Annotated in this window: 47 protein-coding genes; 27 read left to right on the forward strand and 20 right to left on the reverse strand. The window is 42.4% G+C overall.

The genetic code is table 11. The features are described 5' to 3' along the window. From AB5217_RS21465 to AB5217_RS21475, 3 genes are all read left to right on the forward strand, one after another. Positions 1-2,962: phage tail tape measure protein (locus AB5217_RS21465; RefSeq protein WP_368117382.1), on the forward strand; the 2,962-nt coding region annotated here is incomplete at its 5' end. Positions 2,963-2,964: 2 nt separating this feature from the next. Then, positions 2,965-3,546 carry a hypothetical protein gene (locus AB5217_RS21470; protein ID WP_087318352.1) on the forward strand — a complete coding sequence of 194 codons (582 nt, stop codon included), beginning with the start codon at positions 2,965-2,967 and terminating at the stop codon, positions 3,544-3,546. Between the two features lie 384 nt (positions 3,547-3,930). Beyond that, positions 3,931-4,404, forward strand: a complete 474-nt coding sequence (locus AB5217_RS21475) for an RNA polymerase sigma factor (RefSeq protein ID WP_087318351.1) — start codon at positions 3,931-3,933, stop codon at positions 4,402-4,404. Between the two features lie 84 nt (positions 4,405-4,488). Here AB5217_RS21475 and AB5217_RS21480 read toward each other — a convergent pair whose 3' ends face one another. Next, positions 4,489-5,292 carry a deaminase gene (locus tag AB5217_RS21480; RefSeq protein ID WP_234128288.1) on the reverse strand — a complete coding sequence of 268 codons (804 nt, stop codon included), beginning with the start codon at positions 5,290-5,292 and terminating at the stop codon, positions 4,489-4,491. Between the two features lie 340 nt (positions 5,293-5,632). Here AB5217_RS21480 and AB5217_RS21485 point away from each other — a divergent pair, with 340 nt between their 5' ends. The 13 genes from AB5217_RS21485 (at position 5,633) to AB5217_RS21545 (ending at position 21,900) form a co-directional block, all read left to right on the forward strand. Continuing rightward, complete coding sequence (locus tag AB5217_RS21485; protein ID WP_234128287.1) at positions 5,633-7,624, forward strand: hypothetical protein; 1,992 nt, start codon at positions 5,633-5,635, stop codon at positions 7,622-7,624. 4 nt (positions 7,625-7,628) lie between these two features. Continuing rightward, the gene (locus AB5217_RS21490) at positions 7,629-8,942 is read left to right on the forward strand and encodes a hypothetical protein (RefSeq protein ID WP_008765938.1); all 1,314 of its coding nucleotides are present in this window, start codon (positions 7,629-7,631) and stop codon (positions 8,940-8,942) included. 11 nt (positions 8,943-8,953) lie between these two features. Then, complete coding sequence (locus AB5217_RS21495; RefSeq protein ID WP_368112742.1) at positions 8,954-15,127, forward strand: hypothetical protein; 6,174 nt, start codon at positions 8,954-8,956, stop codon at positions 15,125-15,127. A 2-nt stretch (positions 15,128-15,129) separates the two neighbouring features. Further along, entirely contained in the window at positions 15,130-15,918 is a 789-nt protein-coding gene (locus AB5217_RS21500) for a hypothetical protein (RefSeq protein ID WP_004300302.1), read from the forward strand. A gap of 25 nt (positions 15,919-15,943) precedes the next feature. Next, the gene (locus AB5217_RS21505) at positions 15,944-16,753 is read left to right on the forward strand and encodes a DUF1566 domain-containing protein (protein ID WP_368117383.1); all 810 of its coding nucleotides are present in this window, start codon (positions 15,944-15,946) and stop codon (positions 16,751-16,753) included. Positions 16,754-16,899: 146 nt separating this feature from the next. Then, positions 16,900-17,307 carry a four helix bundle protein gene (locus AB5217_RS21510; protein WP_024986995.1) on the forward strand — a complete coding sequence of 136 codons (408 nt, stop codon included), beginning with the start codon at positions 16,900-16,902 and terminating at the stop codon, positions 17,305-17,307. A gap of 14 nt (positions 17,308-17,321) precedes the next feature. After that, positions 17,322-18,743, forward strand: coding sequence for an RNA-directed DNA polymerase (locus tag AB5217_RS21515; RefSeq protein WP_004311565.1), 1,422 nt, complete (start codon positions 17,322-17,324; stop codon positions 18,741-18,743). Further along, the gene (locus AB5217_RS21520; protein WP_004300310.1) at positions 18,706-18,984 is read left to right on the forward strand and encodes a hypothetical protein; all 279 of its coding nucleotides are present in this window, start codon (positions 18,706-18,708) and stop codon (positions 18,982-18,984) included. Before AB5217_RS21515 ends, AB5217_RS21520 begins: the two co-directional genes overlap by 38 nt. Before the next feature lie 203 nt (positions 18,985-19,187). Then, positions 19,188-19,475, forward strand: coding sequence for a hypothetical protein (locus AB5217_RS21525; RefSeq protein ID WP_195567843.1), 288 nt, complete (start codon positions 19,188-19,190; stop codon positions 19,473-19,475). Then, on the forward strand, positions 19,472-19,999 hold the full coding sequence (locus AB5217_RS21530) for a hypothetical protein (RefSeq protein ID WP_004311566.1): 528 nt from the start codon (positions 19,472-19,474) through the stop codon (positions 19,997-19,999). Before AB5217_RS21525 ends, AB5217_RS21530 begins: the two co-directional genes overlap by 4 nt. Then, positions 19,983-20,561 (forward strand): N-acetylmuramoyl-L-alanine amidase, encoded by a 579-nt coding sequence (locus AB5217_RS21535; protein ID WP_118023811.1) that lies wholly within the window; start codon positions 19,983-19,985, stop codon positions 20,559-20,561. The genes AB5217_RS21530 and AB5217_RS21535 overlap by 17 nt, the downstream gene beginning before the upstream one ends. Continuing rightward, positions 20,558-21,028, forward strand: coding sequence for a DUF6808 domain-containing protein (locus tag AB5217_RS21540; protein WP_004318760.1), 471 nt, complete (start codon positions 20,558-20,560; stop codon positions 21,026-21,028). The genes AB5217_RS21535 and AB5217_RS21540 overlap by 4 nt, the downstream gene beginning before the upstream one ends. Positions 21,029-21,186: 158 nt before the next feature. Beyond that, a complete protein-coding gene (locus tag AB5217_RS21545) occupies positions 21,187-21,900 on the forward strand; it encodes a hypothetical protein (RefSeq protein WP_004318758.1) in 714 nt (237 codons plus the stop codon). 301 nt (positions 21,901-22,201) lie between these two features. On the opposite strand, the gene AB5217_RS21550 is transcribed toward AB5217_RS21545, so the two are convergent. From AB5217_RS21550 to AB5217_RS21590, 9 genes are all read right to left on the reverse strand, one after another. Further along, positions 22,202-22,651 carry a DUF5053 domain-containing protein gene (locus AB5217_RS21550; RefSeq protein ID WP_004311570.1) on the reverse strand — a complete coding sequence of 150 codons (450 nt, stop codon included), beginning with the start codon at positions 22,649-22,651 and terminating at the stop codon, positions 22,202-22,204. A gap of 41 nt (positions 22,652-22,692) precedes the next feature. After that, positions 22,693-22,863, reverse strand: coding sequence for a hypothetical protein (locus AB5217_RS21555; protein WP_004313367.1), 171 nt, complete (start codon positions 22,861-22,863; stop codon positions 22,693-22,695). 97 nt (positions 22,864-22,960) lie between these two features. Beyond that, complete coding sequence (locus tag AB5217_RS21560) at positions 22,961-24,184, reverse strand: tyrosine-type recombinase/integrase (protein ID WP_321027840.1); 1,224 nt, start codon at positions 24,182-24,184, stop codon at positions 22,961-22,963. Positions 24,185-24,551: 367 nt separating this feature from the next. After that, positions 24,552-25,250, reverse strand: coding sequence for a LytR/AlgR family response regulator transcription factor (locus AB5217_RS21565; protein WP_004300327.1), 699 nt, complete (start codon positions 25,248-25,250; stop codon positions 24,552-24,554). A gap of 42 nt (positions 25,251-25,292) precedes the next feature. Further along, positions 25,293-26,354 carry a sensor histidine kinase gene (locus tag AB5217_RS21570; RefSeq protein ID WP_032846471.1) on the reverse strand — a complete coding sequence of 354 codons (1,062 nt, stop codon included), beginning with the start codon at positions 26,352-26,354 and terminating at the stop codon, positions 25,293-25,295. A gap of 48 nt (positions 26,355-26,402) precedes the next feature. After that, positions 26,403-27,623 carry an ABC transporter permease gene (locus AB5217_RS21575; RefSeq protein ID WP_004300329.1) on the reverse strand — a complete coding sequence of 407 codons (1,221 nt, stop codon included), beginning with the start codon at positions 27,621-27,623 and terminating at the stop codon, positions 26,403-26,405. Positions 27,624-27,742: 119 nt separating this feature from the next. Then, entirely contained in the window at positions 27,743-28,486 is a 744-nt protein-coding gene (locus AB5217_RS21580) for an ABC transporter ATP-binding protein (RefSeq protein WP_004300330.1), read from the reverse strand. A gap of 48 nt (positions 28,487-28,534) precedes the next feature. Next, on the reverse strand, positions 28,535-29,755 hold the full coding sequence (locus AB5217_RS21585; protein WP_004300331.1) for an efflux RND transporter periplasmic adaptor subunit: 1,221 nt from the start codon (positions 29,753-29,755) through the stop codon (positions 28,535-28,537). A gap of 19 nt (positions 29,756-29,774) precedes the next feature. Further along, on the reverse strand, positions 29,775-31,172 hold the full coding sequence (locus tag AB5217_RS21590) for a TolC family protein (RefSeq protein ID WP_004326925.1): 1,398 nt from the start codon (positions 31,170-31,172) through the stop codon (positions 29,775-29,777). A gap of 218 nt (positions 31,173-31,390) precedes the next feature. On the opposite strand from AB5217_RS21590, the gene AB5217_RS21595 reads away from it, so the two are divergent. From AB5217_RS21595 to cydB, 3 genes are read left to right on the forward strand one after another with little or no spacing between them, the layout of a single operon-like run. After that, positions 31,391-31,627 (forward strand): DUF4492 domain-containing protein, encoded by a 237-nt coding sequence (locus AB5217_RS21595; protein WP_004300334.1) that lies wholly within the window; start codon positions 31,391-31,393, stop codon positions 31,625-31,627. A gap of 20 nt (positions 31,628-31,647) precedes the next feature. Then, a complete protein-coding gene (locus tag AB5217_RS21600) occupies positions 31,648-33,195 on the forward strand; it encodes a cytochrome ubiquinol oxidase subunit I (protein ID WP_004311577.1) in 1,548 nt (515 codons plus the stop codon). A gap of 37 nt (positions 33,196-33,232) precedes the next feature. Beyond that, positions 33,233-34,375 (forward strand): cytochrome d ubiquinol oxidase subunit II, encoded by a 1,143-nt coding sequence (gene cydB / locus AB5217_RS21605; RefSeq protein ID WP_004300336.1) that lies wholly within the window; start codon positions 33,233-33,235, stop codon positions 34,373-34,375. A gap of 142 nt (positions 34,376-34,517) precedes the next feature. Here the strand turns inward: cydB and AB5217_RS21610 are convergent, their stop codons facing one another. From AB5217_RS21610 to wecB, 4 genes are all read right to left on the reverse strand, one after another. Then, positions 34,518-35,474 carry a D-2-hydroxyacid dehydrogenase gene (locus AB5217_RS21610; RefSeq protein WP_004326927.1) on the reverse strand — a complete coding sequence of 319 codons (957 nt, stop codon included), beginning with the start codon at positions 35,472-35,474 and terminating at the stop codon, positions 34,518-34,520. A 97-nt stretch (positions 35,475-35,571) separates the two neighbouring features. Continuing rightward, positions 35,572-36,843: a replication-associated recombination protein A gene (locus tag AB5217_RS21615; RefSeq protein WP_004306362.1), complete on the reverse strand. Its 1,272-nt coding sequence runs from the start codon at positions 36,841-36,843 to the stop codon at positions 35,572-35,574. Between the two features lie 6 nt (positions 36,844-36,849). Then, positions 36,850-39,426, reverse strand: coding sequence for a DUF5686 and carboxypeptidase-like regulatory domain-containing protein (locus AB5217_RS21620; RefSeq protein ID WP_004306361.1), 2,577 nt, complete (start codon positions 39,424-39,426; stop codon positions 36,850-36,852). A gap of 366 nt (positions 39,427-39,792) precedes the next feature. Then, a complete protein-coding gene (gene wecB, locus AB5217_RS21625; RefSeq protein ID WP_004318618.1) occupies positions 39,793-40,878 on the reverse strand; it encodes a non-hydrolyzing UDP-N-acetylglucosamine 2-epimerase in 1,086 nt (361 codons plus the stop codon). A gap of 92 nt (positions 40,879-40,970) precedes the next feature. Here wecB and AB5217_RS21630 point away from each other — a divergent pair, with 92 nt between their 5' ends. Continuing rightward, positions 40,971-41,594 carry a trimeric intracellular cation channel family protein gene (locus AB5217_RS21630; protein ID WP_004300342.1) on the forward strand — a complete coding sequence of 208 codons (624 nt, stop codon included), beginning with the start codon at positions 40,971-40,973 and terminating at the stop codon, positions 41,592-41,594. Positions 41,595-41,602: 8 nt separating this feature from the next. Here the strand turns inward: AB5217_RS21630 and AB5217_RS21635 are convergent, their stop codons facing one another. From AB5217_RS21635 to AB5217_RS21645, 3 genes are all read right to left on the reverse strand, one after another. Beyond that, positions 41,603-42,103 (reverse strand): DUF4251 domain-containing protein, encoded by a 501-nt coding sequence (locus tag AB5217_RS21635; protein WP_032846475.1) that lies wholly within the window; start codon positions 42,101-42,103, stop codon positions 41,603-41,605. A 126-nt stretch (positions 42,104-42,229) separates the two neighbouring features. After that, positions 42,230-43,192: a M48 family metallopeptidase gene (locus AB5217_RS21640; protein WP_004318617.1), complete on the reverse strand. Its 963-nt coding sequence runs from the start codon at positions 43,190-43,192 to the stop codon at positions 42,230-42,232. 45 nt (positions 43,193-43,237) lie between these two features. Beyond that, positions 43,238-43,798 carry a LemA family protein gene (locus AB5217_RS21645; RefSeq protein ID WP_032846476.1) on the reverse strand — a complete coding sequence of 187 codons (561 nt, stop codon included), beginning with the start codon at positions 43,796-43,798 and terminating at the stop codon, positions 43,238-43,240. A gap of 240 nt (positions 43,799-44,038) precedes the next feature. Here AB5217_RS21645 and AB5217_RS21650 point away from each other — a divergent pair, with 240 nt between their 5' ends. Continuing rightward, positions 44,039-44,542 (forward strand): RNA polymerase sigma factor, encoded by a 504-nt coding sequence (locus AB5217_RS21650; protein WP_004300346.1) that lies wholly within the window; start codon positions 44,039-44,041, stop codon positions 44,540-44,542. Between the two features lie 91 nt (positions 44,543-44,633). Here AB5217_RS21650 and mtgA read toward each other — a convergent pair whose 3' ends face one another. The 3 genes from mtgA to AB5217_RS21665 all read right to left on the reverse strand — a co-directional run bounded on the left by mtgA (position 44,634) and on the right by AB5217_RS21665 (position 47,588). Beyond that, positions 44,634-45,377: a monofunctional biosynthetic peptidoglycan transglycosylase gene (mtgA, locus tag AB5217_RS21655; RefSeq protein ID WP_004306355.1), complete on the reverse strand. Its 744-nt coding sequence runs from the start codon at positions 45,375-45,377 to the stop codon at positions 44,634-44,636. Continuing rightward, positions 45,355-46,071 (reverse strand): OmpA family protein, encoded by a 717-nt coding sequence (locus AB5217_RS21660; RefSeq protein WP_004300348.1) that lies wholly within the window; start codon positions 46,069-46,071, stop codon positions 45,355-45,357. Before AB5217_RS21660 ends, mtgA begins: the two co-directional genes overlap by 23 nt. Positions 46,072-46,235: 164 nt before the next feature. Further along, the gene (locus tag AB5217_RS21665; RefSeq protein WP_004300349.1) at positions 46,236-47,588 is read right to left on the reverse strand and encodes an MATE family efflux transporter; all 1,353 of its coding nucleotides are present in this window, start codon (positions 47,586-47,588) and stop codon (positions 46,236-46,238) included. 91 nt (positions 47,589-47,679) lie between these two features. On the opposite strand from AB5217_RS21665, the gene AB5217_RS21670 reads away from it, so the two are divergent. The 6 genes from AB5217_RS21670 to AB5217_RS21695 all read left to right on the forward strand — a co-directional run bounded on the left by AB5217_RS21670 (position 47,680) and on the right by AB5217_RS21695 (position 54,958). Then, positions 47,680-49,065: a GDSL-type esterase/lipase family protein gene (locus tag AB5217_RS21670; RefSeq protein ID WP_004306352.1), complete on the forward strand. Its 1,386-nt coding sequence runs from the start codon at positions 47,680-47,682 to the stop codon at positions 49,063-49,065. 191 nt (positions 49,066-49,256) lie between these two features. Next, positions 49,257-51,128: a PAS domain-containing sensor histidine kinase gene (locus AB5217_RS21675; protein ID WP_032846479.1), complete on the forward strand. Its 1,872-nt coding sequence runs from the start codon at positions 49,257-49,259 to the stop codon at positions 51,126-51,128. A gap of 518 nt (positions 51,129-51,646) precedes the next feature. Further along, complete coding sequence (locus AB5217_RS21680) at positions 51,647-51,991, forward strand: helix-turn-helix domain-containing protein (protein WP_014298752.1); 345 nt, start codon at positions 51,647-51,649, stop codon at positions 51,989-51,991. Then, positions 51,975-54,020, forward strand: coding sequence for a bifunctional DNA primase/helicase (locus tag AB5217_RS21685; protein WP_032530619.1), 2,046 nt, complete (start codon positions 51,975-51,977; stop codon positions 54,018-54,020). The genes AB5217_RS21680 and AB5217_RS21685 overlap by 17 nt, the downstream gene beginning before the upstream one ends. A gap of 12 nt (positions 54,021-54,032) precedes the next feature. Further along, positions 54,033-54,386 (forward strand): helix-turn-helix domain-containing protein, encoded by a 354-nt coding sequence (locus AB5217_RS21690; protein WP_005643639.1) that lies wholly within the window; start codon positions 54,033-54,035, stop codon positions 54,384-54,386. Positions 54,387-54,718: 332 nt separating this feature from the next. Next, positions 54,719-54,958, forward strand: coding sequence for a hypothetical protein (locus tag AB5217_RS21695; RefSeq protein WP_368112744.1), 240 nt, complete (start codon positions 54,719-54,721; stop codon positions 54,956-54,958). Positions 54,959-55,016 lie beyond the last annotated feature (58 nt).

Here is a 55,016-nt window from a genome sequence, read left to right on the forward strand (position 1 = left end):
TGCAATATTAGGAACCACTTCTGATAAAGTGAAGGAGTTAACTGCGGATGCTCAACGTTTGGGTGCTACAACGAAATACACTGCATCCGAAGCTACGGATTTGCAAATAGAACTTGCTAAACTAGGTTTTACTCGAAAAGAAATATTAGATGCAACAGAGCACGTTCTAAAATTTGCACAAGCTACCGGGGCAGAATTAGCAGATGCGGCTTCATTGGCAGGTGCTTCTCTTCGTATGTTTAATGCTGATACAAGAGAAACTGAAAGATATGTGTCTGCGATGGCTGTCGCAACAACCAAAAGCGCATTGTCGTTTTCATATCTCGCTACTGCATTACCAATTGTTGGACCGGTTGCAAAAGCCTTTAATTTCAGTATTGAAGATACTTTGGCTTTGTTGGGTAAATTATCGGATGCCGGCTTTGATGCTTCAATGGCTGCTACTGCTACTCGTAATGTTTTTCTAAATTTAGCTGATAGTAATGGAAAGCTGGCAAAGGCGTTAGGTAAGCCCGTTAAAACATTGCCTGAGTTAGTTGAAGGATTGAAATCGCTAAAAGAAAAAGGGGTAGACTTGAATACTACTCTTGAATTAACTGATAAGCGTAGTGTTGCCGCTTTTAATGCCTTTCTCACCGCTGTTGATAAAATATTACCACTTAGAGAACAGATTACTGGTGTAGAACGTGAATTGGGCGATATGGCTCACACGATGGGAGATAATGTTCATGGAGCTCTTGCTAACTTATCTTCAGCATGGGAAGCGTTTATGCTTTCTTTCTCCGAGTCAACGGGACCTGCTAAGGAGTTTCTTAATTGGATGGCTGATAAAATAAGAGGTATCGCCAATGATTTGAAATCTCCTGAAGAAAAAATAGAAAAGATAGATTATAATTTTAGAACACTTGCAAAAAAAGATGCGAACAAAAAGTTATTGGAAGTAGAAAAAGATTTTCAGGCAGAATATAAGAGGCTTATTGATGCTGGTGATACAGAGGAACAAGCATACACAAAAGCTGTTATTCAAATGAAAAATAAACGTATTGAAGTAACGGCCCAAGAGAGAGAAGCTTTAAAACGGATGAAAACTCGTGCTCAATATGCAACATCAGAGTTTGAAGATATGTCTTGGATAAAGAATGGTGCTGCTAAAATGTTTGGCTATTACACATCGGAAGCAGAAAAAGCGGATAAGGCTCAGTTGGAATTTTCTAAAAACTTATTTAAAATAGCATCTAGCGATGAGTTTAATCGTGGACTTGATGTGATTGCAGAAAAGTTCCGTCCAAAGGGTAACGACAAAAATGGTTCAGGTATAACAGTCCTTACTGATAAAGAAAAACGTGAACAGGAAAAAGCTCTCAAAGAGAAGCTGAAAATTCATGAAACTTATCAGGAATCAGAACTAGCTCTTATGGATGAGGGACTGGAGAAAGAACTTGCTAAAATTGGTGTTGCTTACTCAAAGAAGATTGCTGCCGTCAAGGGTAATAGCAAAGAGGAAATTGCTACTCGTCAGAATTTGGCGAAAGAAATGCAGGATAAATTAGATGAATTCTCTATTAAGTATAATTCTGACCGTGAAAAGAAAGATGTTGAGAACGCTCTTGCTGTTGTAAAAAAGGGGTCCCAGGAAGAACTTGATTTGAAATTGCACCAGTTGGAGTTGCAACGTGAAGCAGAAATTGATGCAGCAGAGAAAACAGGTGAAGATGTTTTTCTCATTGACGACAAATATGCAAAAAAGAAACAAGAACTTTACGAAAGACATGCATCCGATCAGGTGCAATTAATAGCAGAGAATGCAGCGCATGAGCAGGAAATCCGGGATGCTGCATATGTTATGGATACGCTTGCTCTTAAAAAACAGTTAGCTTCTAAGGAAATAACCCAGCAAGAGTATGCAGAACTTGAGTATCAGTTAAAATTAGATTATGTACGTAAAACAACCGAAGCTGCAATTGATGCGTTGGAGTTGGAGCTTCGAAACGAAAATTTGAGCGCAGAGGATAGGGCAAAGATTGCAGAGCAGTTACAGAAATTGAAAGCGGACCTTTCCCAGCAAGAAGCAGAAGCGGAAATAGATGCTATCAATAAAGTTACTAAAGCGGATGAGAAAGCACAGAAAGAACGTCAGAGGAATCTGAAAAAATGGCTTCAAACTGCATCTCAAGCAGTGGGTGCTATTGGTGATCTAGTCTCTACTATTTATGATGGTCAGATTCAGAAAATAGAAGAAGAGCAGGAAGCTAATGATGAGAAATATGATAAGGATGTAGAACGAATACAGAATCTAGCTGATTCGGGAGCAATCTCCGAAGAAGAAGCAGAAGCTCGTAAGCGTGCGGCCAAGGAAAGAACTGAAGCTAAGAATGCTGAACTTGAAAAACAAAAACAAGAAATGGCACGTAAACAAGCCATTTGGGAAAAGGCGACTAGTGTCGCTCAAGCTGGAATAGCCACTGCACTGGCAATAACTGAAGCTTTACCGAATATTCCTTTATCTATTGTTATTGGTGCCATGGGAGCAATTCAGGTTGCAACTATTCTTGCAACTCCTATTCCTTCCTATGCAGACGGTACTCAAGGTAATGATAGGCATCCCGGCGGTGCCGCTTTAGTTGGTGATGCCGGTAAACATGAAGTTATCATGTATTCTGGAAAAGCATGGATTACTCCTGATACTCCAACTTTAGTTGATATTCCTAAAGGTGCGCAAGTCTTTCCTGATGTTGATAAGGTAGATATCTCTAATTTTGATATACCGGATTGGGACTTTCCCACATTTTCACCGACATATTTTGCATCTTCTTCCGGTGACACCATTGTTTTCAATGATTATTCCCGATTAGAAAAAAGGGTTGATAGAACAAATTTCCTTTTGATGAAGAGTCTAAAAATGCAACGCCAAGATGCTTCTAACCGTGAATTTGAACTGTATAAGTTATCTAAACTGAAATAACTATGATTGAAAGATTAAATCAGATAACATTGAGTGATTTCATTGAACTTTCATGCGGAAACTATGCTTGTTTGCTTTCGGACTGCAAATCTATGTCCGAAAGCACGCTTAAAGAAATAGCGTCTAAATTACTTGTCGAATACAGAAGTATTGTTAACCCTTCAAATATGAAGGCTATGGTAATGGACAAAGAGGATATGCTGAAAGAACGTGCCAAACTATTGAGTCTTCGTATTTGTCAGGCTCTTGTTTCTCTTGGCTTTTATGATGATGTTCGTCAGGTATTGGGTCAACTAAATGTAGATACCCGAAATATGAGTGATGAGCAAGTTATATCGAAGCTTGATTATTTACTTCATTCTGCAATTTTTGAGCAAAAACGGAATGAGGAGAGACGCAGTGAGGAACATAAAGGAAGTAAGGCTACTCCTGAACAAATTCGTTCTTCTTTTGATGCAGAGATTGCTTTTCTAATGACATTCTTTAAAATGAGTATTGATTCCCGCGTAATTAATGCTGCTGTTTATGCGAATATCGTTCATCAAGCTGATGTTGAAATATCGATCAGAAAAAGAAGTACATGATAATATTGGTACTACATATATGCTGTAATTCGATTAATTTTTAATTAAAGCGAATTATTTCATACAGTCGTTTGTACATCTCCTTTAGAATCACAAACGACTTTTTTATGAATAGAAAAAACAGCATCCATTGTATAAATAGGCATTTATACAATGTTTTATTGTCAGAATTACGTACATTAGAGACGAAGTGTAATCGGATAACAGCAGAAGTGTCCGAGGTAAAAAAAATGATTGCCTTATTGCCCCCCGATATAGGCACTCTTATTAGTTCAATCGAGCGTTCTGCTAAGGAAATGCACGAACAAAGTATCATGCACCGGAAATATGTGGAAAGGTGCATTAATGGCGAACCGAAGATACACCTAATAAGGAGGGCTGACAATGGACTTTGAAAAGGAATTATCAGAAATATATCCTTGGATATTAAAGGTGGCAAGAAAATTCTGCTGTTCCATGCAAGATGCTGAAGACTTAGCCGGTGATACAGTTTATAAGCTACTTGTGAATCGTGATAAATTTGATTGTTCTAAACCACTTCAACCGTGGTGCCTTATTATAATGAGGAATACTTATATAATAAGATACAATAGAAATTCCCTTATACATTTTACAGGGCTTGATATGGTAGACGGAAGTGCCATTTCTAACTGTACAGCTCATTCAATACTGTTTGATGATTTGGTTTCCACAATACAACGGTGTGCTAAAAAATCCCGTTGTATTGATAGTGTGATATATTATGCTAGTGGGTATTCTTATGATGAGATAAGTGAAATCCTGAACATTCCTGTCGGAACTGTAAGAAGTCGTATTTCTTCTGGACGAAAACAATTATGTCAAGAACTTAAATATTAATTTTATATGTTATTGTAGTGATTACTGGCAATCGAAAAGAAATATTATATAATTTTTTCCGATTGTCAGTAATTTATTAAATTATTATCTGTTTCTAACTTGCCATTGAAAAGTTATATCAGTTTCAGTCATCTCTAATAACTTTATTAATATAACAAAGGTACTATCCGTTGGAGAAATAATTGCAATATCTCCAACTTTCATTCTGGCAAAATGAGAAGGCTCTCTAAACACAAAAGGGTCTGTAATATCTTCAAATTTTTGGGCTCCTTTAGCACTGCGAATTGATTCATTTGGTCCCATTAAATCTACGATCCCATGTACATATTGCAATGTACACCATCTGAATTTGATGGAACGATTATCTTTTTCAGAAAATTTTATTTCAAAATTTTTACCACTGCCAATTACCGCTACTCGTCTTATACCTGATCCATATCCAATATTACAGTCACCATAAATAAAAGTCGATGATTCAATTTTATTCCTTAGTTTAGGTGTGAAAAAGCTAACATTAATATTATTTTCAAGTAGTTTTTCATAACCTTGGCAATAAATTGCCCCATTGGGGTCTAATATTCCTATAATTACATCTTTGATACCACTCTCTATGATTAAATCTGTGCAGGATTGCAGTGGCTGATTATTTGCTATATTTATGCACGGTTCTAGAGTTGTCACTAAAGTTGCTCCATTAAGAGTAGATTTATCAAGTTTCTCTATCGCTATTCTTTCAGCATGTTTTGAGGACTCTTCACCCTTAAAAGCTTTTGCCAATATGATTCCGTCTTTTGCTATTACAGCTCCAACTTTAGGAAATGAAGTACATTTTGATTGTTCTTCTATTGCAATCTTCATTAAATCGACATTTGATAATTTCTGTTCCATTTTGATTATTGTATTTGTTTTTTTCAAAGATATAAATATTAAATTGAAAACAAGAATGCTAATATGAAATATTCTCACTTTTGAAAGCTATGATAATTTTTTAATATAGATATCGGTCTAAAAAGGAAGCTGTGATGCGAATGGCGATATTTCTTTTGAAAGTAAATAACTATATATAGGGAGTTTTAAAATGAGAATTTCTTCTCTTATAATGTATTCCTTTGATAAATAGATGATTATATGATGATTTGATAAGGGGGGAGTTTCAAGAATTTAGCCAATCGGAAAACCGGTTGGCTTTTTCTATATATTTGCTCATGAACGTTCAAAAGGAGTTAAAATGCTTTGTAAATATGTACTTACCGTTGATAGTATTTCCTATGATATTCCCAAATCTTGTATTCAGAATTGGGATGAAATAAAGTTTTCCCGTAAACGCTCCGGACTTGAAGGAATAACTAGAACCTTTACTTCAAAATTCCAGTTTGTGGGAGAAGCCTATGATCTCATATTGGAGGAGTATTTGAGCAAATACCTGGCTTCTAATGCTAGTATCACTGTTTATACTATAACTAATTCTCATACTTATGAAGAATTCTTCAGTTGCCGATTGGATTTCGGTTCATTGACCTATGATGGAAATACTGTTTCTATTAATTCGATAGATGATAGTGTCGCTAATATCATAAAGGCTAACAAGGGAACGCAGTACGAATATTCGGTAGATGAGATAAAAGATGTATATCAGCTTTATTATGATTCTGTAAGTATGAATTATAGTCAACCGCATACATTAGGTGGTAATATTGTAGAAAATGATGCTTCTTTGCAATATATTGTAATTGACAAAGGAATATATGTAGAAGCTATAACATATTCGCTTCCCTTATATATTTCTGGTGGTGAACTTCCGTCACGGGATTCACCTCTTGAGTTTTATGATGTACCACAGGAATCGAAAGATGATCCAAATGTATTTGTTAAAGCCTTGTCCGACATTGATATAGTATTGAATTTTAGTTTTGAATACTATATCAGTTATAGTGATGCGTATACAACTAAAGCTGAAATAGTTCTAGGCGGGCGTTACGAAGATGGTCGTTTAGTCGAGTTGAAAAGATGGGGGTATAATAAGGGGGATGTTACCCCAAGTAATCTGAATGAATCCATCAAGATTCATCTGACTAAAGGGCAGGCTTTATTTTTTGATTTGATGGTAACATTTAACAGAGTTAATGCTTCTACTGGCAATATTTATTTTCGTAATTTCAAATTTGAGACACGCTTTACTTCTCGAGCTAACCCTATCTATGTGGATGCAATAAGACCTATTGATGTGTTAAACCGATTGCTTAAAAGCATGAATGGTGGAAATGAAGGTATCTATGGTGAAATAGCTTCAGGTGTTGATGAAAGGTTAGATAATTGCGTGATATTAGCTGCTGAAAGTATCCGTGGAATCCCCCAAGCTAAGCTATATACTTCTTATACAAAGTTTAAAAACTGGATGGAAACAGTTTTTGGCTTTGTGCCTGTGATCAATGGTGTCACTGTTTTTTTTAAACACCGGGACAAATTGTTTAGTGATAACAATGTAAAGGATTTAAATAGCAGCTTTTCTAGTTTTGAGTATAAGGTTGATTCATCAAGAATATATTCTTTGGTTAGGGTAGGATATGATAAACAGGACTATGAAAGTATGAATGGTCGTGACGAATTCCGATTTACTACTGAATATACTACTGGCATTGATATAACTGATAATGTATTAGAGTTGATTAGCCCTTACCGTGCTGATGTTTATGGGATTGAATTCTTATCGCAAAAGAGAGGCCAAGATACAACGGATAGTGAAAGTGACAATGATGTGTTTTTTGTTTGTGCCAGTACTACATTACATGATAATGGCGGAGTACAAACATATAAAGAGTATAGGCTTATAAGGAGCGGTTGGGAAATAAGTGGTGTACTTGATCCTGAAACGATGTTTAATACCATGTATTGGCAAGGAGGCATATTGCAAGCAAATGCCGGCTATATTGGTATGTTCACTAAAAAACTATCTTATTCTTCTTCTGACGGTAATAGTGATGTTGTTGTCAATGGTATAGGAATGAAAGATGATTTTAACGTTGAAAGTGGTATTATAACTTGTGGAGATGTTTCATTCACAACTTATAATGAAGATATTCCACCAACAGATGATGAAACGATTAAAATCTTAAAAGATGATCTAGTTTACGAGGGCTACATCAAAGAGGTGAGTAGTACAGTTGAGAGAAACGAGGGAGTGAAGTATGATTTATTTGTCCGTTCAATAACAAAAGCCTAGAAATATGATTATAAGCCCGTTTACCCCACTGTTTTTTTCTCCGTCTACCGATAAATTTGGAGCGAAGAGTAAATATGTGCAATTATTCGCACGTACAGACAGGATTTTTGTTGAATTGATTTTGACAGCCAAAGAGCAGGAGCCTATAGTTTACATTAATAATCTTTTAAGTAATATATCTACACCTGTATCATTAAGCTCATGGAAGATGAATGATGATAAGATTCTTTATTTCTATAACATTTCATTGCTTCCATGTGGATACTATACTGTAACAGTTAATGGGAATACGAGTGAGATTTTTAAAGTTACGGACGATGAATGTGAGTTATCAGAAACCAGCCTTATTCAGTATTCAATGAAAGATAATAAGCAGCGTCTTGATGCTGTCTGGTGGATAGATGGGATGCAATACTTTTTTGATTTTCGCGTTCCTGGTGGTTTCAAAGATAACGGATGGACGTTCGGTGTGGATAATGAGCAGTTCGTGACCTCTGATGAGGATATTGTTGAGCTATTCAGCCACGAATATACAACAGTATTATTCACGCTTGGAAATGGGATGGGATGCCCTGTGTGGTTTGCTGAATTATTGAATCGTGTCTTATGCTGTAATTACGTCTACTTTGATGGTGTTCGATATACCAGAAAGGAAAGTAATGTTCCGGAACTTAACCAGCAAATAGAGGGATTGAAGAGTTTTGTGTTCAATCAAATGTTACAGAAGGTAAGAACGATGAATCCAGTTTTGGAGTGGAATAACCAGCTTGCTATGAGGTGTGTACAAAGCGGTGCTTATAGGATAGCAGATGATGAAGGAATGCGTAGTATCAAGTATGGTTCAGAAAGTGAGGTTGCAGAGGTCGGAGCATATATCAATATGACTAAGGCTATTCCTAATACTGGAGTTTCTATTAATAGTGATACTATGGTTACTGTCAACAGTATTCATCACCCAGGTGTTGATGAAAATTCATATTGGGATTTGATTGCAATCAAGACGACTGACATAGATAACAAGTATATTGGTAGAAGAGGTTACGGTAAACTTACAGTTAATGGACTGGATAGACTAAAGAACGATTTGGACAACGGTTCGATAAATTTGCGTGCTGTACTATATAAAGGAGATTCGTATACTAACCTCATTGAAGGGAATGTAATCAGTAGGGATGGTGTATGTGTCTTGAAAGGTATTAACGGTGGAGATATTGGTGCTCTGAAGGAGTTCCAACTTTATCTTGATAATGTCTATGATTGCGACATAGATAATCTTGGTATGACCATTGAGCTTGTATGGGTATATGAAAATGATTAAAAAAGAGAATTATGACAGAAACAGAAAAACAACAGATTATTAGCCTTGTGTTACAAGCGTTGAAGACAAACAGTCTTACAATAGAGCAACTGACTGATACAACAGAGCTATCCAAAGATATGTACGTTGAAGTTAGTGGCGGTCGGAAAATATCTATTGATTTACTTTCAAGTACCATTGCTAAAATGGTGAATGGTGATTTTGATGCATTAGTGGAGAATGTCAATAAGATTGCAAAAGATTTATCGGATGGAGACGCCGAGTTATTGAAACGTATAACAGGAGTGTCTGATAAATCCAATCCTTTGACTGACCCATTTAAAAGTATTGGCTCTTTTACTACTATTGGTAGCTTTAAAGATAAATTAAAAACAATGTATTCCGGGGATTCTTCTATTGGGAATTATCGGTGTATTTTGTCTGTTGATTCGTCTAAGATTCCTGTAAATATACAAATTGAACGGTTGGAGCTTAATAAGGTTTGTCAATCATTCACTTCGTGTATACAACTGGCTACCATGTCAGACAATGCCGAAGGTGTATATTTAGGTACAGTTTGTACAATCTCACGAATAGGTATTGTTTCCAATGAGAGTGTTACATGGGGCAAATGGACCTCTGTAATAAATGACTTTGAGGAAAGGATAGGAAAAGCGAACGGTATCGCTCCTTTGAACGAAGAAAGTAAAGTTCCTTCTGAATGTCTGCCTGAACCGTTGTCTCTTGGGGAAGGTGAAGAAGAAGCTTTCCCCGGCAACCGTGGAAAGTCTTTGGAAGATACAATGAAAAATATCCCTTCCGATATAATCAAACCGGGTTCTTTCTCCGTCCTGTCTGACGCTTCCTATCTCAATGTGTATTTTAAGAAAGTGTCCAAAACAACCGGTAAAGAAACGGATGACAGCTTCCGTTTGCCTTCTGCTACCCTTGAACAAGCCGGCCTTTTGTCCGCCGAGGATAAGCAAGCCCTTGAGGATATGAAGAGCGGCACGCCCGCTGACGATGTAACACACCCCATCGTCATTGTTGATGAGATCCGCCCATTGAAAGACGGCTACTATACCCTTGAAACCGCTATTGCCGCCATTGTCTCCTATCAACAGGAATCTGGCGTCAAATATGAGCGAACGGGTCTCATCATTACTTACAAAACAGGCGAGTATGAAATGGAAACCCGGCAGTTCCAGGGTGCTGTGTCCGATTTTGCGACCCCTTCTCTTTGGAAACCCTTCGGGAATGGTGGTGGCAGTTCCGTTTTTGAAACTTCCGATGAACCGGCGGAAGGGGGAAAGGACGCCTTTTCAACTGGTGGCGCCTATGCCTATGTTCCGGCCAACCTCGACGTAAACGTGGAAACAGAAGGCATTGTAAAACTTCAGATGAAGAACGCTGCCGGTGAAACCCTTGGCGATGAAGTGCAGTTCGCTATCGGCACGGGTGGCGGCGGTCAAACTGGTGGTACCATTGTTGCCATTGCTTTCCAGTCGACACCTGTCTATGGCTCTTACGGCTCCACGCTACGAACCTTTGCCGCCATTCGTTCCGTGACCTCGAACGGTGTCGAATCCTCTGACAACCTGATTGAGAAACTGGAACTCGTAGACCGTGAAAGCGGGCTTACCGTCTGGACTGAAACCGTCAACAAAGCATCTTCCGGTGACATGAAGGACTTCTCCTTTGAACTGGACTTCACCACATACTTTACGGCTGCTGGTACTCGGAAATTCAAGCTGATAGCCACTGACGAAAGCGGCAACACCGGTTCCAAGAATGTCAATGTAACAGCTGTTGATATTACCTGTACCTGTGTGCAGGTGCTCAACTATACCCCTGAAACTCTGCTTACTCCGACAACTGAAAGTTTCAGCCTTCCACTCTATAAGTTCGGAAACAACACCTCTGATAAAGGTATCAGTGCCCAGGTTGACATCAAGATTAATGGTGAATGGCAATCCCTGTCTACCGCTGTTGTCAATGACAACTACTCGCACTCTGTCGTAATCCGTCCTGCTTCCCTCGGCCTAGAACACGGTACCTATCCCTTGCGCATCCAAGGAACGGATGTCGCATCCGGAGTGAAAGGAAATGTCATCTACACGGCTGTCATGGTAATTGACCCGAATAGTTCCACACCTCTTGTCGCCTTGAGATACGATGATAAAAACGGTGGAGTAGTCCGACTGTACGAAACCGTAGAACTTGATGTTGCCTGTTATGACCCGTTGGAAATGACTTCACCCGTCAGCGTGAAAGCCAATAACGTGCAGGTAACACAAATTGCTGCCAGTCGTAACAAAACCTATCAGGTCAAACAACAACTGCAGGGCTACAAGGCTGACGGCACCGATACGGTCAACTATACTGCCGTATGCAAGGACGTGACTAGCGAACCTGTCCGGGTGACAGTTAGCGGTTCCGCCATTGACGCCGCCATAAAAGAAGGTGCCATCTATAACTTTGACTTCTCATCCCGTACCAATCAGGAAACTGACCATAGCATTGTCAGCGGTAATTATGAAATGAAAGTGGACGGTGCCAACTGGACTACCAACGGTTTTGGCACATTCTTGGGTGAGAACTGCCTTCGCGTAGCCGAGAATGTGGGCGTGTCATTAAACCATGCCCCGTTTGCCGGCTCGTCCATCGAATCCAACGGTGCCGCCATCCAGTTCGCTTTCGCTTCCAAGAACGTGACCGATGATGATGCCCTGCTCCTTAGCTGCTATGACGAAACGTCCGGTGCCGGCTTCTATGTCACCGGCCGGGTGGTCGGCATCTTCTGTAACAATGGCGTTTCCCGTCGTGAAGAACGCGCCTATCGACAGGGTGAAAAGATAACCGTAGCCGTGGTTGTTGAACCTGCAAGCAACTACGTTGAACGTGACGGCACACGGTATTCCATGATGAAACTCTTCCTCAACGGTGAGGAAGTCGCCTGCCTTGGTTATGTTCCGGGCGGCGGCTCCCTGATTCAGACCAAGTATATAACGATGGACGGCAAACTGGGTGATTTGTATCTTTATTACATGATGGCCTGGAACTCCTATATGGAATGGGCACAGGCGTTCAAGAACTACCTTGTCCGTCTGACCGATACAGAGGTAATGGTGAAGGAGTACGCCTTTGAGGACATCCTTAAAAGCCAGACAGCCGAGGGTAGTACCCAAAGCCGCCCGTCGGCTGCCGAAATCTATTCACGCGGTATGCCTTACATTGTCGAATGCCCCTATGAAGGCTCCGATATAGAAGCACTGGACGGCACCACTTCCACCAGTACGAAGATATACATCACGCTCTATTACTTTGACCCCGAACGCCCGTGGCGTAACTTCAAGGCCGTGAGTGTCCAAACCCGCAACCAGGGAACCACCTCTGCCAAACGCCCGGTAAAGAATAAACGCTACTACCTCGCCAAGAGCAAAGGCAAAAACAAGGACACTCGAATCATACTACTTAATCCGGACGATACGACGGAGGAAGGACGCCGTGCAATAGCCTTGGCCGCCATCAACAAAGTACAGGTCGGTGATAATACAATCCCGGTTGATGTCATTACCGTAAAAGTCGATTACTCCGATTCCGGCAATGCGAACGACTGCGGCGCCTGTGAAATGATGAACGTTACATACCGTGCCTTGGGTGGTAACTATATGACACCTGTCCAACGTGCATTTGACGGAACATTTGACAGCGGTGACTTGCATATCGAAGACTTGCAGATGAACCACTCTACCGCCAATCACCCGGTAGCCACCTATCGGTGTAAGGATGACAGCCTGCAAAACGTCTATTTCCATGCCAAAGGCAACTGGAAAGAAGACAAAGGGGAACAGTTCGCCCTCGGCTTCAAAGATACCCCCGGCTATAACAAAGGTTGCCTGAATTATGGTGACTTCATAGAGTTCTTTGGTACTCCTGACGAAACTTTAGACGCAATTGAGATACGCTTCAAACAGACTGACGGACTCGATACGGACAGCGTGTACCTGCTTTCCCTGTATTGCGGTAGTTCGTACCGGATAATGAGGTATCAGGACAGCTCATGGAAAAAGCAGTCCGGTTCCATGAAGTATGAAAACGGCAAATGGAATGTCACCGGTGACGTCCTGAATCCGGTTGAAGGTTTCGAACTTCTTAACTACCAAGGTATGGACTGGTTTCAGGGCGTCGGTTCTGTTCAGGACATGATGGTCATGAAAACGGACAAGTCCTCATGGGTTCAAAAACTCGTGGATAACGGAACTATCTCTGCTGATACCTTCCCGGCATGGACTTACTACTTTGAATCGCTTGTCGATGATGACCAGCTCGCCATTGATTACGCTTTGGGTAAGAAAGTGCCCTATAACCTCTACCGATGGTTGCGTTTCTGTGATTCCTGCGATTACTCCAAAGGCGGGAACTGGCAAAGAACATGGAAGGAAAACCTGTATAAATACGCCTGCCCAGAAAGTGTCTTGAGTTATGACATCTTCACCGACTACCTTGCCGCCACTGACCAACGCGCCAAGAATATGCAGCCGATGTGGTTCTTGGAAGAGTATGCTTCCGTAACAGACGGTGTGTACAGCTCCGAGGATGCCATGCGCATGTACCTGAATAAAATCTATGACTGCGATACGCTCAATAGCAAGGACAACGACGGTGGTTGCACGGTTGATGCCGAGGTGGACCCCAACCGGACGAGCGATGAAACATTCACTAACCCTTATGCTGGCTACGGCTCCGTTCTGTTTAATAACATCTATCTCCAGCAAGTAGTGTGGACTGACTCATCCGGTACGGAACTCTCCCTGCGTACCGTTGCCGCCGCCATGCGTAACGTTCAGGCGACCATTGACGGCGTCACCCTGCACCCGTTCTCACCCGAAGGAGCTACGCATTTCTTCATTGACAAACGGCTCAAAAAATGGCAGAAACTGGTTAGTTCTTACGACGGTGAACGGAAATACATCTCCTATACCGCCACCTCTGATGCTATTTACTTCTATGCCCTGCAAGGTCTTGGACTTACCGCCCTTCCGTCTTTCATCGAAAGACGTTGGCGTATTCGTGACGGCTATTTCCAAACCGGTGATTTCTTCAGCGGTGTAATTTCCGGGCGCGTATCTTCCAAATCAAACGCCACCATCCGGATTGTCGCTGCTAAAAACGGTTACTTCGGTGTCGGCAATGACGCTAGCGGCAACCTTTCCGAAAGCTGCTTCCTTGAAGCGGGCGAAGAATATGTATTCACCAACTTCTCACATGAGGAAGGCGCCTTGCTGTATATCTATCAGGCTGACCGCATGAAGCTGCTCGACCTGTCTGAAATCTCCCTGTCAAGTACGGTGAGCTTCTCCGCCATGCAACTTGTGGAAACCCTTATCTTGGGCTCTGACACCCATACAGAACAATCCATCGGTTCTTACGCACCGCTTACCTCGCTGAACTGCGGCGAAATGCCCTTCCTCGTATCACTCGATATCCGGAACACACAAATCGCTACGCTCGTTACCGACAAATGCCCACGTATCGCCCATATCAATGCGTCCGGTAGCAAACTGGAGAACATCACTCTTGCAGAGACTTCTCCGATTAATGACATCTCTCTTCCACCAACAATGACAAGCCTCCGTTTTGTCGGTCTTCCTGAACTGACCTATACAGGTCTTTCCGCCCCGTCCGGCCTGCAAATAGAATCCATGCCGAACGTCCAACGCCTGCGTCTTGAAACGTCGCCTAAACTTGACGCCATTCAGATGCTCCGTGACGTCCTCGCTTCACAAACGGCATCCCGTAAACTTTCCATGCTCCGTATCTCGAACATGACACTAAAGGCTGACGGCTCCGAGCTTCTTGCCATTCTCGAATATGGAGTTGCCGGAATGGATGAGGACGGCAACAGACAGGATAAACCGGTAGTCAACGGCACGTATGAACTGACAGTTATCCGTGAAACGGATGAAATCGAATCCCTTGAATCCGGTATCGACGGCCTTGTCATCCTTACCGTCATAGATGCCTACATCGACCTGATCAACTGGTTCAATAATGAGTCTTATGGCGGAGAACCGTACTACGATAACGTAACGCTGGACAACATCAATGAAGTCCTTGAATATTATAACGGCGAAACCTACGAAGAATATCTCGAACGCTTCGCTGAAGACAATATGGATATTAATGATTTAATCAACAAGTAACTATGACGAATGAACAAAGCGCAACGCTGCTTCGCTTGAATAAACAGGCACAAGTGGCAGCACTGAACGCCGTGGGCTTCTCGGATGTCACCGAGAATTCCCGCGCATCTGAATTTGGACAACGTATCAAGTGGGCCGCCGGTCTGCTTGATCTGCATCTTGCCTGTAATCGTATTTCGGATAACTCCAAGGCATACTTTACTGCTGCCGAATGGAACTCCCTTACGCTCGCTAATAAGCAACTGTATATCAAACGCGGGCTTCGTATCCGTGCCCATGGACACTCCTTCGTAATCGCCGCCCAGGAGTGCTATAATGCCGATATGACTACTACCTTCTATTGGGGCGGTCAGGGTAAAGCCATAGACGGCCTGAACCAAAAAGGATTGGGTGCCATGTACGGCTGCTTCACGGGTGAGGAAGATACCGACCTGATTATCACCGGCCTGAAAGACCAAAACAATAGCGGTGTAATCGGTGCGCCGGCTGCCGAAGCCGCCCGTGCATACCGTGCCTACACTTTGGAAAGTGACGGTATCGAGGATGAATCCAACTGGTTCCTTCCTTCATCCGGCCAAATGCTTCTGATGTACCGCTACCGCGATAAAATCAATGAGATGATGCGTACCTTTTGGAGTAGTGACAGTATGCTGATGACTGATAAATACTACTGGTCATCAACAATTTGGGATACTAACTCCGCCTGGGCGTTCGAACTGAATACCGGGCGTATTACGAATCAAAACAAAAATTCAGCCCTTCTTCATGTGAGAGCTGTTGCTTCCGAATAGTATTAACTTAATATTATACAATAAAATGGATAAAAATATCGCCAACGCCATGCTTCTGCGCCTGAATAAACAAGACCAGATAGAAGCCTTAAAATCAATAGGTTTTACAACCGTGAATGAAAACACCCCCGCAAGCGACATCGCCAAATATATGCAATGGTCAGGTACGCTTCTTGACCTTTCTTTGGCTACGCTCCGGATTGAAGACGGTGAACAAGTCTTTTTCACGGCTTCCGAATGGAACTCCATGAGCGCGAATAATCGCTCCAAGTATATCCGTATCGGCATCCGACTTCGCGCCGAATGCCACCAGTTCATTATCGCCAAAAGCGACTGCGTTGACGCAGGCGGCAATAAAACGTTCAAATGGGGTGGCTACGGTACCGACCTACGCGGCCTGAAAAACTACGGCAGTGGTAACCAAGGACTCTATGATACCTTCGACGGCAAGGAAAATACCGATGTTATAATAGAAACCCTTGCAGGCGTCAAGGACACCCAGGGAACTGTCGGCGCCCCTGCCGCCGAAGTTGCCAGAGCCTATAAAGCCTGTACGCTTGAATCTGACGGAATTGAAGATACAACCGTGTGGAACCTGCCCGCACTGGGCGAACTTATGCTTATGGCCAAGTATAAAACCGAAATCAATGAGCTCATAACTTCTATGTTTGGTAATCAAAATATATTTGCAAACGACTGGTATTGGTCTAGTACTGAATATGACGCTTCCAGCAGTTGGAGCGTGAGCTTCGGCAGCGGCAACGTCTACACGAACTACCGCCAGTACGCGAACCGGGTTCGTCCCCTCGCCGCAATAAACACTTTATCCCTTTAATTCTTTATCCCTTAGAGAGTTAGCTAAATAAAAGCCCCGGTAGGGGCTTTTTAGTTTCACTTTTTTGAGCTAAAATTGTGTTAATTACTTTACAGTTATTAACTTTGCGCCCTCTAATACATACATTAAAATATTAAAAAATTAACATGGCACTTACACAAGACCTTCCTATATCAAATTCGATGTATAAGCTTCTGAATCTTATCATTGATGCCCGGCAACAATTCCCCAAGGCGTTCCGGTATGAATTTGGTACAGAGTTGATGATGCTTGCCATCCATTGTTGCGAATATATCCGTTATGCAAATACAGATATGAACCTTGAGCACCGTGCAGATTATCTGATGAAGTTTTTGTGTGAGTTTGATGCATTGAAATTACTGCTAAGAGTGTGTGAAGAACGACATTTGACCAGCCTGACTCAAACTGCCGAAATCTGTCTGCTTGCAGAGAGCATCGGTAAGCAAAGTACCGGTTGGTACAAAAAAACGGTTGCAGATCTCCAACGGCAAAAAGCTAACGGATCGCAACAAGTCGCAAAGCCGGAGTCATAATCGCCAAGGGGATTATGAGTGAGCAATTAGAATTATTTATTGGGCATCCCCCCGGTGATGAGCCGGGAAAGACTAAGATAGCGGATGCAACGGCTTCCAGCAGTTGGAACGTGAACTTCAACAACGGCAACGTCAACACGAACAACCGCCAGAACGCGAACCGGGTTCGTCCCCTCGCCGCAACAGGTAATATAATCTATGACATACTTCTTAGCAGTATTTTCGAAGCATCCGAAGATTGTGCCAGACAGAAAAGAACGAGTACGGATTGTGTTGAGTTTTATAATGATTATCAGTCTGCATTGGTGCGGCTATGGTATTCTATTATTTACGGTGAATATGTACCGGACTTTTCAAAAGTATTCATACGGACTTACCCGGTATATCGGGAGGTTTTTGCCGCCGCTTTCATTGATCGTGTTGTCCATCACTGGATCGCTCTTCGCATCGAGCCGATTTTAGAGGAACGTTTTCGGGAACAAGGGAACGTCTCGAAGAACTGCCGGAAAGGTGAGGGATGTCTGTCTGCCGTGCACTATCTGAATAACATGATAGTCGAGGTCAGTGAGAATTATACTGCCGATGCGTACATTTTCAAAGATGACCTGTTCAGTTTCTTCATGTCTATCTCGAAATCGTTGGTATGGGAAATGCTGAACATATTCGTAAGGGACAATTATAAAGGCGATGATATTGAATGTCTGCTTTACCTTCTAGCCGTTACTATCTTTCATTGTCCACAAAATAAGTGTATCAGACGCTCTCCCGTCTCCATGTGGGACAAACTTCCCAGTAATAAAAGTCTGTTTCATAATGACCCTGACAGGGGAGTGGCTATCGGGAACCTGCCGTCGCAACTCATAGCCAACTTTCTGGCGTCTGTATATGATTATTTCGTGATGGAAATACTGGGATTCATATATTATGTACGCTTTGTTGATGACTTTTGTATCGTAGTGAAATCACCGGAAGAAATATTGTCCAAAGTCCATCTTCTTGATGGTTTCCTGAAAGAACAACTCCTTTTACGGTTGCATCCACGCAAACTGTATCTTCAGCATTATAAAAAAGGAGTCTTGTTTGTAGGGGCGTTCATTTTGCCTGGTAGAATTTATGTATCTAACAGGGTGGTTGGTAACACATATAACGCTGTCAGGAAATTTAATAGAATAGCTGAAAATGGATTTGCAGAAGCGTATGTTGAGAAGTTTGTGAGTACGATGAACTCTTATTATGGCCTGATGAAACACTTTGCAACGTACAATATCCGCCGTAAAATTGCAGCGATGTTGCTTCCTGAATGGTGGGAATATGTTTATATCGAAGGACATTTTGAAAAGTTTGTATTGAAGAATAAATATAACCATAGAAAACAACTAATTAAACATATCAAAAAACATGGATCAAAAAAATATCTTACCGCGTGGGATTGCTAAGCCTATCGAGCAACAGCCGGACGGAACTTGGATTGTACGTCATCACTTCCGGGTGGTTGGTACCAGTGAGAATGGTGAAGAACTGGTAACTTTTGCCAGTTCGGAATATCCCGAGAAACCTACCTTGCAACAGATTCAAAGAAGTATTGACCGTTATCGGGTGTGTCTTACAATGTATGGAGATACAATTTCAGACGAAATAGAAAAGGTTGATCTTTCCGTGTATATGTTTACGGATTAATAGTTCAATCTGTTGGTTGTTTAGGGGTGCTTATCAAGCATCCCTTTTTTATTTATGGAAAAAGTGAAAATTATAATGTCTTGTTTTATAGATATTTATCATAGAATTGATTTCCAAGATTTTCCATTTTTGTAAAACTCGTTATTATACTCAATACATTTGTTCCATACAGAATATTTTATTAATAATTAAACGCTATGAGTATGGGTATAAAAGTATTGTATGATTGGCTTTTGCAATCTAACCGACCGGCACACGTCAAAGCCGGGATGTTCGTCTTTGTTGTAATGCTTGTTTTCTGTTTCCTTCTATTAGACATTGATTTCTGTAAATCTGCTATTGTTTCTTTAACGACAACCGCCATTGCCGCAATAGTGGTTGAGTACATTCAGAAAAAGTGCGGGTTCATCTTTGATTGGCTTGACGCATTAGCTACTGTTTTGCTTCCTGGGCTGATTACTGTGTTTTCAATATTGGTAGTAACTTTATGATTAATATTATGAGATGGTTATATGAGTTATTTAATGTAGACCAGATACGAATTATTTTCGTTTCGATGTTCAGTTCTCTTCTTGCTTATTTAACGCCGACTAAAGGTTTTCTTATAGCATTAGTTGTAATGTTTGGATTTAATATTTGGTGCGGAATGAGGGCTGATGGTGTTTCAATTATACGTTGTAAAAACTTTAAGTGGGATAAGTTTAAAAATGCCTTGGTCGAACTTCTCCTCTATCTTATAATCATTGAAGTAGTCTTCTCCTTTATGAGCTTGATAGGAGATGGTGAGAACTCATTGTTAGTTATTAAGACTATTACGTATGTATTTTCTTATGTATATCTTCAGAACGCATTTAAGAATCTGATTATTGCTTATCCTAGAAACAAAGGGTTTCGTATAATTTACCATGTAATACGTTTTGAATTTAAGCGGGCTACGCCTACACATGTACAAGGAATTATTGATAGAATCGAAAACGAACTAGATAAAGAGGAAAGATATGAAAATATTGATTGATAACGGTCACGGTAGTAATACTCCGGGTAAGTGTTCTCCAGATGGCAGGTTAAGGGAATACTCCTATACCCGTGAAATTGCTGGGCGTGTAGTATTTGAATTGCGTAAATTAGGTATTGATGCGGAACTGGTCGTGAAAGAGGAAATAGATGTTCCTTTGTCAGAACGTTGTAGGCGAGTGAATGAATATAAAACTTCTGAAGCAATTCTTATTTCTATCCATTGCAATGCAGCCGGTAATGGTTCAAATTGGATGCAAGCACGTGGTTGGGAAGCATGGACCAGTGTGGGACAGACAAAAGCCGATAAGCTGGCTGACTGTCTGTATGCTACTGCTGAAGAATGTTTGTTTGGAATGAAAATACGGAAGGATATGGCAGACGGTGATCCAGATAAGGAGAGTAGTTTTTATATCTTGAAACATACGAAGTGTCCGGCTGTTCTGACGGAGAATCTGTTTCAGGATAACAAAGAAGATGTGGATTTCCTGCTGTCAGAGGAGGGGAAACGGACTATTGTTTCTCTTCATGTGAAAGGCATTTGTAAATATCTAGGCATATGAAGTCTCTTCCGTGGATATTAGTCTGTCTATTGTTTGGCGTGATCGTGTGGATGCGTTGTCATCTGCACGATCTGTCAACTGTGTACATTAAGGGAGATACTGTACATGTCCGGGACACAGTAAGAGACACAATACCCAAACCGGCAAAGAGAACTCCAAAGCGTATCGATACGGTATATTTACCTATCTTGATAGATACTACGACTGACAGAACCGTAGAAGGTGATTCAATTCCGGTACTTGTACCTATTGTAAGCAAGGAATATAAAACTGATAATTACCGGGCCATAGTTAGTGGATATAAGCCTAGTCTTGATTTCATGGAGGTGTACAGAGACAAGGAAATTATTACTCTTTCACCTTTACAGAAGAAAAAACGTTGGGGATTAGGCTTACAGACAGGATATAGTTATCCGGGCGGTTGGTATGTTGGGGTGGGAATAAGCTGTAATTTGATTATGTGGTAATGAAAAAGGAAATACAATACACTAGTATTCGTAGATTACTTCTCCATTATTTTTTTTACTGCTAAATTCTTTTTGGATATTTCACATATTATTTATAATTTCGTATTTACATTTTAATCTAATCTTATGATGTAACTTATATAAATTATATTGAAGGTATGAAATATATATGTTTATTTCTTTTTGCGTGTATTTCAATAATATCCAAAGCACAAACTTTAATTCTATCAGAAAATGATTCTACGGTTATGACAGAATATAATGATGGGAATCTTTGGGCATATAGAAATGCGAATGGTTTTATCGTTGGCCTTACGACTTATGAAACGAAGGATGATTATGGAAAATATTATCGGATTGATGTTTTCATCAAGAATCAGTGTGATTCGTCGGTCATATTTACGCCGGACGATGTTACTTCTCATTTGCTGACTAATAGAGGAGATAATTATCAATTAATGGTATACACAAATGAAGCTTTTCAGAAAAAGATAAGAAAGTCTCAAAACTGGGCTATGGCCTTATATGGCTTTTCTTCTGGGCTTAGTGCAGGAAGTGCCGGATATTCTACATCTTATTCCACATCGTATTCGTCAAATGGTACCGCTTATACAACAGTGACCAACCATTATGATGCAAATGCGGCTTTTCAAGCTAATATGGCATCATCTTATCAACTACAAACATTGGGTAAAATGATGGATAATGATAGGGAAATAAAAAGGCAAGGATATCTAAAGAAGACAACAGTACATCCCAATGAGGGTATAATAGGATATATGAACATTAAAAGAAAAAAGGGAAAGATTCTAACTATAAATATACCTATCAATGGTTATGTTTATTCTTTTGATTGGGATGTAAGTAAATAATTGGATTGAAGGTAAATGAAAGGCAGCTTATTAGGCTGCCTTTTTTGTAATCCTTCCTATCAACAACACACGAATCAACAAACTCTCAAGAAGGGTTACATAAGATAGTACTAATATATAAATGAAAAGTTCGATCGTGGATATAAAAAAAGTGAGGGGAACCACCCCCTCACCAAAGTCAAACCAAAATAATCCGAATTATGTCCGTATTATCTTGATGTTGCAAAGATACAATTATTTTTCGATTAGACAATAAAAATCCCTGCATCGGCTCAATGCAGGGATGGTGTCAAATAAGAGCTTAACTGATTTTTAATGATGTCTGATGAATCATTTCGCTAACATCGTTCAAAGCGTTCAGGAACGTTTTGAGTTCATTGTCAGTAAAGCGAGCCTTTTTCCCGTTGACTATATTCCCGTTAATACGCTGATATAGCCAGTTTCTACTTTTACCAAAATATTTCTTTGCAATATAACTGAATGAGATTGCTTCGGGCAATTCTCCAAGTTTATCACGTAATATGGCTTCTTCCGCTCTTTCTATATAATCATTGCAGGCATTTACCGTTGCTTTTAGCCCAGCTTCAGATGCTTTTTTGTAGGCTTCCTTTTGGGCTTCCGGTAGTTTATTATATTTATCCTGCATTTCCTTTTTGAAAGCTTCTTTTTCTTCTGTGGTTTTTAGTTCTTTGAATCTTTCAAAGTCAGCCTGCATTTCTTTTGTTGGCAGGCAATCATTCCAATCTATCATAGCTTTTAATGTTTGTCCCTCCCCGAAGGGAGGGATGTTAATTACAACTTTTTTAATTTCTCTTGGATTTCGTTCATCCGATCGAGTATGTCATTTATAAGCGCTTCCCGTTCTTTGGCATTTTCAGGAACCCCATAGGCCTCGTGAAATGAAGCGAGAAGTTTTAAATTCTCATACTCTTGTTCTAATTCTTTTTTTTCTTCATCTTTCATCAGTTAAACATTAAAATTAAGAACTCTTATTTGACACTACAAAGATAATAAGCATTTGGTTATTATGCAAATTCTTAGTGATTTATTTTATATGTGATTATTCATTTTTCAAGTTGTCAAGTATTTCCCTGATTGCTTTATCAGCGTGTTTTCTCATTATTGTGACATAGTTGAAGATTGGTCTATCTTCTTTCATTGACTGCCCGATACAGTATTCCAGTGTACTAAGAGGAATTCCCAGGTCATATCCATGTTGGACGAAAGATTTGCGGGCTGAATATAGGGTGAATTTATGCCTGATTCCTGCCACCTTGCCTAATTGACTGATTTTCCTAGCCAGCAGGTTATAGCAGGAGGTATAGTTCTTGTATTTCCCGAATATAATTTTCCCTGTATTCTTTTTCATATACTTTTTTATAATGGGCTTTGCTTCTTCGGGAATGGAAAAGGAAATCAGGGAGTCCCCCTCTTTGGTGTTTTTGGTCTTTTTTCGGATGTAGTTTATTTCATCCGTCCGGAAATCGTATGCTAGTATGTCTACTAGGTTCATGCCGGCAAGATAATAAGTAAGCATGAAAATGTCCCGTGTGACGTTGAGATTGTAATGCTCTAAATTGGCGTCCCTGATTGTCTTGAGTTCTTCGACGGTGATTTGCGTTTCCCTCTTTTGGGCTGATGGAATTCTGGCTGTGATGAAAGGGTCGATATCGTAGGTGACGTATCTCATCTTTATAGCATAGTTAATGATAACCTTTAACAGGGTTATGTAGATGTTGATTGTGGTGCTTGACAGCTTTGTCTTTTTGAGCCATGATATGTACTGGTTCATTCTGATAGGGGTAATATGTTCCATGAGAGAACCGTTCCCGATGAATTGCATAAACTTGTTTGTGGCCAGCCGATAGAGCTTGTATGTCTTGGTACGTTCTTCTTCATCTATTTGGGACAGATATTCATCCACGACATCTTCGAACTTACGATGCTTTTCTCCGTTTAACGGGTTAGTTATCATTTTGACTAATTGCGTGCACGTGAGCGAATCAGGGTAGTCCAGTTCCATGTATCGCTTGAAATAAAGGTTGTATAGCTGCTGTAATTTTGTATTAAGAAAATCCTTGTCTGGACGGTGTACTATTTTACCGTTCTTAAACTCGTTTTCCCTTACCACTATATCCGTTGTGATGAATCTCGTTTCGGAGTTGTGTGCGACTCGAATTCTTATTTTGTGTGTCCCGTCTGATAACTTCTTTGCGGGAACTATTACCAATGTTAATGTAGCCATAATTTGTGTTTTTAGGGTAAAAATGGCGTTTTCGACCATTATTTTTTTAACATCCTATTGTAATTTACTTATAATCAGATTCTAATCGGGGAATTTTCCGACCATAATCCGACCATTTTATAGCGTCAAAAGTGACGTTTTTGCTCTCTAATATAGACTACTAATTGATAGGAAAAATAGTTCGATTGTGCTTTTAATATGTTGTATATCAATAAAATAAAAATCGGAAGCTCATGCTCGCTCGCAGGCTTCCGATCAACACAAAAACTAAACTAGACTTAACTAAACTATTCTATTCTTGGAATTTCACAATCCCTTTCTGTTCGTTGCAAAGGTAGATATAAAACGGGTTTTGACAAACTATAATCGACAAAATTCACTTTTTTACCGATAAATTCATGAATAATTAGCTCCTTTCGTCAAGAAAAGTCTGAAAAACTTGCTTGTAACTATCGCTGATAGGAATATATGTCTTGTCAAAAACAATACGGCCGCGGTCGATCACGCGTATCTTATCTTTTTGTACAATGAATGAGCGGTGCACGCGTATGAAACGGCTGGACGGTAAAAGTTCCTCCATTGCTTTCATACTCATCAGTGATAGAATAGGTTTGGAAGCATCTTCCGTATATATTTTAATATAATCTTTCAGTCCTTCGATATACATGATTTTCTTCAAGTCCACTTGCACCAGTTTGTAGTCACTTTTCACAAAAATACTGTCTATCTCTTCCGGTTTCTGTACAAGTTCGAACCATTGAAGGGCCTTGTTGGCAGCTTGCAGGAAATCGACGTAGGAGATTGGTTTCAGCAGGTAATCGAGTGCATTGACACGATAACCGTCGATGGCATACTGTCCGAAAGCGGTAGTAAACACAATACGGGTGTGCGGATCTACCATCTTCGAAAACTCCAAACCATTAAGCTCTGGCATCTGGATGTCCAGAAACAGGAGATCGACCTCTTCGCCAGGCAATTCTTTCATTGCCTGAACCGCACTGGAATACTTTCCTACGAGTTGCAGGAACGGGGTTTTATTCACGTAACTCTCTAACAAGCTAAGAGCTAACGGCTCATCGTCAACAATTGCACAACGTAACATCATACTATTTTATATCTAAAGTTTTTATATTCAATGTTTTGAAATCTACTCTCTGATCTTGATACTTAATTTCGATTCATATACTTTTTCATCTTTTGAGATACCTTTCGACCAGGTATAAGCCCCGGGATAAAGAATCTCCAACCGGCGACTGACTTGCTCCAGTCCCACACCCGAGCCACTTTTATCCTCCACTGTCTTTGGATGATTACTGTTGCGAATTTCGCAAATCACCTCCTTATCATTCTCCGAAAGATGAATACTGATGAAGCTCGATTCAGTAGGGGAGATGCCATGCTTGAAAGCATTCTCTATCAATGAGATAAAGATAAGCGGAGCAATAAGCGTCTGACTGTCGGGCTGAATATCAAATTTAGTAATCATCTGTACATTGGCCGACAGGCGGATGCGCATCAGTTCAATGTAATTTCGGATAAAATCAACCTCTTTACAGAGAGGAACGTACGTTTGTTGGTTATCATATAACACATAACGAAGCAGTTTGCTCAACTCCTGAACTGCTTGTTGCGCTTTGTCCGAATCAAATGCAATCAGTGCATAGATATTATTCAGGGTATTCAGCAGAAAGTGAGGGTTCAGTTGGTTTCGCAGATTTTTCAGTTCCGCTTCCGCACGGTTTCGTTCCGCTTCTTTGCGGGCAGCTTCATTTTGCGTCCATCGCGCGCTCATACGGATAGCGGCACTTAGGCCGATAGTAAATACGAGGCTCAACATATCTCTAAGGAAGAATAGCCATCCCGGAGGCATACCCGGTCTTTTGGCTTTGGGTGCATATGACGGATCGAATGTCAGGCTTTGCCAGAGATGTAACAAAATGCCGATGACACATAAAAAGATAATGTTGTAGACGATATATCTTTTGGCCTGACTCTGAAACAGATAACGGGGAACAAGAATGAAATAATTCACGTAGAACGCAATCATAAAAGAGAGTGGTACAGCAAGATGGCGTATATAGGCCATCCAGTTAATGTTCCCGTTTCCACGTTCAACGAAGAAGAACGGGAAACCGAACATAATCCCCCAGCTGATAATGTGTATCAGTATCTCCAGGGGACGACGTGCGGATGTAAAGGTTTGTTTCATAAAGACAAAGATAATTTTTTTAATTGACAACCGACGGTTGTCAATCAATTATTCGTATCTGATGGCTTCTATCGGGTCTAAATCAGCTGCTTTCTTAGCCGGATACCATCCGAAGAAGACGCCCGTAACGGTACATACTGCGAAGGAAAGGAATACACTCCACGGCTGGATATAGATAGGCCAATGCGCTACGCTCTTGACAATCCAGCTAGCCCCGCAACCGATAATCACTCCGATGATACCTCCTGTGATACTAATCATGATGGCCTCGATAAGGAATTGGCTTAGAATATCGACTCCACGTGCACCGACAGACATACGCAGACCGATTTCACGGGTACGTTCCGTAACGGATACATACATGATATTCATAATTCCGATACCACCTACTACCAATGAAATACCTGCGATACAAGCCAGCAGGGTTGTCATCAAATCGGTGGTTGAGTTGAGCATTGTACTCAATTCCTGTTGGGTACGGATAGTAAAATCATCGTCATCCGAAGCTTTCAGTTTATGGTTGCGACGGAGGATCGTACTGATTTCGTCAGTAGCATAATCCGTCATATCTTCGGTAAGGGCGGAGGCAAACACTCCCTGCAAATACGTGACGGCAAGCAGACGTTTCATCACTGTGGTGTATGGTGCAAGCACTACTGCATCCTGGTCTTGTCCCATGGAGTTGTAGCCTTTGGCTTTAAGCACACCTACCACACGAAGCGGTATTTTACTGAAACGAATAATCTTACCTACCGGATCACTTCCGTCCGGAAAAAGATTGTCTACTATAGTCTTTCCAATCACACATACTTTCGCCGAACTCTGTATGTCGGCCTCTGTGAACATCTCTCCGTTTTCAACAGTCAGCTGGCGGATGTCGAGGTATTCTGTTCCGACACCGTTCACGGAAGCTGGGTAGTTGTTGTTTCCGGCAATGAGTTGCCCCGATGATGAAACATTGGGACTGATGGCGGACAGGAAACTTGTCTCATCACGCAAGGCTTCGTAGTCGGCAAGCTTCAAGGTTTGCATAGCAGACGGGTCTTGGCGGACACCTCCACGCATATCGGCTCCCGGATGAATCATAATCATGTTCGATCCCATTTCGGAAATCTGCTGCTGGATGCTTTTCTTCGAACCTTGTCCGATAGCCAGCATCGTGATGACAGAAGCAACACCGATAATGATACCGAGCATGGTGAGAAAAGCACGCAGCTTATTGTTCGCCAATGCCCGGAGAGCTATCTTAAATAAATTAGTTCCATTCATAATGAATAATTTGCTAATTTGTCTATATACTAATGGGGCAATTTCCTGAAGGTATAGTCACCCAACCTGTTTATTGTACAGCAATCGGCACATTAGTATATCGGCACATTGAATAATTATTAATCCTCGTCGTTTTTCGGCAATGCGGCCAGCGCTTCGGCAGCAGACAGAATTTTCGGATTGGTTGTATCTTCTATAACCTGACCGTCACGCAGACGGATATTCCGGCTGCTATATTGCGAAAGTTCGGGATTATGTGTTACAAAGATAATCGTACGTCCCTCTGCATGAAGCTTTTGAAACAGTACAAGTATCTCGAAAGAGGTACGGCTATCGAGGTTTCCGGTCGCTTCGTCGGCAAGAATCACTGCCGGATTGTTGACCAATGCGCGTGCGATGGCAACGCGTTGCATCTGTCCACCGGACATCTGGTTGGATTTATGTTCCAGACGGTCTCCCAATCCTACAGCCTGTAGGGACTCGATGGCGCGGCGACGGCGTTCGGAAGCGCTCACGGCAGAGTTGTACATAAGCGGTAGTTCCACATTTTCTACAGCCGTCGTTTTAGGTAACAAGTTGTAGCTTTGGAACACGAAGCCAATCTTCCGGTTTCTTAGTACTGCACGTTGAGGCTTGCTCATCGTACGTACGGGAATATCGTCGAGCAGATATTCTCCACTGGTCGGGGTGTCCAGGCAGCCTAATATATTAAGCAGCGTGGATTTTCCCGAACCGGAAGTCCCCATGATGGTAACAAACTCTCCTTCATTGATATTGAACGAAACGCCCCGCAATGCGTGGACGGTTTCGTCGCCTACCTGAAAGTTACGTTTGATATTTTGTATTTCAATTACTTTTTTCATCGTAAATAATGTGTTAATGTGCCAATAACGGATTGGCACATTGAATAATTATTTTTTCTTCTTACTTCCCGGAGGGCCAGGCATGAACGGACTTCTTTCTCCGCCACTTTCCTGATTTCCTTCAGCAGCCACATTTTCACCGGGCATTGCTCCTATGGTAGCTTCGGTCACTACTTTTGTTCCTTCGGAAATGCCACTGATAATTTCTGTAGATATACCGTTGCTGATTCCTACTTCTACCGGATGAGCGGTGAATGTGGTTCCTTCACGAGTCCAGAGTTTATGTTCGCCTTCGCAATCTTTTACGATGTCATTATTACCGATTAACGGTTTTTCAGGTGTGAATCGCAGTGCTTTGTTCGGGACAGACAACACATCCTTTTTATCAAGAATATAGATCGTGACATTAGCTGTCAAACGAGGTTTCAGTTTCAAATCAGGGTTGGGAGCAGAGATTACAACTTCATAAGTAACTACTGTAGTGGTGGTGCTTGTACTGCTCGTACTGCTTGCATCTCCCAGACGAATTTGTGTAACTACGCCTTCGAATACATCATTCGGATAAGCATCTACCGTGAAGCTGGCACGCTGGCCTTCTACTACACCGCCTATATCAGCTTCATCCACATCGGCTACTACCTGCATCTGTGTCAGGTCGGCAGCAATGGTGAACAGTGTCGGAGTTTCGAATCCGGAAGCAACGGTTTGTCCTGCTTCCACATCACGGCTGATGACTACTCCGTCAATCGGTGAGGTGATAGTAGCATAAGCCAGGTTACGTTCTGCTTTTGCGAGCGATGCCTTACTGCTATCATAGCTACTTTTCGCTTTCTGATAGTTGTAGAGGGCCTGTTCGAAATCCGTATCACTAATCAGTGACTTTTCGTGTAAGCCTTTGCTACGTTCATAATTCTTCTTCTGATATTCATATTCGGCTTTTGCACCATCGTACGTTGCCTGTTGTGATGCCAGTTCGCTTTGCAATGTGGCACGGTCCATTTCGGCAATCAACTGTCCTTTGGTTACTACCGAGTTGTAATCTACGTAAATCTTGTCGATGATACCGGAAACCTGCGTACCGACTTCTACTTCCGTCACCGGTTCGATGGTTCCGGTAGCAGTTACCGAATTTGAAATATCGCCTTTGCTCACGTTGGCAGTGGCGTAGGTGACTTTGTGCTTGGCCGGTGAACCTGCAAAGAACCAGATTCCTGCACCTGCTACCACAACGACTGCCACAGCGATTAAGATAATCTTTTTCGTTTTCATTCGTTTATTATGCTTTTATTTAGATTGCTAATTGATCTCCCTGATAGAACTTCAGCAACTGCATATTCAGTATAGCCATATATTTGGCTTGAAGCTGTTCCTGCTGTGCTTGTAGCAAGTTGTTCTTTTCAGTAAGAAGTTCTATGGTATTCTTCATTCCCAGATTAAACTGTTCGCTAATTAACTCATAGCTGATTTGTGTACTCTTCAACTTCTCGTTTGCTGCTGCATAACGTTGCTGTGCACTGTTAGCATCCAGCCAGAGTCCTTCGATGGTCTTGTACAGAGTTTTTTGTTCGTCAAGCAAGGATAACATGCTCGTCTCGTATTGCAATTTTGCTTTCTGTACGGCACTTTTAGTTTGACGGTTATTGAAGATCGGCACACTGACAGACAATCCGATCGAATTGTTCCATCCGTTTTTCACTTGCTCTCCGAAAGTGAAGTCACTGCCGCTGGTGTGGTTGGTTCCGATTCCTGCGCTAAGGCTGATTGTGGGCAAATAACTTGATTTGGCAATACCGATACCCAGTTCGGAAGCCTCTACATTAAGTTTGCTAGCTTCAATCTCTGGGCGAAGACTCAATGCACGAATGTACACATCTTTTTTGGTAGGCAACGGAGCCAGTACATTTTCGTCGGACAGGGCAGGGAGGTAGATGTTCATTTCATTCTCCCCATCCAGTTCGAGCAATTGTTTCAGTTGTAATTTGTAATCTTCAAGAGTGGCTTGCGCTGTGACAAGTTGGTATCGGTCTGTGCTCACCTGTGCTTCCAGTTGGGCAAAGTCGCTTTTAGCAATACTTCCGGCGTTCAGAAGTTCCTGTCCGCGGTCACGCTGCGCAATAGAAACTTGCAGGGTACTTTCGTTTACTTTGACAGACTCGGCCGCATAAAGAATCTGGATATACACTTGGGCGATAGATTCCTGAATGTTATTTTCGGAAGTCGCTACGTCCAGTTCGGCTACCTGATTGTTCAACTTTTCCTGCTGGATGGTTTTCAGTCTTTTATTACCATTATATAGAGTCCACGACGCATTCAGTCCATAATTACCATTGTAGCTCGTTTTACTATTGCTACTGATAATTTCGCTGCCGCTTACCCGACTACTCGTCTCCTGATACGGACGATTCACCACCTGCTGGCTGGTAGAGAACGAAAGACTGGGAAACAAGGCAGCCTTAGCTGTCTTTACATCAATCTGCGTGCTGGCCGCAGTGATCCGGTTCTTGCGAATCGTGATGTTCTGCTCTTTTGCGTAGTCGATGCATGACTGCAAATCCCATTGAGCCGGAATTTTCGTTTCTTTCAGCGTATCGACTTGCAGCGGAGAAACTTGGGCAGATATGCCGGACAGCATACCTGCTCCAAGAAATGTCATCACTGTCAATCTTCTTACATTTATCATATTCATACTTCTATTGATTTACTGTTAGCGAAGGTACGTACATATTATATATGCCGCAAAAACGATAGACGGATGACGTAATTTCGCCGTTAAATGTTTTTTTTCTGTCGATAGGCAGGTTTTTGAAGAAAAACACAACAAATCACACAACTTTTTTGACTAGTTGTTTGTTTTAATTATAAAAAATGTATATTTGTACTCATTACAAATTATAACGTCAACATATGAAGAATACACTGCTTACGATCTGGAACTTCTATTTGGAGGGCTTCCGTAGTATGACCTTGGGGCGTACCCTGTGGGTTATCATTCTGCTGAAATTATTCGTTATGTTCTTCATCCTTAAAATGTTCTTTTTCCCTGATTTCCTCCGTGACCATCCTACGGATGACGACAAGGGAACATACGTGGGAAACGAACTGATAGAACGTGCCATCCCCGGTAAATCTACTGATTTTTAACTCTTAAACTACATAGGATTATGATTGAAAGTATTGACACCTCGCTGATCGATTGGTCGAGAGCCCAATTTGCGATGACAGCCATGTACCACTGGATTTTTGTTCCTCTCACACTCGGACTGGCAGTGGTGATGGGAATCATGGAGACGCTGTATTATAAAACAGGCAATGAATTTTGGAAAAAGACTGCCCAGTTTTGGATGAAACTCTTCGGTATAAACTTTGCCATTGGTGTGGCAACCGGTTTGATTCTGGAGTTTGAGTTCGGTACAAACTGGAGCAATTATTCGTGGTTTGTAGGAGACATCTTCGGTGCTCCGTTGGCTATTGAAGGTATTTTGGCATTCTTTATGGAAGCCACATTTATCGCCGTCATGTTCTTTGGGTGGGGCAAAGTAAGTAAACGTTTCCACTTGGCTTCTACCTGGCTCACAGGCTTGGGAGCTACGATTTCCGCCTGGTGGATTCTCGTTGCCAACGCATGGATGCAGCATCCGGTAGGCATGGAATTCAATCCTGATACAGTTCGTAATGAGATGGTAGATTTCTGGGCAGTGGCTACGTCACCTGTAGCGGTCAATAAATTCTTCCATACGGTATTGTCCGGCTGGGTGCTGGGTGCTATTTTTGTAGTCGGCATCAGTTGTTGGTATCTGCTGAAGAAACGTAATCGTGAGTTTGCGCTTGCCAGCATTAAGATTGGGGCGATTTTTGGATTAGTAGCATCGTTGCTTTCTGTTTGGACGGGTGATGGTTCCGGTTATCAGATTGCCCAGACGCAACCGATGAAACTGGCTGCCGTGGAAGGTCTGTATGAAGGCGGCACTAATGTAGGTCTGGTTGGAATAGGAGTGTTGAACCCGGAAAAGAAGACTTACAACGATGGGAAAGATCCTTTCCTCTTCCGTTTTGAAATCCCCAGCATGCTTTCTTTCCTTGCAGAACGTAATGTAGACGGCTACGTTCCTGGTATTACAAATATCATCGAGGGTGGTTATCAACAGAAAGACGGATCGACAGCTCTTTCTGCTGCCGAGAAGATAGAACGTGGAAAAACGGCTATCGGTGCATTGGCTGCCTATCGTGCAGCAAAGAGTGCAGGACATGAGGAAGATGCTCAAATTGCATATAAAGTATTACAGGAAAATATTCCATATTTCGGTTACGGATATATCAAAGATGTGAACCAACTGGTTCCGAATGTTCCTCTGAACTTTTATGCATTCCGTGTAATGGTAATCTTGGGCGGATACTTCATCCTGTTCTTTATTGTCGTTCTCTTCTTTATCTATAAGAAAGATTTAAGCCAGATGCGTTGGATGCACTGGATTGCTCTGCTGACAATTCCTTTGGGATACATCGCCGGACAAGCCGGATGGGTGGTTGCCGAATGTGGGCGTCAACCGTGGGCTATCCGTGATATGCTGCCGACAATGGCTGCCATCTCCAAACTGGATGTAAGCTCTGTACAAACGACTTTCTTTATCTTCCTGCTCCTGTTTACAGTGATGCTGATTGCAGGTGTCGGAATTATGGTAAAGGCTATTAAAAAAGGACCGGAGAATTGATAATTACCTATTACTCATTACTTAATATTTTAGCTATATGTATATATTTTTGCAACAATATTGGTGGCTTGTCGTTTCCTTGTTAGGGGCCATACTCGTGTTCTTATTGTTTGTACAAGGAGGTAATTCTTTGTTGTTCTGCTTGGGTAAAACCGAGGAACATCGTAAGATGATGGTGAATTCTACCGGACGTAAGTGGGAGTTTACGTTTACTACATTGGTTACATTTGGAGGAGCTTTCTTCGCTTCTTTCCCCTTGTTTTACAGTACCAGTTTCGGCGGTGCATATTGGCTTTGGATGATTATACTTTTCAGTTTTGTATTGCAGGCTGTCAGTTATGAGTTTCAGAGTAAAGCCGGAAATCTGTTAGGTAAAAAGACATACCGGACTTTTTTGGTGATTAATGGAGTGGTAGGTCCTGTGTTACTTGGTGGGGCAGTGGCTACTTTCTTTACCGGTTCTGATTTCTATATTAATAAGGCCAATATGACAGATACCATTATGCCGGTAATCAGTCATTGGGGAAATGGCTGGCACGGATTGGATGCACTGACCAACATTTGGAATGTTATTCTTGGATTGGCTGTCTTCTTCCTTGCCCGTGTGTTGGGATCTCTCTATTTCATTAATAATATTGATGATAAAGAGCTGACCGATAAATGTCGTCGTGCAGTACGAAATAATACAGTTTTGTTCCTTGTATTCTTTTTGGCATTTGTCATTCGTACATTGGTATCTGATGGCTTTGCCGTTAATCCGGATACACAGGAAATTTATATGCAGCCATATAAGTATCTCACTAACTTTATCGAAATGCCGGTAGTGTTGGCTTTATTCCTGATTGGTGTGGTACTGGTTCTTTTCGGCATTGGAAAGACATTGCTTAAAAAGACGTTTGATAAAGGAATCTGGTTTACGGGAATCGGTACGGTACTGACTGTTTTATCTTTATTGCTGGTAGCAGGGTACAACAATACCGCTTATTATCCGTCATATACAGACCTGCAAAGCTCATTAACTTTAGCCAATAGCTGTTCCAGCGAATTTACACTAAAGACAATGGCCTATGTCTCTATTCTTGTTCCATTCGTAATTGCATATATTTTCTATGCTTGGCGTAGTATCGATCGTCACAAAATTACCGAGAAAGAAATGGATGAAGGAGGACACTCATATTAATTGTCCACATAGAATTTCGAATTGAGATTCTTGTAGGAACAAATAAACTCCCCTTATTTAATTCTTTATGTCATGGTAGAGAAGTTAAATGAGGGGAGTTTTTATATATAAGCCTTTTCTATCCTTTCGGATATATCGCTTTTTATTTATTGACTATATTCTCCGGTTTTCCGGCAATGTAAGCCTGAAGGTTACTGATTGCAATATTCATCAGACGTTCACGAGCCTCGATGGTTGCCCAGGCAATGTGCGGAGTGATGTAGCAGTTCTTCGCAGTTAGTAATGGATTGTCGGCACAAGGCGGTTCAGTAGAAAGCACGTCTACTCCGGCTGCATAAATCTTGCCATTGTTCAAAGCGTCTGCAAGGTCTCGTTCGTTGATAAGCGGGCCGCGACCGGTGTTGATTAAAATAGCTGTCGGCTTCATCATACCCAAACGGCGTGCATTTACCATTTCGCGTGTCTCCGGAGTAAGCGGGCAGTGCAAACTGATAATATCACATTCGCTGAACAACTGATCTAAATCCATCTTCTTGATTTCCGGTGGCAACTGGAAGTGAGATTTGGAAGTCAATGCATACACTTGCATACCGAAACCGATAGCAACGCGCGCTGTGGTATATCCGGTATTTCCCAGTCCTACCAGACCGATTTTCTTTTCCCGTAGTTCCATCAATGGAGTATCCCAAAAACAGAAATCCTTGTTATTAGCCCAACGACCTTTATGCACTTCTTCAGAGTGGTGTTGCACTTGTTGAGTGATGTTCAGGATATGCGCAAATACCATTTGAGCAACGGAAGCGGTGCTGTATGAAGGAATATTAGTAACGACGATTCCCCGTTCTTTTGCAGCAGCTGTGTCTACCACATTGTATCCGGTAGCCAACACACCGATATATTTCAGTTCGGGCAGTGCAGCCATGTGGTCTGCATTGATGATTACCTTGTTAGTCAGAATTGCTTCTGCACCGGCTGCACGTTCTAATACCTCTTCCGGAGCTGTACGATCATAAATTGTACATTCTCCAAGCACCTTCATACCTTCCCAGGATAAATCTCCGGGATTGGCGGCATAGCCGTCTAAAACTACAATCTTCATTTCAATTTCAATATTATTAATATGTTATAATGTTTCCTACTGCTTTATTGTGCTTTTAGCTTCTCTTACAGAAGGGAGTGACTTATTTTACGAACACTTATTTCTTAAATTTGTCTCCCCACAACTGTATCATTCGCTCGGCATGTTTCTGTTCTGCCGGATTGTTTTGCGGTTGCCATATTCGTTTGTCTTTCAGCTCGTCCGGAAGAAATTGCTGTTTGACAAAGTTACCTTCATAGCTGTGTGCATATTTATATTCCTGTCCGTAGCCCAGTTGCTTCATCAGTTTAGTCGGAGCATTGCGCAGATGTAAGGGGACGGGCAGATTGCCGGTTGAACGGACTAGCTCCAGTGCATCGTTAATCGCACTGTATGCCGAATTACTTTTTGGACTGGTAGCCAGATAAATCGTTGTTTCAGCCAAAGGAATCCGTCCTTCGGGCCAACCGATTTTCATCAATGTATCAAAGCACGCATTAGCGAGAAGCAATGCATTCGGGTTTGCCAGACCAATATCCTCGGCAGCCGAGATCACCAGTCGGCGGGCAATGAAAGCCGGATCTTCGCCTCCTTCCACCATACGGGCAAGCCAGTAGATCGCTCCGTCAGGATCGCTACCGCGGATAGACTTGATGAAAGCCGAGATAATGTCATAATGCATCTCTCCATCCTTGTCATAAGCCAGTGGATTCTGTTGCAAGCGTTCGGTCACCATTTCATCGGTGATGACAACTGTTTCCTCCGTCTCCGATTGCACAACAAGTTCCAATATATTAAGCAGCTTGCGGGCATCTCCACCGGAGAAGCGCAACATAGCTGTTGTTTCTTTCAATTCAATTTTTCGTTCCTTCAGTATGGCATCTGTGGTGATGGCACGTTGCAGAAGTTCCAGCAAATCTTCTTTTTCCAAAGATTTGAGTACATAAAGCTGGCAACGGGATAGGAGAGGGCGGATGACCTCAAACGACGGATTCTCCGTTGTTGCGCCAATCAGCGTGACTGTTCCGTTCTCTACCGCTCCCAACAGAGAGTCCTGCTGCGACTTGCTGAACCGATGGATTTCATCGATAAACAAAATCGGGCTGGACTGCGAAAAGAAACGGTTGCTCTTGGCACGGTCTATCACTTCGCGCACATCCTTCACACCCGAAGTTACAGCGCTCAAAGTATAGAAAGGCGTTTCCAGTTTGTTGGCAATGATCTGTGCAAGAGTTGTTTTACCTACTCCGGGAGGTCCCCAGAGAATAAAAGAAGAGATGCGTCCTGCGTCAATCATCTTCCGCAAGATGGCTCCCGGTCCAACTAAGTGTTTCTGACCGATATATTCATCCAAAGTTTTTGGCCGTAACCGTTCTGCTAAAGGTTGCATAATTTTTTAGAATACCATTAATACCATGAAACGAATACCGTTTTTGTTGATACCCGGATTATCACGATAAGTGAAACGATGTACATATTCAACATGCAGCAACTTGAAAATGTTGTAGATACCTACACTTCCTTCAATATAAGGCACTTTCGGGTCCATCACGAAACTGGTGAACTTACCGTCGCGTGTCGGGAAACGGAACAAATCGGGATTGTTGCTCTTAAACGGATTATTCTTATCCGTCAATGTTCCCCACAAAGCACGTACGCGGAACATTTCCCTCCATTTCAAGTTCTTGATAAGAGGAATACGGTTGAATAGTTTTCCATTCATATCATAAGATAATGACATGGAAGCGTAACGGTCGTTCAGGAATTCCATGTTATTAATCAAGTTGAACGTTTCGCGCTGGGTGATGTAGGACAAGTTAGCTTCCGGCAAGATCAACAACGGGAAAGGAACCGTGTTCCATTCTGCGCCTGCTTTCACGCTACAATCAATCTTTCCCCAGGAAGCGGGGAGCCAGAAACGTTTCCATACACTTGCTTCCGTACGGTTAAAACTATAATCTCCACCTAGTACTCCTTTGAAACCCATGGCATGAGTCAGGGTAAAGATAGGAGCATCCAGCGATACAGGTACGCGGCGTTGTTTGGAGTTGACAAATGATTCGCCCGGAGCATAACGTAGTGTCAGACTTGCTTCCGAAGTCGTGACATCATGCACACGGGTTTGCGCGGCATCATTGCGCAGATATTCCAGTTTGCCGGTAGGCTCGTCGTTACGATGGCGCAGCATGGCTTTCACTCCGAATCCTGTCAGCGTTTCAAGTTCATAATTAATGGTGGCATCGCGCATATACGACATCTGGTCTACTGTCGTTGTTTTTACCGACAGGAAGATATTGTCTTTATCTGTGAACAGGAATTTATCCATCGGAGACATTACGTCATAACTGTACGAAGCCGAAAGATAATGTTTCGGGAATTCCCAGACAACATAATCGCGTTTATTGAACGAATAAGTCACCGTACCGCTATATTTCCAGCGTTCGTCTTTCAGACCGTAAGCTCCGTATCCGTTCAAGAACCAGTGTTTATGGAAATGAGCTGTTGTCATGCCGCTTAACCGGAAACGGGTACCATCAATGTAGTTGCTCGAAATCATGGTGTTGATAGGACCGATATCCACTTTGCTCGGATGGCCTTTGCTTCCTGTTTCCACAAAGTTTTCGATCAGCGCTTTCGCTCCGAAGATGATGTATTTGAATCCCGGTATCTGTTCGAGGCGGTTAACGAATACATCCATCGAACTTTCTTTCTTCGTCAGCGGTACTTGACGAACACTCGCCCAATACTCATCGCTTTTCGAAAGCATATCCGCTTCTTTTATCACGCTGCCTTTCAATCGGAACAGTCGTTGTTCGATAGGATCGAATTTATAATTACTATATTTCGTAGTTCGTTCCACCTGCAATCCGCCTGCTGTTTTGTTGGAATTCCAGGACAGGTCTACGGTCATGTCATCATCCGCCAATACCCAGTTTCCGTTAGGGAGTTGCTCGTATTGTTGCACGATGTCCATACGGTTGACGAAGTTTACTCCGGTCTTTTTAGGCAGGTTCATCGTACATTTCTGAACGGCATAAGTAGAATCGTTCAATACATACAGATGTCCAGTGAATCCGAAGTCCTGCGAGTTTTGCGGAACAAAAGTAAGGTGGACACATTCGCGCTTGTTTACCATCAATGTGTCCATCAGATAATATTTATAAAATGAGATGGCATTGTTACCGATCGGACTGACGAAACGCTGCTGGAGCAATCGGATATCGTCGTCGTAGATATTGATGTCGGCAAATACGTCTTTCAATACAGTGCCGAGCATATCTCCCGTAGAGAAAAATTCTTCTATACCATTGGAATTCTTTCCTTTGATAATCGTTTTCTTGTTTTCGGGATTTTTGCGGTAGATGGTTTGCGAGGACGTTTCCTGTACGGAAATAGGGAGAATCAACTTATTGGTTGTTTCCGACACTTCCACCTGATCTCTTAAGAATGAATATTTCTTGTAGATACCTTTTTCGAGCTTTTCCGGTGTGAGGTCGTTGATGGACATTTTCATCTTCTCGTACTTGTCGTACTGATAGTACTCGTTCACTTCGAGTACTTGCGCTTTTTTGTGTTCGATTACCTTCTTCATGAACTCCACTGCCGGATTGTTCTTGCGGGAATATTTCTCCTTTTGAGGCTTCACGATCACTTCGTTCAGGAGCACATTGTCCGGAGCTAACTTAACGTTCACTGTCTGATTGTTGGAACCGACTCGAACCGTTTTACTGATATAACCTACAGCGGAGAACACCAGTGTCCCTCCGTTTCTGCGGGCTTCAAGACTGTATTCTCCGTCAATATTGGTGATAGTACCCATATCTCTCTTTTCTTGGTAGTAAACAGAGATATACATCAATGGCTCGTGGGTAACCGAATCAGTGACTACCCCTTTAATTTGCTGCGCAAAAGCATTGGAAGCTACCAATACGAGTAAGAACAGTATAAGTATTTTGTTATATCGTTGTATCATAACGTTTGTAGTAGGGCTGCAAAGTTAACAAATAACTCTAAGGATAACAGAATATATAACTTTTTTTACCCATCGTTTTTGGTTGTTTACAAGCATATATCGCCCGGTAATCCAAGGAATATTCCTTTGTTAATCCTTTTGATAAGGCTGTTTCAGCACTTTGTTTTCCCGGTCCCGATATTTGAAACCTTTGCTCTCGTTGTAGGGCACTTTTTGTTTCGACACTTGACACTTTTTGTTTCCCGGCATGAAACTGTTGGTTTCTCGGTGTGAAACACTTTGTTTCCCGGTGTGAAACTATTAGTTTCAAGGCGTGAAACTAACAGTCCCATGCCGGGAAACGGAATGGAACATGCCGGGTAAATGTTATTTGCTCGTAAGTATCTGTACAATACGCTCTGCGGTACGTCCGTCCCAACGTTCGGGAAGTTCGCCACGTTTCCATTCACCATGCATCAGTGTATCCATGGTTTTGGCAAGCAGGGCAGGATCTTCTCCGACAAGTTCGTTGGTTCCCATGCGCCACGTTTCCGGATGTTCGGCATACGTGTTGAGTGTGATACAAGGAATACCCAGGAAGGTCGCTTCTTCGGCTACGTTTCCTGAATCTGTTATGATTCCTTTTGCCTTGTTTATCAGATAACCGAAGAACAGGTAATTCTGCGGAGGCATTATGTGGAGGTTCGGAGCTTCGATGCCTAATTCTTTGATGGCATTTCGTACGTATGTGTGCAGCGGTGCTACGATAGGCATACCGGCAGATTTTTCAATGATTGTTTTCAGCAACTGACGCAGATTCTCTTTGTTGTTTAGCAATACGCGACGGTTGAGGGTGAGCAAAAGATAATTTCCTTCTTGCAGTCCCAAGACAGAGAACCATATCGGTTTGAGCAAGCGGTTCCGGTTGTAGCGGATGGCATCAATCAGAATGTTGCCTACATAATATACGTTTTCACTTTCCGTTCCTGTCTGGTTCAGGTTGCGGTTGGCAACCATGCCGGCAGTAAACAGATAGTCGGATAGTCCGTCTGTAATCATGCGGTTGACTTCTTTTGGCATTTTCATATCGAAAGAACGGGTTCCGGCTACGAGATGTGCTACCTTGATACCTTGTTTCTTGGCAACGATGGCACAACTCATGGTTGCGGTCAGGTCGTCTACCACAAGGACTACGTGTGCCGGATTCTCCGTCAGCTCCTGTTCGAAGGCTACCATGATTCCGGCTGTCAAACTCGTTGGATTACTGCTTTCCACTCCCAGATACACATCGGGAGCTTTCATATCGAGATCCGAAAAGAGAGAAGCATCCAGACTTGTATCGTCTTTCCTTCCTGTATATACCAGTCGGTAAGAGATACTTTTACCCAGCGCCCGTGCGGCTTCAATAGCGCGTGTAATGGGAGCTATCTTCATAAAATTGGGGCGTGCCCCCGCAACAATTGTTATTTTCATATTGTTTCTATCTTATTCGGTTTAATTCGTGAAGCAAAAGTACATTTTCTTACGGAATTTATTCGTTACTTTGCATACAAAATAACAAATATATGCCCACATTCGTTCAAATTCTTGATTTTATAGGCACATTTGCCTTTGCTATAAGTGGCATCCGGCTAGCTTCGGCGAAACGTTTCGACTGGTTCGGCGCTTATGTGGTAGGACTTGCTACGGCTATCGGCGGCGGTACCATCCGTGATGTACTGCTCGACGTGACACCGGGATGGATGACTGACCCTATCTATCTGATTTGTACTGGGCTGGCTTTGTTGTGGGTAATCTGTTTCGGACGCTGGCTCATCCGGCTCAATAATACTTTCTTCATTTTCGATACCATTGGCCTGGCACTGTTTACCGTGGTAGGTGTAGGCAAGAGTATTGCTTTGGGTTATCCTTTCTGGGTGGCGATTATCATGGGTAGCATTACGGGAGCGGCCGGTGGAGTGATTCGTGACGTATTTATCAATGAAATACCTCTTATCTTCCGAAAAGAAATTTATGCAATGGCCTGCGTTGTAGGCGGTATTGCATACTGGCTGTGCGACGTTGCAGGTCTGGAATCATACGCCTGTCAGTTGATTGGCGGACTGGCGGTATTCCTGACCCGCATCTTAGCTGTCAAATATCACATTTGCCTACCTATATTAAAAGGTAGTGAAGAGCCAGAAGAATAAGGATGGCATTATTTTTCCTCCTTTATATCCAGTTCTCCTTGAAAACTAATGGACTGACGGTTTTGCATATTGACATCGATACTTGCCGAACCATTGGGAAATACTTTGGCTCTGAATTCATATCTGTCTTCAGGATTACGTGCGACGAACTTGATAACGGCATTCCCTTTTTTATCCATTTCCACATTATATTCTTTGAGGATGGTTTTGAAGTTAAGTCCGTCACCTCCGCCATACGGAATGCTATAAGCCCGTCCATAATAAGGCAAGTAAGAAATAACCGAATCATTTCTGATTGTCAGTGAGTAGGAAGATGTCAAAGGGATGGAGCGTCCGCGCATCGGCATGGCAGTGTTGACATCTATCTTGTAATTTTCAGATTCAATTAGTTTCATTACTGCTTCTTTCTTCTGTTCCTTCTTTTCCTTTTTACTTTGTTGAGCCGAAAGGGTAGGGATGCCCACTAGCAAGGCTAGTAACAGCATAAAGATTTGCTTCTTCGTTCTCATATCAGTTTGCATTTAGGTTGATGTATATATGTATAACAATCAAATATACTAAAAAGACAGGGATACTTCTGTTTCTTTTAATGAAAATTAAACAGAACCCCCTGTTATTTATGAGTTTAGCCCAATTTAGAACTGTTCCAGTATTTCGATTCGTTTTTCGATGGGAGGATGAGTGGCAAACAATCCGCTAAGTCCGCTGAATATACTTTTAGATGCCTTTTGGGGGTTCTGAATAAATAATTGTGCCACGTCTTTCCTTTCTACTGCTTCGATAGCGGGATCTGCTGATATTTTGCGGAGAGCGTTGGCCAGTGCCAACGGATTCTTCGTCATTTCTGCCGAACCTGCATCTGCCATATATTCGCGTTTGCGTGAGATGGCAAAACGCATCAGGCTTGCAAAAAGATAACCGATGGCGGCTATCACTAAAGCAATAAGAATAAAAAGAACCACACCGCCGCTACCTTTACTATTACTACGCACGCGTATGTGTGTAATGGCATAAAACGTGATTTCTGTCAGCATGGAGAAGATACCGACAAAGACAATGGAAATAATCAGCAGGCGTACATCGCGGTTGCGGATGTGACTTAGCTCGTGCGCGATGACTGCTTCCAGTTCCTCATCATTTAGTTTCCGGATGATGCCCTCCGAGAGAGTAACGGTGTATGTGCGTTCGTTGATACCGCTGGCAAATGCATTCAGGGAACTGTCATAGATGATATTGATTTTCGGCATTTTCATGCCTTGAGACATACAGAGGTTTTCCACTAGATTATAAACTCGTTTATTCTCCTGACGGTTCAGCGGCTTGGAGCCGGTGGCGGAATTGATAATGCTTGTGTTAGCCCAATAGGCAATCAGAAACCAGATTAATACAATCCCCATGGTATATGGTAACGAAGAGAAGAAGAAATGATTGACTATTGGCATCATTTCGACTTCCATATCCTCTTTATATCCCATAAAAGTCAGCAGGTAGCAGGCCAAATAGAGGAGTGCTGCCACGAGACAGGGAAACAGGAATAGTAGAAACGCAGAGCGCAGATTATTCCGGCTCTGCTGTGTTTGGATTCCGACGTATTGCATGCGTGTTCGACTTTTGTAATTGGATGGACGGTGTATATAAAGGTTTTAGAAACTAATTTTGGGTGCCTGCTCCAAATTCGCACGTTCGTTTTTCCCCAAGTCGAACATTATCTCTCTTTGGAATCCGGTCATTCCTGCTACGATATTCGACGGGAATGTCTGCACGGCGTTATTGTATTCTTTAGTGGCCGAGTTGAAGTAGCGGCGAACAGCAGCCAGTTTATTCTCTACGTCAGAAATTTCTTCCTGTAATTGCAGGAAATTCTGATTAGCTTTCAGATCGGGATAAGCCTCGAGAGTAATCTTCAATCCAGCAAGAGCAGAGCTTAACTGGTTTTCGGCAGCTATCTTATCATCAATCGTTTTTGCGCCGATTGCACCGTTACGTGCCTGAATCACCCGGTCGAGCGTTTCCTTTTCGTGTGCGGCATATCCTTTCACGGTGTCTACCAGTTGGGGAATGAGATCATGGCGTTGTTTCAACTGTACATCGATGTCGGCAAACGCGTTTTCACGATTGTTTCTCAATTTCACTAATGAGTTGTACATGGAAGCAAAAATGATGCCCAGCAATACAATAATCCCTACAATAATAAGTATGGTCATAGCTTTTTGTTTTATTTAATAATATAAAATCAAAAGTAATCTATTTGGTTCTTTTAACCAAGTAGTAGGGGGTAAATTTCGCAAATACCACCTAAAAACTATCAGAAAGCACCTAAAATCTGTCATTTGATAGAATTAACCCCCAAGAAATGACAAATTTTCCCCTGCTTGATAAGCAAAATACCTTTAAACTTGCAAACATCGAGAAAAACGAAATATTAACCATAAAACCATTAAAGTATGAAAAGTTTAAGTTTCAGAAAAGATTTAATTGGAGTACAGGAAGAGTTGCTTCGTTTTGCTTATAAATTAACGGCCAACCGTGAAGAAGCAAATGATTTATTGCAGGAAACATCTTTAAAAGCATTAGACAATGAGGAGAAATATGTTCCGGACACAAATTTCAAAGGATGGATGTACACTATCATGCGCAACATCTTTATAAATAACTACCGTAAAATAGTACGCGATCAGACCTTTGTTGATACCACCGATAATTATTATCACTTAAATCTGCCACAAGATTCAGGATTTGAAAGTACCGAAGGTGCTTACGACCTGAAAGAGATGCATCGCATCGTCAACGCACTCCCCCGGGAGTATAAGATTCCTTTCTCCATGCACGTATCAGGTTTCAAATACCGTGAGATTGCAGAGAAATTAGGATTGCCATTAGGTACAGTGAAGAGCCGCATATTCTTCACACGTCAACGTTTACAACAAGAGTTGAAAGATTTTGTATAAATGAGGATAACGCATACAAACAAGCTTATAAGCAAAAGGAGCAAGGGGATAGATCCTCGTTGCTCCTTTCTTTTTATTTATGATTCAATTATCACTTGCCTTTCTTGTTTTTGCTTTTTTTCTTTTCTACGGCTTTTTCTTCAGATGGAAATTTAGGAACCAGATTCATCAGCCGTAATATCTGATTTTGTCGTTTTAATATGTATGACGAAGGTTTCGCCGAGTTAAACCGTATCGGATTGGGCAGAGTAGCGGCGATAAGTGCGCATTGTCCCCGGGTCAACTGGGCAGCTGTTGTTCCGAATTTGACCTTTGCGGTAGCTTGCGCGCCGTAGATGCCATTTCCCATTTCTATAGAGTTGAGATAGACTTCCATGATTCGTTCTTTCGACCAGAACAGTTCGATGAGAAACGTAAAGTAGACTTCGAGTCCCTTGCGTACCCACGAAGATTGCGGCCATAAGAACACATTCTTGGCTGTCTGCTGACTAATGGTACTTGCTCCGCGTTTCCGTTTGCGTGTTTCGTTCTCTTTCATCGCTTTCTTGATTTCTACAAGATCGAATCCGTTGTGTTCGGCAAAACGGTTGTCTTCGGAGGCTATGACCGCCATCGGCAGGTTGGGAGATATCTTATCAAAAGAAACCCACGTGTGCTTCCACGTGGGTTTATCTCCTGAAAAAATCTGCTGAACGCTTCGGATAACCATCAACGGAGTGACATAAACCGGCATAAACCGATACACAATCACTGCCAACAGAGTGGATGCAAAGAAGAAAATCAGCAGGTTGCGCGTATAGCGCAGAATTTTTTTAATTAGCAGCTGCTTGTGCATCTTTAATCATTTGTTCACTTGCGTACATGTATACTTCTACACGACGGTTTTGTTCGCGACCGGCAGCAGTGTCATTGCTTGCAACGGGATCGCTTTCACCCATTCCCTGTACACCTTTGATCTGATTGGTGGAAACACCACAACTCAACAAATAACTAGACACGCTCTGTGCACGTTCTTGTGACAAGTTCAGATTTTTCTGCTGGCTTTGTGCGGCAGTGCTGTTTTTCCAGCCCTGGTTGTCAGTGTATCCGTAGATAGACACGTCCATATCCCGGTTCTGATTGAGCACATTGTTGGCAAACTTGCTTAAAGCAGATTTAGCAGCAGCACTTAGATTTGCATTACCGGTAGTGAAAAGAATACCCGAGTCGAATGTTACTTTCACGGCTTGCAATCCGTTGTTGTCTGTTATCTGTTCTACTTGTGCGCCTTCAATTTGTTTTGCTTCTGCTGCTGCTTTGTCCATCTTCTTACCGATAAGAGCACCCGTACCTGCACCTACTGCCGTACCGATAGCAGCACCAATAGCGGCACCTTTACCTTTACCGATAACACCTCCCAGGATTGCACCCAGTGCAGCACCCGAACCACCACCGATAGCAGCACCTTTACCAGTGTTGTTCATACTTCCACAGCTACCAAATATCATGGCAATACTCATGAAGAGAACCATAAATTTCATCTTGTTCATAATGTTGATGTTTTTTTTAATTGGTTTATAAATAATGTTTTTATACGAATCGCTTCGTATTATAAATAACAATGCAAAGATACATATTATTTGGCAAGCATGTACTTTTTAAGTTAAAATAACTCGGATGAATCCCTTTGTTTGTTAATAAAGGAAAACGAACATTATCCTTTTATCGTTGAAGGAATACTTAAGCACTTCTTTTTGATAATAATGAACCAACTCAAAAGAATTAAACCTTTGGCAACGGTGGTGACGCAGACTGCCCACCAGATTCCTTCCACTCCCATACCCATCCGTACAAACAGGATAGCAAGCGGAATACGCATATAGTTGCAACTGATGCTGATAATGGCAGGGGGTATTGTGCGGCCGATGCCGTAGAAAACTCCCTGCATGGTGATTTCGAGCATCATAAAGAGCTGGGAATATCCGTCGATACGAAGGAATACACCTCCGGCTTCATAAGCAGCCTGTTCGGGCACGAATATGGCGAAAACTTCGTTTCCGAAGAAAACGAATAGCAAGGTACAGAGTGTGCCAAAGATTCCCGTCATCCATAGGGTAGTGTACCAGGATTTAAGTACCCGTTCGATTCGTCCGGCAGCATAGTTTTGGGCGATGAAGGCACTTAGTGCGGTGGAGAATCCCTGTGAGGTGTTCCAAGTAATTGCTTCGATTTGTCCCCCGGTGGTGAACGTCATTAAGCCGATGTGCCCTCCCTGTTCGGAAGCGGTGCGGCAGAGGAACATGTTGACGAAGGCAAACAATGTATTTAAAGTCGCTACGGGTAATCCCAGTTTAAGGATTCTCCGCGTGTACTTTTTCTTTAGCCGGGTGAAGAAAGGGAAACCGCCCAGCAGCGCATCCCTGCAACGCAACTGATAGACGAAAATCAGGAAAACACTTGCTTCTGCAATCCAGGTGGCGTACGCCGCACCGTTTGTTCCCAGTCCGAAACCGAATATAAAGAGTGGGTCCAGAACGATATTCAATATCAACCCTGTGCCACTGATAAAGAACGGGACTTTGCTGCGTCCTGCTGCATTATAAATTCCGGTGAAGGCAGCGGAAAGGAAAACGAAAGGTAATCCGGTAGAAACAATCCGCAGATATTGAATGGCATTGGCTGTGATATGTTCCTCAAGTTCATAAATACGTATGATAGGTTCTGCAAATATAAAAAGGAGTCCGCCCCAGCAAATGGAAATAATCAAAGCAATCGTAATATTATGAGACGCGAAGCTGCGGGCATCTTCCTGGCTTTGCGCACCGATGGATTGTCCGACACTCACTTCAGATCCTACCTTATTTAATAAGGAGATAGAACCGGACATCCACGTCAGGATTCCGACAGAACCGATAGCGGCTACGGCTTCACTTCCCAACCGTCCTACCCATGCCATGTCTGTGAGACTATATGCCATTTGAATAAACGACGTTGCCATGATCGGCATTGCCAGATTAAACAGTTGACGATTGATAGGACCTTGTGTCAGATTCTTTATTCCTTGCATATAATTTTTCTAATCGAAATGGGGTGCAAAGATACGTAAAATTACTATCTTCGCACATCTAATTATTCATTAATCAAAGTACATAGATACTATGAAACAGAAATTTTCTACTATTTTTCTCCTGTTGCTTCTCTTGCTAGCAGGTTCACGGGTGGTAGCACAGAATGCTCCGAAGCCTTTTGATATCGAACAACCTTCACTTCGCGTATTCCTTCCTGCGCCGGAATTGGCAACGGGGCGTGCTGTGGTTGCTTGTCCGGGTGGCGGATATTCGCATTTGGCTTTCGAACATGAAGGTTGCGACTGGGCACCCTATTTCAATAAACAAGGTATTGCATTGATTGTGCTGAAATACCGTATGCCGAAGGGGGATCGTACATTGCCCATTTCAGATGCTGAAGCGGCAATGAAAGTTGTGCGTGACAGTGCTGATGTTTGGAATCTGAACCCGAATGATATAGGCATCATGGGCTCATCTGCCGGTGGACATCTGGCATCTACCATTGCCACTCACGCCAAACCCGAACTTCGTCCGAATTTCCAGATTCTGTTCTATCCTGTGATTACGATGGATAAATCATATACCCACATGGGGTCTCACGACAATCTTTTGGGAAAAAATGCTTCTGCTGAATTGGAAACGGAATATTCCAATGAAAAGCAAGTAACGAAAGATACGCCACGTGCTTTCATTGTATATAGCGACGACGATAAGACCGTTCCGCCCGCTAACGGGGTTAATTATTATTTGGCTCTAAACAAGAATAATGTGCCTTCGGTACTTCATATTTATCCTTCCGGTGGACATGGATGGGGAATTCGCGAGGGTTTCCTCTACAAGAGTGAAATGCTGAATGAGCTGACATCCTGGCTTCGTAGTTTTAAAGTGCCTCACAAAGATGCCATCCGTGTAGCTTGTATCGGCAATAGTATAACGTATGGAGCACGTATCAAGAATCGCGATCGTGATAGCTATCCTGCTGTGTTAAGTCGTATGCTGGGAGAGGCTTATTGGGTAAAGAATTTTGGAGTAAGTGCCCGCACTCTGTTGAATAAGGGCGATAATCCTTATATGAACGAAAAGGCTTATCAGGATGCGCTGGCTTTCAATCCCAATATCGTTGTCATCAAACTGGGTACGAATGACAGTAAATCGTTCAACTGGAAGTATAAAGCCGACTTCACGAAAGATCTTCAAACAATGGTTGATGCTTTCAAAGCATTGCCTTCCCAACCGAAAATTTATCTTTGTTATCCTTCCAAAGCCTATCAGACCGGAGATAATATCAATGACGATATAATCTCTAAAGAAATTATTCCGATGATAAAGAAAGTTGCTAAGAAAAACAACCTGTCCGTCATCGATCTTCATACGGCAATGGACGGAATGCCCGAACTATTCCCGGATAAGATTCATCCGAATGAAGCAGGTGCCAAAGTGATGGCAAAAGCTGTTTATCAGTCCCTGAAAAAGTAAAATGGAAACACAATAAATGCAGAATTTCCGGTTGGAACAATCTCTTTATGAGAAAGTTTCAACCGGAATTTTTTTAGTTTAACGACGAATAAACTTCTTATAATATGCTAAAAATATAACTTTCTGAAAGTCTGGTTTATGGGTAATCCGTATTTTTGCGCCCGAAAAATAATAAAATGATAAATAGCGTTATGAATAGACTACAAGATTTTACCTTTTTCTCGCAGTTGATGGCTAACGCTAATATGGGATGGTGGAAAGCCAATTTATCAACTGCGAATTATGAATGTTCTGACTTTATAGTAGAGTTATTAGGTCTGGATCAGACCGGAATTATTAGTTTTGAAGATTTCAATAAACGTATTCTGAAGGAGGAGCAACGTCCTACGACTGTCCATTCTTTTGGCGTGCATCAAAGACCGGAAGCGGTATATTTACTTGATACGGTGAAAGGACCTGTTTGGGTACGTAGCAAGGTATGTTTTCAAGAAACGGATGAAAACGGAAACGAAATCATTTATGGTATATCCGAAGTGCAAGATGGTCCTGATATGGCATCTGCTTATCAAGCTTTGCAATACAGTGAGCGTCTCTTATCTAACATTTTCAAGTATTTGCCTATTGGTATCGAATTATACGATATGGATGGGGTATTGGTGGATTTGAACGATAAGGAATTGGAGATGTTTCATATAGAGAAGAAGGAAGATGTATTGGGTATCAATATTTTTGAGAACCCTATTTTTCCGAAAGAAATGAAAGAACGGCTGAAGAAAAATGAAGATGCCGACTTTACTTTCCGTTATGACTTCTCGAAGGTTGGTTCGTATTATCAGAATACCCAGAAACAGGGCACAATTGATTTAGTGACTAAAGTGACTACATTATATGATAGCGAACACCAACCGATAAACTATCTGTTGATTAATGCGGATAAGACAGAAACAACGGTAGCCTATAATAAGATTCAGGAGTTTGAGGAGTTTTTTGAACTGGTCGGTGATTATGCCAAGGTCGGTTATGCCCACTTCAATGTTTTGAGTGGACACGGCTATGCCCAAAAAAGCTGGTACAGAAATGTGGGTGAAGCGGATGAAACTCCGTTGTCCGACATCTTTGGCACATACCAGCATTTCCACCCCGATGACCGTGCCTTGTTGATTCGGTTTTTGGACGACGCACGAAAGGGGCTTACTACCAAACTTAGCAAAGAGATGCGTGTCCTTAGGGAGGATGGTACATACACATGGACGCATGTCAATCTGTTAGTAAAGAAATATGCCCCGCAAGACCGGATTATCGAAATTATCAGCATCAATTATGATATCACAGAACTGAAAAGGACAGAAGAAATGCTTGTCAAGGCACGTGATAAAGCTGAAGCATCCGATCGGTTAAAGTCTGCTTTCCTGGCTAATATGAGTCACGAAATCCGTACTCCTTTAAATGCTATTGTCGGCTTTTCAAGCCTGTTGACTAGTACGGAAAATGCAGCGGAAAAGGAACTATATAATTCTCTGATTGGACATAACAACAAACTATTATTAAATCTGATTAATGATGTAATTGATCTTTCTAAAATAGAATCCGGTTATCTGGAATTGCGTCCGGACTGGGTTAATCTTTCCGAGCTTCTTGACGAGAGTGTAGCGGAGTATGCTCATCAAGTACCATCCGGCGTTGAACTTCTGACTAACTATCCGGCACATGATTCTCTGGTAGAACTGGATAGCCTGCGTATCAAACAGATCTTGAGTAATTTTCTTTCGAATGCCTTAAAGAACACTACCACCGGACATGTGGAAGTCTTCTATGAGGTAGACCACCAATCTGTCAGAATCGGTGTTAAAGATACCGGTCGGGGCATCCCGCAGAATATGCTTGAAAAGATATTCGAAAGGTTTGAGAAGTTGGATTCCTTTGCTCAAGGGGCCGGTTTGGGTTTATCTATCTGCAAACTAATCGTTGAGAAGATGAACGGGCGGGTATTAGTTGATTCCCAACTGGGGATCGGTACTACTTTTGTAATCGAACTGCCGTGTCGTTCTATGCTTGTTGAGTAAGTATATGTGAAGAATCTTAAAAGAAAAATCCCTTGATAACGACTGATTATCAAGGGATTAATTTTGTTTTTGTGATCCGCCTGGGGCTTTCACCGCAGCGGTCTATATCTTTGATTTATAAACTCTTGTAAACCTTGAAAAATCGTACCGTAACGAATTAGTAACGATTTATAGGAACGCTTGTTGTCAGTGAGAGGCATTCGTTTGTCAGCCGTTCTCTGATGCCCCAAAGATAGAACATTACTTTTTATTTTCCAAATATTTGATTATTAAATCTTTAAAAAAATCCCCAGTGCAAGGGGCGAACCTATATATATGAATAGGTTTGCCCCTTGCACTGGGCGGATGCTGCATCAGTCCTACAGCCTTGCTGTCCGCCTCGATACTGCCGTTTATGTGAGGCAGTTCCCCTTCCTTTTCTCTGAACCGAAAAAACATGGTGTAGTACACGTATAGTATCCCATGCGCTGCCTTTTATTGTTATTCTTTTGCAGCAGACACAGAAATTTAAGTTTGTTATGGAAGTTATTACATTTGAAAGCGAAGCGTATAAAGCGCTTGTAGGGAAGATTGAAAAAATCGCAGAGTATGTAGCCGCAGCGCAGTTGCCTTCGGAAGAAAAAAAGGAGGCTTGGCTGGATAGCAACCAACTGGCGGAAGCGTTGGGGATCAGTACACGTACATTGCAACGCCTGAGAGATGAAAACCTGATCAGCTATTCCATGCTGCGTGGACGGTGTATGTACAAGCTGTCGGAGGTCGAACGCTGTCTGGAAGAGCGTACCATTCGGTGTAAACCCCAAACATTGGAGGATTTTCGCAAGAACTACCTAACGAGAACCGGTAATGATAAGAAAGGATGATATACTGAAAATGACGGAAAAGGGCATTTCCGTATTTCGCTATTACCTACCGCTGGATTTCAAGGTGGGAAAGAACTTCCTGAATCCTTTTTATAAGGATACGAAGGCTTCGTGCAATATTTATTACGAACGTAAGGCCGGAGTGTTTAAAATGAAGGATTTCGGGAATGAGGATTATTCGGGGGACTGTTTTGAGCTGGTGGGCAGGCTGAACGGCCTTAACAGCAAGGATCCTAAAGAGTTTGTCGAGATCATGGAAATAATAAACCGTGACCTGCATTTGGGGCTGTCCGCACATGAGGAATATCATGTGAGCCATAGCAAAGTGCCCCAAAAGAATGAAGTGGTATCGGAAGAGTCGAAAGCGAAAAGTGTCCGGCCTTATACTGTCGTGCAAAAGCCCTTTACGGCTGCGGAACTTGCCTTCTGGGGTAAATCGGGGATCGGGGAAAATATTCTGAAAGCGTACCGGACGGTATCGCTAAAGAAGTTCAGCAGCGAGAACCAGGAAAGGAAGCCTTTTTCCTGCATGACAAGTACCGATGAACCGATGTTCGGATATATGGGGAAACAGCATATCAAGGTTTACCGTCCGTGTTCACAAATGCGGTTCCTGTATGCCGGTGATTTTGGCGACAACTACTGTTTCGGGCTGGAGCAGCTGCCGGCAAAAGGTGATCTGCTCTTTATCACAGGCGGGGAAAAGGATGTGATGAGTCTGGCGGCACACGGTTTCCATGCGATCTGTTTCAATTCGGAAACGGCTTTTATCCCTGCGGCTGTCATACACCGGCTTTCGTTCCGGTTCAAACATATCATCCTCCTCTATGATGTGGACAGCATCGGGCTGAAAAGCTCGGCGAAGCGTGAAGAGGAACTGAAGGAATACGGGGTTAAACGATTGTTGCTCCCGCTTGCCGGTACAAAGACGGAGAAGGATGTATCGGACTACTTTATGCTGGGAAACAGCCGTGAGGATTTGATAAAACTTTTTCTGGACTATCTGGAAACCTTATACAGCGAAACCATGTCGGCATTGAAATCCTGCGAGGTGGATTTCAACAACCCGCCTCCCATTGCACAGATGATCGTATCGGTAAATGACGTGCCTCTCGGAACTCAAGGCAACCTGCTTTGTATCACCGGCGGAGAAGGCACGGGAAAAAGTAACTATGTGGCGGCACTGATTGCCGGAGCTATCCGTCCCACCGGAACGGATGTGGATGCGCTGGGCGTTACGCTCCACGAAAACGGCAGGAACAAGGCGGTACTGTTCTATGACACGGAACAGAGCGAAGTACAGCTTTATAAGAATATCAGCAACCTGCTGCGGCGCTGCGGACGTGAGGCGATGCCGGAATGGTTCAAGGCGTATTGTCTTACGGGAATGAGCCGGAAAGAACGCCTGCTTTCCATTATCCAGAGCTTGGACAAGTACCATTATCAATATGGGGGTGTTCATCTGGTGGTGATAGACGGGATTGCGGATTTGATAAAATGCGCCAACGATGAAGCGGAGAGCATAGCCGTCGTGGAAGAACTGTACCGGCTGGCCGGTATCTACAAGACGTGTATCGTTACGGTACTGCACTTTATTCCCAACGGGCTGAAGCTGAGGGGACACTTGGGAAGCGAGTTGCAGCGGAAGGCTGCGGCGATCCTTTCCATAGAGAAAGACAGCGATCCGACCATATCAGTGGTGAAGGCTCTGAAAGTAAGGGATGGAAGTCCGCTGGACGTGCCTATCATGCAGTTTTCGTGGGATAAGGAAAAGGCCATGCATGTCTATCTGGGCGAAAAGCCGAAAGAGGAAAAAGACAAGCGCAAAGAGGACGAGCTTGTAGCCGTGGCCAAAGAGGTATTCAGCCGGAGGCGCTTTGTTACTTACGTGGAGCTTGCGGAAGAAATCCAGTCGATACTGGAGGTGAAGGAGCGCACGGCGAAAAGCTACATCAAGTTCATGCGTGAGAAAGAAATCATTCTGAAATCATCCGATAACCAGAGCTATTATGTTATCGGGAACTTTTGAGGAGGAAAGCGTATGTTAGTAGATAAAACGGAATTTGAAGCATGGATGGAACGTATCATGGGTGAGTTGTACCGCATCTCCCGGAAGCTGGACAAGGCGGAAACGAGGGAAAAGCACCTGAACTACCTGAACGGAGAGCGTCTGTACGACAATCAGGAAGTATGCCTGTTGCTGCGCATCAGCAAACGCACGCTGCAACGATACCGGAATAACGGGGTGCTGAAGTTCTATTCGATATATCACAAGACGTATTACAAGGAGTCGGATTTGCACGAGTTCATCCGCAACAACTTCGACGAGAACGAGATAAAACGGCAGGCACGTGAGGACAAGCTGTCCGAGAGCTATCCGCTGCCGAAAGAATAAGTCCATGTTTTTGCTTTGTACCGGTGAAACTACTGCCGTGAGGCAGGAAATCCCAAACTGCATATTGGTGTTTGTCATAACAATGACTTCATACAGTTGTGAAACAGGATGAAGTTTCTTTTCTTGTTCGAATGGTGATACTCCAAAGGACAGCGGTCCGGAGGGGTATCATTTTTTATGTGTACACCTAAAAATATTCCAGTTTTGTGGCGTAAAAACTGGAATGTTTCAATCGTTAGTATGACTATGTGTTATGGAATATTTTAAATATTCTCAAAGAAGCATACAAGAATCATATGAAATCCGTATCTTTGTAGTTAGATTAAATAGTCATGGATAGAAACACGAGATACATAGTACGTTTGATGTTTCAAACAAAAGTATATTCTTGTGACGGTGCAGCATTTGAGTCTTTTTTTACACATATCATGCAACGTCACAACCGTAATTTCCAGCAGGTTAAACCACAAGGACAATACGGTGATAGAAAGAACGATGGTTTTGATAAAACAACAGGTACTTATTATCAAGTATATGCTCCTGAAGATATTAAGGGGACTTCTATAAATTAAATCCCTGATTATAAGTTGCATAAGCGGATAAAATGCTTATATTTGCAGAAACAGACAA

The organism is Bacteroides sp. MSSM.1001136sp1_RTP21357st2_D2_RTP21359_211015, from assembly GCF_040913205.1.
GTDB lineage: Bacteria > Bacteroidota > Bacteroidia > Bacteroidales > Bacteroidaceae > Bacteroides > Bacteroides ovatus.

Excerpts from the sequence above, each read along its gene's own strand:
- AB5217_RS21470 (WP_087318352.1), top strand. The coding sequence starts at position 2,965 with ATGATTGAAAGATTAAATCAGATAACATTGAGTGATTTCATTGAACTT.
- AB5217_RS21475 (WP_087318351.1), top strand. The coding sequence starts at position 3,931 with ATGGACTTTGAAAAGGAATTATCAGAAATATATCCTTGGATATTAAAG.
- AB5217_RS21480 (WP_234128288.1), bottom strand. The coding sequence starts at position 5,292 with ATGGAACAGAAATTATCAAATGTCGATTTAATGAAGATTGCAATAGAA.
- AB5217_RS21485 (WP_234128287.1), top strand. The coding sequence starts at position 5,633 with ATGCTTTGTAAATATGTACTTACCGTTGATAGTATTTCCTATGATATT.
- AB5217_RS21490 (WP_008765938.1), top strand. The coding sequence starts at position 7,629 with ATGATTATAAGCCCGTTTACCCCACTGTTTTTTTCTCCGTCTACCGAT.
- AB5217_RS21495 (WP_368112742.1), top strand. The coding sequence starts at position 8,954 with ATGACAGAAACAGAAAAACAACAGATTATTAGCCTTGTGTTACAAGCG.
- AB5217_RS21500 (WP_004300302.1), top strand. The coding sequence starts at position 15,130 with ATGACGAATGAACAAAGCGCAACGCTGCTTCGCTTGAATAAACAGGCA.
- AB5217_RS21505 (WP_368117383.1), top strand. The coding sequence starts at position 15,944 with ATGGATAAAAATATCGCCAACGCCATGCTTCTGCGCCTGAATAAACAA.
- AB5217_RS21510 (WP_024986995.1), top strand. The coding sequence starts at position 16,900 with ATGGCACTTACACAAGACCTTCCTATATCAAATTCGATGTATAAGCTT.
- AB5217_RS21515 (WP_004311565.1), top strand. The coding sequence starts at position 17,322 with ATGAGTGAGCAATTAGAATTATTTATTGGGCATCCCCCCGGTGATGAG.
- AB5217_RS21520 (WP_004300310.1), top strand. The coding sequence starts at position 18,706 with ATGGATCAAAAAAATATCTTACCGCGTGGGATTGCTAAGCCTATCGAG.
- AB5217_RS21525 (WP_195567843.1), top strand. The coding sequence starts at position 19,188 with ATGGGTATAAAAGTATTGTATGATTGGCTTTTGCAATCTAACCGACCG.
- AB5217_RS21530 (WP_004311566.1), top strand. The coding sequence starts at position 19,472 with ATGATTAATATTATGAGATGGTTATATGAGTTATTTAATGTAGACCAG.
- AB5217_RS21535 (WP_118023811.1), top strand. The coding sequence starts at position 19,983 with ATGAAAATATTGATTGATAACGGTCACGGTAGTAATACTCCGGGTAAG.
- AB5217_RS21540 (WP_004318760.1), top strand. The coding sequence starts at position 20,558 with ATGAAGTCTCTTCCGTGGATATTAGTCTGTCTATTGTTTGGCGTGATC.
- AB5217_RS21545 (WP_004318758.1), top strand. The coding sequence starts at position 21,187 with ATGAAATATATATGTTTATTTCTTTTTGCGTGTATTTCAATAATATCC.
- AB5217_RS21550 (WP_004311570.1), bottom strand. The coding sequence starts at position 22,651 with ATGATAGATTGGAATGATTGCCTGCCAACAAAAGAAATGCAGGCTGAC.
- AB5217_RS21555 (WP_004313367.1), bottom strand. The coding sequence starts at position 22,863 with ATGAAAGATGAAGAAAAAAAAGAATTAGAACAAGAGTATGAGAATTTA.
- AB5217_RS21560 (WP_321027840.1), bottom strand. The coding sequence starts at position 24,184 with ATGGTCGAAAACGCCATTTTTACCCTAAAAACACAAATTATGGCTACA.
- AB5217_RS21565 (WP_004300327.1), bottom strand. The coding sequence starts at position 25,250 with ATGATGTTACGTTGTGCAATTGTTGACGATGAGCCGTTAGCTCTTAGC.
- AB5217_RS21570 (WP_032846471.1), bottom strand. The coding sequence starts at position 26,354 with ATGAAACAAACCTTTACATCCGCACGTCGTCCCCTGGAGATACTGATA.
- AB5217_RS21575 (WP_004300329.1), bottom strand. The coding sequence starts at position 27,623 with ATGAATGGAACTAATTTATTTAAGATAGCTCTCCGGGCATTGGCGAAC.
- AB5217_RS21580 (WP_004300330.1), bottom strand. The coding sequence starts at position 28,486 with ATGAAAAAAGTAATTGAAATACAAAATATCAAACGTAACTTTCAGGTA.
- AB5217_RS21585 (WP_004300331.1), bottom strand. The coding sequence starts at position 29,755 with ATGAAAACGAAAAAGATTATCTTAATCGCTGTGGCAGTCGTTGTGGTA.
- AB5217_RS21590 (WP_004326925.1), bottom strand. The coding sequence starts at position 31,172 with ATGAATATGATAAATGTAAGAAGATTGACAGTGATGACATTTCTTGGA.
- AB5217_RS21595 (WP_004300334.1), top strand. The coding sequence starts at position 31,391 with ATGAAGAATACACTGCTTACGATCTGGAACTTCTATTTGGAGGGCTTC.
- AB5217_RS21600 (WP_004311577.1), top strand. The coding sequence starts at position 31,648 with ATGATTGAAAGTATTGACACCTCGCTGATCGATTGGTCGAGAGCCCAA.
- cydB (WP_004300336.1), top strand. The coding sequence starts at position 33,233 with ATGTATATATTTTTGCAACAATATTGGTGGCTTGTCGTTTCCTTGTTA.
- AB5217_RS21610 (WP_004326927.1), bottom strand. The coding sequence starts at position 35,474 with ATGAAGATTGTAGTTTTAGACGGCTATGCCGCCAATCCCGGAGATTTA.
- AB5217_RS21615 (WP_004306362.1), bottom strand. The coding sequence starts at position 36,843 with ATGCAACCTTTAGCAGAACGGTTACGGCCAAAAACTTTGGATGAATAT.
- AB5217_RS21620 (WP_004306361.1), bottom strand. The coding sequence starts at position 39,426 with ATGATACAACGATATAACAAAATACTTATACTGTTCTTACTCGTATTG.
- wecB (WP_004318618.1), bottom strand. The coding sequence starts at position 40,878 with ATGAAAATAACAATTGTTGCGGGGGCACGCCCCAATTTTATGAAGATA.
- AB5217_RS21630 (WP_004300342.1), top strand. The coding sequence starts at position 40,971 with ATGCCCACATTCGTTCAAATTCTTGATTTTATAGGCACATTTGCCTTT.
- AB5217_RS21635 (WP_032846475.1), bottom strand. The coding sequence starts at position 42,103 with ATGAGAACGAAGAAGCAAATCTTTATGCTGTTACTAGCCTTGCTAGTG.
- AB5217_RS21640 (WP_004318617.1), bottom strand. The coding sequence starts at position 43,192 with ATGCAATACGTCGGAATCCAAACACAGCAGAGCCGGAATAATCTGCGC.
- AB5217_RS21645 (WP_032846476.1), bottom strand. The coding sequence starts at position 43,798 with ATGACCATACTTATTATTGTAGGGATTATTGTATTGCTGGGCATCATT.
- AB5217_RS21650 (WP_004300346.1), top strand. The coding sequence starts at position 44,039 with ATGAAAAGTTTAAGTTTCAGAAAAGATTTAATTGGAGTACAGGAAGAG.
- mtgA (WP_004306355.1), bottom strand. The coding sequence starts at position 45,377 with ATGCACAAGCAGCTGCTAATTAAAAAAATTCTGCGCTATACGCGCAAC.
- AB5217_RS21660 (WP_004300348.1), bottom strand. The coding sequence starts at position 46,071 with ATGAACAAGATGAAATTTATGGTTCTCTTCATGAGTATTGCCATGATA.
- AB5217_RS21665 (WP_004300349.1), bottom strand. The coding sequence starts at position 47,588 with ATGCAAGGAATAAAGAATCTGACACAAGGTCCTATCAATCGTCAACTG.
- AB5217_RS21670 (WP_004306352.1), top strand. The coding sequence starts at position 47,680 with ATGAAACAGAAATTTTCTACTATTTTTCTCCTGTTGCTTCTCTTGCTA.
- AB5217_RS21675 (WP_032846479.1), top strand. The coding sequence starts at position 49,257 with ATGAATAGACTACAAGATTTTACCTTTTTCTCGCAGTTGATGGCTAAC.
- AB5217_RS21680 (WP_014298752.1), top strand. The coding sequence starts at position 51,647 with ATGGAAGTTATTACATTTGAAAGCGAAGCGTATAAAGCGCTTGTAGGG.
- AB5217_RS21685 (WP_032530619.1), top strand. The coding sequence starts at position 51,975 with ATGATAAGAAAGGATGATATACTGAAAATGACGGAAAAGGGCATTTCC.
- AB5217_RS21690 (WP_005643639.1), top strand. The coding sequence starts at position 54,033 with ATGTTAGTAGATAAAACGGAATTTGAAGCATGGATGGAACGTATCATG.
- AB5217_RS21695 (WP_368112744.1), top strand. The coding sequence starts at position 54,719 with ATGGATAGAAACACGAGATACATAGTACGTTTGATGTTTCAAACAAAA.